This is a genomic window from Veillonella parvula (assembly GCF_001553335.1).
Taxonomy (GTDB): Bacteria; Bacillota; Negativicutes; order Veillonellales; family Veillonellaceae; genus Veillonella; species Veillonella parvula_S.
The window spans coordinates 118,939-173,192 of sequence record NZ_KQ960791.1 but is presented as its reverse complement, the minus strand read 5'-3'; the positions used below and the strand labels follow the sequence as shown (position 1 = coordinate 173,192).

The 54,254-nt window shown below is 38.3% G+C and carries 42 protein-coding genes and 1 riboswitch; of the genes, 8 read left to right on the top strand and 34 right to left on the bottom strand.

The genetic code is table 11. The annotated features are described in order from the left end of the window. Together HMPREF1865_RS04650 and HMPREF1865_RS04645 are read right to left on the bottom strand one after the other, a co-directional pair. The coding region (locus HMPREF1865_RS04650) for a nitrate reductase subunit alpha (protein WP_060919365.1) at positions 1-3,449 on the bottom strand (3,449 nt) is incomplete at its 3' end. A 71-nt stretch (positions 3,450-3,520) separates the two neighbouring features. Next, positions 3,521-4,207, bottom strand: coding sequence for a Crp/Fnr family transcriptional regulator (locus HMPREF1865_RS04645; RefSeq protein ID WP_060919364.1), 687 nt, complete (start codon positions 4,205-4,207; stop codon positions 3,521-3,523). Between the two features lie 363 nt (positions 4,208-4,570). On the opposite strand from HMPREF1865_RS04645, the gene HMPREF1865_RS04640 reads away from it, so the two are divergent. Beyond that, positions 4,571-5,908, top strand: a complete 1,338-nt coding sequence (locus HMPREF1865_RS04640; protein ID WP_060919363.1) for an MFS transporter — start codon at positions 4,571-4,573, stop codon at positions 5,906-5,908. 648 nt (positions 5,909-6,556) lie between these two features. Here the strand turns inward: HMPREF1865_RS04640 and hemQ are convergent. The 6 genes from hemQ to HMPREF1865_RS04610 all read right to left on the bottom strand — a co-directional run bounded on the left by hemQ (position 6,557) and on the right by HMPREF1865_RS04610 (position 15,525). Further along, on the bottom strand, positions 6,557-7,288 hold the full coding sequence (hemQ, locus tag HMPREF1865_RS04635; protein ID WP_039965396.1) for a hydrogen peroxide-dependent heme synthase: 732 nt from the start codon (positions 7,286-7,288) through the stop codon (positions 6,557-6,559). 223 nt (positions 7,289-7,511) lie between these two features. After that, positions 7,512-9,173 carry a protoporphyrinogen oxidase gene (hemG, locus tag HMPREF1865_RS04630; RefSeq protein ID WP_060919362.1) on the bottom strand — a complete coding sequence of 554 codons (1,662 nt, stop codon included), beginning with the start codon at positions 9,171-9,173 and terminating at the stop codon, positions 7,512-7,514. Next, entirely contained in the window at positions 9,170-10,069 is a 900-nt protein-coding gene (gene hemH / locus HMPREF1865_RS04625; protein ID WP_060919361.1) for a ferrochelatase, read from the bottom strand. The genes hemG and hemH overlap by 4 nt, the downstream gene beginning before the upstream one ends. A gap of 4 nt (positions 10,070-10,073) precedes the next feature. Further along, positions 10,074-11,117 carry a uroporphyrinogen decarboxylase gene (gene hemE, locus HMPREF1865_RS04620; RefSeq protein WP_060919360.1) on the bottom strand — a complete coding sequence of 348 codons (1,044 nt, stop codon included), beginning with the start codon at positions 11,115-11,117 and terminating at the stop codon, positions 10,074-10,076. 264 nt (positions 11,118-11,381) lie between these two features. Beyond that, positions 11,382-14,264 (bottom strand): ATP-binding protein, encoded by a 2,883-nt coding sequence (locus tag HMPREF1865_RS04615; protein ID WP_060919359.1) that lies wholly within the window; start codon positions 14,262-14,264, stop codon positions 11,382-11,384. Next, the gene (locus HMPREF1865_RS04610) at positions 14,254-15,525 is read right to left on the bottom strand and encodes a metallophosphoesterase family protein (RefSeq protein WP_060919358.1); all 1,272 of its coding nucleotides are present in this window, start codon (positions 15,523-15,525) and stop codon (positions 14,254-14,256) included. The genes HMPREF1865_RS04615 and HMPREF1865_RS04610 overlap by 11 nt, the downstream gene beginning before the upstream one ends. A gap of 327 nt (positions 15,526-15,852) precedes the next feature. Here HMPREF1865_RS04610 and bioB point away from each other — a divergent pair, with 327 nt between their 5' ends. After that, positions 15,853-16,881, top strand: a complete 1,029-nt coding sequence (bioB, locus tag HMPREF1865_RS04605; protein WP_060919357.1) for a biotin synthase BioB — start codon at positions 15,853-15,855, stop codon at positions 16,879-16,881. A 120-nt stretch (positions 16,882-17,001) separates the two neighbouring features. Here bioB and HMPREF1865_RS04600 read toward each other — a convergent pair whose 3' ends face one another. The 3 genes from HMPREF1865_RS04600 to HMPREF1865_RS04590 all read right to left on the bottom strand — a co-directional run bounded on the left by HMPREF1865_RS04600 (position 17,002) and on the right by HMPREF1865_RS04590 (position 21,376). Continuing rightward, positions 17,002-17,364, bottom strand: coding sequence for a hypothetical protein (locus tag HMPREF1865_RS04600; RefSeq protein ID WP_008603073.1), 363 nt, complete (start codon positions 17,362-17,364; stop codon positions 17,002-17,004). 599 nt (positions 17,365-17,963) lie between these two features. Then, the gene (gene cooS / locus HMPREF1865_RS04595) at positions 17,964-20,099 is read right to left on the bottom strand and encodes an anaerobic carbon-monoxide dehydrogenase catalytic subunit (protein ID WP_060919356.1); all 2,136 of its coding nucleotides are present in this window, start codon (positions 20,097-20,099) and stop codon (positions 17,964-17,966) included. A gap of 371 nt (positions 20,100-20,470) precedes the next feature. Then, on the bottom strand, positions 20,471-21,376 hold the full coding sequence (locus tag HMPREF1865_RS04590; RefSeq protein ID WP_060919355.1) for a LysR family transcriptional regulator: 906 nt from the start codon (positions 21,374-21,376) through the stop codon (positions 20,471-20,473). Between the two features lie 136 nt (positions 21,377-21,512). Here HMPREF1865_RS04590 and HMPREF1865_RS04585 point away from each other — a divergent pair, with 136 nt between their 5' ends. Next, positions 21,513-23,456 (top strand): aconitate hydratase, encoded by a 1,944-nt coding sequence (locus tag HMPREF1865_RS04585; protein WP_060919354.1) that lies wholly within the window; start codon positions 21,513-21,515, stop codon positions 23,454-23,456. 12 nt (positions 23,457-23,468) lie between these two features. After that, positions 23,469-24,173 (top strand): RraA family protein, encoded by a 705-nt coding sequence (locus HMPREF1865_RS04580; protein WP_060919353.1) that lies wholly within the window; start codon positions 23,469-23,471, stop codon positions 24,171-24,173. Positions 24,174-24,288: 115 nt separating this feature from the next. On the opposite strand, the gene HMPREF1865_RS04575 is transcribed toward HMPREF1865_RS04580, so the two are convergent. The 4 genes from HMPREF1865_RS04575 to HMPREF1865_RS04560 form a co-directional block, all read right to left on the bottom strand. Then, positions 24,289-25,917, bottom strand: a complete 1,629-nt coding sequence (locus tag HMPREF1865_RS04575; protein WP_060919352.1) for a phosphoenolpyruvate carboxykinase (ATP) — start codon at positions 25,915-25,917, stop codon at positions 24,289-24,291. Between the two features lie 368 nt (positions 25,918-26,285). Next, positions 26,286-27,902 carry a PAS domain-containing protein gene (locus HMPREF1865_RS04570; protein ID WP_060919351.1) on the bottom strand — a complete coding sequence of 539 codons (1,617 nt, stop codon included), beginning with the start codon at positions 27,900-27,902 and terminating at the stop codon, positions 26,286-26,288. 229 nt (positions 27,903-28,131) lie between these two features. Then, on the bottom strand, positions 28,132-28,479 hold the full coding sequence (locus HMPREF1865_RS04565) for an energy transducer TonB (protein WP_060919350.1): 348 nt from the start codon (positions 28,477-28,479) through the stop codon (positions 28,132-28,134). Between the two features lie 10 nt (positions 28,480-28,489). After that, on the bottom strand, positions 28,490-28,867 hold the full coding sequence (locus HMPREF1865_RS04560) for an energy transducer TonB (protein WP_060919349.1): 378 nt from the start codon (positions 28,865-28,867) through the stop codon (positions 28,490-28,492). Between the two features lie 460 nt (positions 28,868-29,327). Between HMPREF1865_RS04560 and HMPREF1865_RS04555 the strand changes: the two genes are divergently transcribed. The 4 genes from HMPREF1865_RS04555 to HMPREF1865_RS04540 are packed head-to-tail and all read left to right on the top strand — an operon-like array spanning position 29,328 to position 33,071. Beyond that, entirely contained in the window at positions 29,328-30,269 is a 942-nt protein-coding gene (locus HMPREF1865_RS04555) for a metal ABC transporter solute-binding protein, Zn/Mn family (protein WP_060919348.1), read from the top strand. 11 nt (positions 30,270-30,280) lie between these two features. Then, complete coding sequence (locus HMPREF1865_RS04550; RefSeq protein ID WP_060919347.1) at positions 30,281-31,012, top strand: metal ABC transporter ATP-binding protein; 732 nt, start codon at positions 30,281-30,283, stop codon at positions 31,010-31,012. Continuing rightward, a complete protein-coding gene (locus HMPREF1865_RS04545) occupies positions 31,009-31,974 on the top strand; it encodes a metal ABC transporter permease (RefSeq protein WP_060919346.1) in 966 nt (321 codons plus the stop codon). The genes HMPREF1865_RS04550 and HMPREF1865_RS04545 overlap by 4 nt, the downstream gene beginning before the upstream one ends. Beyond that, positions 31,971-33,071 (top strand): metal ABC transporter permease, encoded by a 1,101-nt coding sequence (locus HMPREF1865_RS04540; RefSeq protein ID WP_060919345.1) that lies wholly within the window; start codon positions 31,971-31,973, stop codon positions 33,069-33,071. The genes HMPREF1865_RS04545 and HMPREF1865_RS04540 overlap by 4 nt, the downstream gene beginning before the upstream one ends. A 134-nt stretch (positions 33,072-33,205) precedes the next feature. Here the strand turns inward: HMPREF1865_RS04540 and HMPREF1865_RS04535 are convergent, their stop codons facing one another. From HMPREF1865_RS04535 to HMPREF1865_RS09705, 19 genes are all read right to left on the bottom strand, one after another. Further along, positions 33,206-34,168, bottom strand: a complete 963-nt coding sequence (locus tag HMPREF1865_RS04535; RefSeq protein WP_060919344.1) for a C1 family peptidase — start codon at positions 34,166-34,168, stop codon at positions 33,206-33,208. A gap of 15 nt (positions 34,169-34,183) precedes the next feature. Then, on the bottom strand, positions 34,184-36,004 hold the full coding sequence (locus HMPREF1865_RS04530) for a DNA/RNA non-specific endonuclease (protein ID WP_060919343.1): 1,821 nt from the start codon (positions 36,002-36,004) through the stop codon (positions 34,184-34,186). Between the two features lie 433 nt (positions 36,005-36,437). Next, positions 36,438-37,214, bottom strand: a complete 777-nt coding sequence (locus HMPREF1865_RS04525) for an ABC transporter ATP-binding protein (protein ID WP_060919342.1) — start codon at positions 37,212-37,214, stop codon at positions 36,438-36,440. Beyond that, the gene (locus HMPREF1865_RS04520) at positions 37,211-38,260 is read right to left on the bottom strand and encodes a FecCD family ABC transporter permease (protein ID WP_060919341.1); all 1,050 of its coding nucleotides are present in this window, start codon (positions 38,258-38,260) and stop codon (positions 37,211-37,213) included. Before HMPREF1865_RS04520 ends, HMPREF1865_RS04525 begins: the two co-directional genes overlap by 4 nt. Positions 38,261-38,276: 16 nt before the next feature. Next, positions 38,277-39,449: an ABC transporter substrate-binding protein gene (locus HMPREF1865_RS04515; RefSeq protein WP_060919340.1), complete on the bottom strand. Its 1,173-nt coding sequence runs from the start codon at positions 39,447-39,449 to the stop codon at positions 38,277-38,279. A gap of 108 nt (positions 39,450-39,557) precedes the next feature. Then, positions 39,558-40,730: an ABC transporter substrate-binding protein gene (locus HMPREF1865_RS04510; RefSeq protein WP_060919339.1), complete on the bottom strand. Its 1,173-nt coding sequence runs from the start codon at positions 40,728-40,730 to the stop codon at positions 39,558-39,560. A 202-nt stretch (positions 40,731-40,932) separates the two neighbouring features. Next, a riboswitch (cobalamin riboswitch) is annotated at positions 40,933-41,121 on the bottom strand. Positions 41,122-41,328: 207 nt separating this feature from the next. Next, on the bottom strand, positions 41,329-42,069 hold the full coding sequence (locus HMPREF1865_RS04505; RefSeq protein ID WP_081094603.1) for a suppressor of fused domain protein: 741 nt from the start codon (positions 42,067-42,069) through the stop codon (positions 41,329-41,331). A gap of 171 nt (positions 42,070-42,240) precedes the next feature. Continuing rightward, positions 42,241-42,684 (bottom strand): GNAT family N-acetyltransferase, encoded by a 444-nt coding sequence (locus tag HMPREF1865_RS04500; RefSeq protein ID WP_060919338.1) that lies wholly within the window; start codon positions 42,682-42,684, stop codon positions 42,241-42,243. 36 nt (positions 42,685-42,720) lie between these two features. Continuing rightward, positions 42,721-43,551, bottom strand: a complete 831-nt coding sequence (locus tag HMPREF1865_RS04495) for a class I SAM-dependent methyltransferase (protein ID WP_060919337.1) — start codon at positions 43,549-43,551, stop codon at positions 42,721-42,723. A gap of 15 nt (positions 43,552-43,566) precedes the next feature. Beyond that, complete coding sequence (locus tag HMPREF1865_RS04490; RefSeq protein ID WP_060919336.1) at positions 43,567-43,869, bottom strand: hypothetical protein; 303 nt, start codon at positions 43,867-43,869, stop codon at positions 43,567-43,569. Positions 43,870-43,871: 2 nt separating this feature from the next. After that, positions 43,872-44,195, bottom strand: coding sequence for a hypothetical protein (locus tag HMPREF1865_RS04485; protein ID WP_060919335.1), 324 nt, complete (start codon positions 44,193-44,195; stop codon positions 43,872-43,874). A 142-nt stretch (positions 44,196-44,337) separates the two neighbouring features. Next, complete coding sequence (locus HMPREF1865_RS04480; protein WP_060919334.1) at positions 44,338-44,847, bottom strand: hypothetical protein; 510 nt, start codon at positions 44,845-44,847, stop codon at positions 44,338-44,340. A 285-nt stretch (positions 44,848-45,132) separates the two neighbouring features. Then, complete coding sequence (locus HMPREF1865_RS04470) at positions 45,133-45,543, bottom strand: hypothetical protein (protein WP_060919333.1); 411 nt, start codon at positions 45,541-45,543, stop codon at positions 45,133-45,135. A gap of 446 nt (positions 45,544-45,989) precedes the next feature. Beyond that, the gene (locus HMPREF1865_RS04465; RefSeq protein WP_060919332.1) at positions 45,990-49,013 is read right to left on the bottom strand and encodes a type I restriction endonuclease subunit R; all 3,024 of its coding nucleotides are present in this window, start codon (positions 49,011-49,013) and stop codon (positions 45,990-45,992) included. Between the two features lie 5 nt (positions 49,014-49,018). After that, on the bottom strand, positions 49,019-50,104 hold the full coding sequence (locus HMPREF1865_RS04460; protein WP_060919331.1) for an ATP-binding protein: 1,086 nt from the start codon (positions 50,102-50,104) through the stop codon (positions 49,019-49,021). Positions 50,105-50,426: 322 nt separating this feature from the next. Then, positions 50,427-51,626: a restriction endonuclease subunit S gene (locus HMPREF1865_RS04455; protein ID WP_060919330.1), complete on the bottom strand. Its 1,200-nt coding sequence runs from the start codon at positions 51,624-51,626 to the stop codon at positions 50,427-50,429. After that, complete coding sequence (locus tag HMPREF1865_RS04450) at positions 51,619-53,205, bottom strand: type I restriction-modification system subunit M (protein WP_060919329.1); 1,587 nt, start codon at positions 53,203-53,205, stop codon at positions 51,619-51,621. Before HMPREF1865_RS04450 ends, HMPREF1865_RS04455 begins: the two co-directional genes overlap by 8 nt. Positions 53,206-53,381: 176 nt before the next feature. Next, positions 53,382-53,591, bottom strand: coding sequence for a helix-turn-helix domain-containing protein (locus HMPREF1865_RS04445; protein ID WP_060919328.1), 210 nt, complete (start codon positions 53,589-53,591; stop codon positions 53,382-53,384). 329 nt (positions 53,592-53,920) lie between these two features. Further along, entirely contained in the window at positions 53,921-54,103 is a 183-nt protein-coding gene (locus HMPREF1865_RS09705; protein ID WP_414162605.1) for a replication initiator protein A, read from the bottom strand. Between the last annotated feature and the right edge of the window lie 151 nt (positions 54,104-54,254).

The following is a 54,254-nucleotide window of genomic DNA, read 5'->3' as shown; positions in this document are numbered from 1 at the left end:
ATATAGGAAATACCGCGAGGAATACGTGGGGAAACTACAGCACGAGCTGCAACAATACCGTTTTTATTGAAAGCTTCTACCCAATCATTATCTTTAACGTCAATTTCTGCTGCATCGTCTTCGTTGAGCCAAATTGTTTGACCACCACGGAACAATGTCAACATTTGTTGGCTATCGAAATACATACTATGTGTAGACCACTTATGATGTGGTGTTAAGTATTTCAATGTGATTTCAGGGATACCTTCTTGTTTGTAGTCACCTTGTACTGGTTTATAGGACAATACAGGTTTGTATAACGCCATAGCTTCACCGTAATCACGCATCATTTCATGGTCGCAATAGAAGGATTGACGACCTGTTACGGTACGGAATGGTACCTTATCTTCTGTAGATGTTGTAAATGGAGAATAACGACGGTTTTTGTCGTTCTTACCAGTACTTGTTACAGAGCTAATGATGAAGCGTGGTTGGCGAACCATGTCATCGAAGGTAATCTTTTCTTGTTCACGACCTTTTGCATTCTTTTCAAGATCAGAAAGACCTGTTTTTTCTTCCATCGCTTTCCAAGAGCGAACAGCCAATTTACCGTTTGTACAAGAGGACAATGTCAATACGGCATTACAAGCTTCCTTACATTCGTAAATGCTAGGACGGCCATGAGAAATAAATTCTGGATTATCGATGATACCATTTTGATCATACAATGTTTGATATTCATCAGATACGTCCCATGCCATGCCATGAGCACCCATTTTGTTTTCAATATTAGGTCCCAAGGCAATATATTTTTCAAAGATTTTACTATAATCGCGTTTTACATGAACAAGGTTCGGCATTGTTTTACCAGGAATTGGTTCACATTCGCCTTTGCTCCAGTCGAGGACTTTCCCTTCTGGTTGAGCCACTTCACCTGGGCTGTCATGACCAAGAGGAGTTGCTACGATATCTTCGTATTCTGTGAAGCCAGACTCTTTCGCTACGCGAGATACTGTTTCTGCAAGGGTACGGAATGTATCCCAGTCAGATTTAGTTTCCCATGCGCAATCAACAGCTGCTTGGAATACGTGTACGTATGGATGCATGTCTGTAGAAGACAAATCTTCTTTTTCATACCATGTAGCCGCTGGGAACACGATATCAGAGTACAAGCCTGTAGAAGCCATACGGAAGTCAATATCGATTAAGAGGTCAAGCTTACCAACTTCATCTGCTTCGCGCCATTTGATTTCTTCTGGTTTTACTGGTGCATCATCATCTTCAAGAACACCATGTTTTGTACCAAGTAAATGTTTCAAGAAATATTCATGGCCTTTAGAGGAAGAACCGATAAGGTTTGCACGCCATACAAACAAGTTGCGTGGGTGGTTTTCTTTAGCTGCTGGATCTTCTACGCAGAATTGTAATTCTTTATTTTTCAATGCTTGCGCCACATATTGGTTGATTTCTGCTTCTGTACCAGCACCCGCTGCACGAGCATCATTAATCAATTCTTGGCTGCCTTTATTAAAAGTAGGGTAAGATGGCAACCAGCCTAAACGTGCAGCCAATACGTTGTAGTCACCAGGGTGACGGTAACGTGGCTTAGCTAATTTAGATACGCGGTCTGCTAAATCGATGCAATCAGAACGGTATTGTTCTGTAGCAAAATAGAACCAAGATGTACCATTTTGCAAACGAGGAGCTTTACTCCAGTCGTTAGCTGTCATGATGCCGCCCCAGCCTTCAACAGGACGAAGTTTTTCTTGACCTACGTAGTGAGCCCAGCCACCACCGTTAACACCTTCTGTACCACAGAACATGATGAGGTTCAAGATTGTACGGTAAATGATATCTGCATGGTACCAGTGGTTGATACCACCACCCATGATAATCATGGAGCGACCTTTAGTTTTTTCTGCATTATCTGCAAATTCACGAGCTGTAGCAATAGCAATATCTGCTTTTACGCCAGTGATTTTTTCTTGCCATGTAGGTGTATATGGAGTGTCATCAGTGTAAGCTGTAGCCACTTCACCACCGATACCACGGTCGATACCGTAGTTAGCAAGAATGAGGTCATATACTGTAGTTACTTTTACAGGACCATCAACAGTTTGTACTGTAATCGTTGGAATAGCACGTTCAATAACGCCTTCGTGCTCTTCATCACCAAAGTATGGCAACTTAACAACAGTCACATCTTCGCGTTGATCGAATACGGATAATTGAGGGTCGATTTTAGCACCTGTATTGCGGTTTTCAAGGCGCAAGTTCCATTTTTCAGGATGTGTATGACGATCACCCATTGTACCATTTGGAACAACAATTTCATTTGTTGTTTCATCGATCAATACAGTTTGGAAATCAGCACCGTCTTCTTTGCTACCTAAATCCTTAGCATTTAAGAAACGGCCTGGTTGTACAGCACCGTTGATTTCTTCAACGCGTACAAGGAATGGCATGTCAGTAAACTCTTTAGCATACTCTTTGAAATATGGAGTTTCCTTGTCGATATAGTATTCTTTTAAGATTACATGACCCATTGCCATAGCAAGAGCTGCATCAGTGCCGGCTTTCACATTAAGCCAAGCATCGGAAGATGTGGTAGATTCCGCATAGTCAGGGGATACGGACACAACCTTAGTACCTTTGTAACGAACCTCTGTCAAGAAGTGAGCGTCAGGTGTACGTGTCAATGGTACGTTGGAACCCCATGTCATGATGTAGCCAGCATTGTACCAGTCACCAGATTCAGGAGTATCTGTTTGCTCACCCCAAACTTGAGGGCTGGAAGGTGGCAAATCGGCATACCAGTCATAGAAGGACAATGGTGTACCGCCCATGAGGTTAAGAAAACGAGCACCTGCTGCATAAGACAACATGGACATCGCCGGAATTACAGAGAAGCCTGCGTTGCGGTCAGGGCCGTATGTTTTAGCTGTATACAGTAAAGATGCTGCAGTGATTTCTGTCGCTTCGTCCCAAGTGGATCGCACAAAGCCGCCCATACCACGGGCAGATTTATATTTTTTCGCCTTTTCTGGATTTTCTACGATAGATTTCCATGCTTCGATAGGATTTTCAGCTGTTTTCTTTGCTTCTCTCCAAAGCTCAGCCAATTCGCCGCGTACATATGGATATTTTACGCGCAATGGGCTGTATAAATACCAAGAGAAGGTCGCACCACGAGGGCACCCACGTGGTTCGTAATCCGGCATATCATCTGGTGTTTCAGGGTAATCAGTAGCCTGATTTTCCCACGCTACAACACCATTCTTAACGTAGATATTCCAGCTACAAGAACCAGTACAGTTTACGCCATGCGTTGTGCGGACAACTTTATCGTAAGACCAACGGTCACGATAAAAATTTTCCCACTCGCGACCGCCATCTTCAGTTATTTGATGGCCGCTTGGAGATACGTTCTTCTTCCGAAGAAACTTAAACTTTTGAGACAACAAGCTCATCTCATGTCCTCCTTCAAAACTACAAAAAAATCCCTTGCATTAGCTGAGCTAACACAAGGGAGAAAATACTGTTATTCGATATTACTAATATTAGGGTCTATATTATCAACCTCTAAATCTAGTAATCCGATTAAAGCGTCAAAATCACAGATTACTAGATGGTGTTTGTCATAGGCTACATAGCCTAACTTACGCAACTCACTTAACATGCGATTTAAACTTTCTCTTGATGTGGCAGCAAACTCAGCCAACTCTTGATTTGTTAGGGCAATATCAATAAAGATACCATCCTCGCGCTTTACACCATAACTATTGGCTAAGCGCAACAAGGTAGAATAGAATGCTCCCTTCTTGCCGTAAAGTAGCAAGTCTCGGTATTTTGCCTGTTGACGACGCATATGTAAAGTGTAGATTTTCATCATCGCAATGGCCAATGAATGGTCTTTTGCAATAGCCCCTTCCAACACATCATAGCGTATACAGTAAACAGAGCAATCCTCCCGAGCAATGGCGTTGAACACATATGATCTAGTGTTCTCCTCATACAACGGAACCTCACCAATTACACTATACGGTCCTACTAAACGCAACGCAAAAATGTGTCCGCTAGCCTCGAACTTTTTAATGCTCATTCTACCTTTTACTACTACGTAAAAGTATTCTGCCTTGTCCCCCTCACGGAAGAGAAAATCACCTTTTTTAAGATGTAGTTCCTCACCCGGCAAAGCAAGCAATTGGTTAATTAAATTTTGATCCATACCATTATCACTCCACAGTACTTTTATAACAAAATCCATTAGTTATACTAATCTATTTATAGTAAAAGCACCTATACTATATACTTTTTCGTATATATAAGATTATTATAACTTATTAATTTCAGAATATGTGTGTTTTACATCACATTCACAAAAAAAATTACACTATATAATATATCTGTGATGTAAGACATTGAAAAATATTAATGCTACAATAATTATAACGCAGTTTTGTAAGCAAATCGAATACTTTCTATAGGAATTCTTTAATTTTTACTATTTATATATACTTTATATATAATCTTAATATATTTTTCTTGTCTTATCTGCGTGTATAGTTGTTACAGTAAGGAGAAGTTCAAAATGAACGAACTAAAAATGCCTCAAGTAGGTGCAAGCCGCAGCGAAATCGTGGCTAATTGGCAACCGGAAAATCCGGAATTTTGGGAAAAATTTGGCAAAAAAATTGCTAAACAAAACCTCGTTATATCCACCATTGCCTTAACACTTTCATTCTGTGTTTGGTACTTATGGGCAACCATTGCGGCTCAGCTAAATAGCGCTGGATTTAACTTTACTACAGATCAATTATTTACATTAGCTGCCTTACCAGGCCTTGTAGGTGCTACATTGCGATTTGTATACACATACATGCCAGCACTATTAGGCGGTAAAAACTGGACATTTATTTCCACAATTATCTTATTAGTTCCTGTTGTTTGGCTTGGCTTTGCTGTACAAGATACAACAACTTCTTATGCAACATTTATGATTTTAACAGCCCTTATCGGTTTAGCAGGTGCCAACTTCTCATCCTCTATGGCATACATTGGCAACTTCTTCCCTAAATCCGAAAAAGGCACAGCGCTTGGTATCAACGGCGGCGTTGGTAATCTTGGTATTTCTGTAATCTACTTCCTAGCCCCATTTGCTATGGGATCTGCTGCTTTAGGTAGTGTATTTGGTGTAACGCCAGCAATTATTAAGGGCAACGCAGTGTATCTAGCTAATGCTGCTTTCATGTGGGTTGTACCTCTTGTTGTTATCCTTGCATTGATGACTCGTTTCATGGATAACCTACCTCTAGAAAAACCAAATCCTAAAAACCTCGTACAAATCTTTGGCAATAAGCACACATGGGCGCTTACATTGCTTTACACATGTTCCTTCGGTGCATTCTCTGGTTACGCAGCTGCACTAGGCTTGTTAGTAGGCAAAGAATTCCCTGAAGTCCCATTTGCATCCATCGCGTTCGTAGGCCCACTTGTAGCGGGTGCCCTTCGTCCTGTAGGTGGTTGGTTAGCAGATAAGATTAACAGCGGTACAAAAGTTACCTTCATTAGTCTTATTGGCTTATGTGCTTCCACTGCATTGATTGCGTTTGGTGTAGATATGCACAACTTCCCATTCTTCTTCGCAATGTCCGTATTAACCTTTGTATGCTGTGGTTTTGCTACCGGTGCAACATTCCGTATGATTCCACACGTATTTGGCAATCCTTTGCTCTCCTCTTTAATTACAGGTTTCGTAGCCGCTGTAGCTGCATACGGTGCCTTCATTACACCTAAGATCTTTGGCTTTGTATATTCCATGTTCGGCAATATTCACCCAGCCTTTGCTGTATTACTTGCATTTAACATTGTAACTGTAGCAGTGTGCTACTGGTTCTATGTGCGTAAAAGCGCAAATATGAATGTATAGGGTGTAACAGAAACTATAATTTACAACCCAATAAGGTAATAAAAGACTCCCTCAACAATCCTCCATGCGAATTAGTTCTGCGGCCATAGGCCTTGAACCCGCAAGTCGGATTTTATGAGGGAGTTCTTTTATTAAAAATTAGATGTATATTAGCATTTTAGGGAAATGTAAATTATAGTTTCTGTTATCTAAGCACGAAGGGAAGACCTCGTAAGTCGGATCGATGCGGGGTTTTCTTTTAGCAGTCCATTCATTCTAATTTGACGATATATATCTTTATCTCTATAATATAAATAGATAGTCAGACGAGTAGGAACGTCAGGCGCATCTCAAAAACAAAACATATAGGAAATGGCCTTTCTGTTTAGCTAATTACACTTGGTAACGGAGGGCTATTTGCTTTTTGTGAGGCAAATAAGCGCTATAAGTGCTCCAAAGGAAACGACTAGCGTCAAGATTCCAGTAATAACTGTAATAAGTTCAAAGTCACTCATAAGCTCACCCCCTTCTATAACGAAGAGAGGCCCAACCTCACCGACTACCTTAACAACATTATAAATTGAACAAATATACGATACAATAAGCAGTTATTTATCGATATATATGAATTAAATAATAAAGAAGAGCCTGCAATGCAGGCTCTTTTTATTATCCAAAGATTTCTTCTAGTAGTGCGTCGTCGATGATGGTACCAACGTAGAAGTCGCTGAAGATACCATATTTTGCACTGGCTACTTCAAAGCGCATATCGTATACGATTTTTTTGAATTGGATGTCGTCGTTACTGAAGATGGTAATACCCCATTCCCAGTCATCTAAGCCACAGCCACCTGTGGTGAATTCAGATAAAACGTCCAAGTATGTTTTACCAAGTTCACCGTGAGACTTCATCAAGGCTCCGCGTTCTTGCGGTGGTAGCATGAACCAATTATCATCACCTTCGCGTTTTTTAGACATATTATAGAAACAGATATATTTATCGCGAGGTACGTGAGGATATAGTTTTTGGTTAACTTCCTCTGTATCAAGTTTAGCCTTAACATAGGTGCTTACTTCTGTTACAGATGTATAAGAGTATGTTTGTACTAATACGCTTGCAATGGCAAGGCGGCGGAATTTACGTTCTACTTGAGCCAAGTATTCAAGGGATGGGCCGAGAATCCATAGAATTAAATCCCCTTTTGCTCCATTACAATCATAGAATGCATAGCTACCTTCTTTAGCTTGATGTTTAGCTTCAAGGTCGGCTAAGAATGCTTTTAATTCATTGCGCGCTGCCGCTTTTTCATCCTCTGTGAAACAGTTCCATGCGCTGAAATCCATGGCAAATACCATGTGTTGGCTATGCCAACCTTCTACTGTAGGGATTGCTTTTCCCATTATGATCACTCCTATCTATGGTGATTATATCAAAATAATAATGTATATCTATATTTACGGAAATCAAAAGACTCCAATAATTATTATAGCATATGGAGTCTTTTCAATTTAGTTTCTATTGAGATTTTTATCAGTATATTCTTTAGTTAAGACTAAACTACTACTTTTAGACTGAGATAATCCTATAGCTCTTAATACTAACTCTTTTAAGCAAGTCACTATTTTACTTGTCATTCACAAGTTTTTCTACCAGTTCTTTTGCTTGTTTTACACCATCAGGGATTCCAATGCCATCAAAGGGCGTACCGATGAGATGTAAATTTGGATAATGCTCTGCCACATATTCACGAACAGCTTTAATGCCTGCGCGATGGCCTACATTATATTGAGGCATGCAGTGAATGAGGCGATTGATGCGCACCCACTCTGGTTTGACAGAGAAACCCATGATATGTTGAATTTCTTTAACTGCCAATTCTGAAAGTTCCTCTTCGCTGAGTCGTTCTACTACATCATTACCAGGCTTACCGATAAAGACACGCAATACAACTTTATCATCAGGCGTTGTTTGTGGCCATTTTTGATTTAAAATGGTACACGCTGTGAGCGGTGTATCTGTCTTACGAGTAATCAGTAGTCCAGAGCCCTTTAAATCGCCATCAAAGGTGCTTTTATCAAAGGCCATAATAGCAATGGCACAACTAGATTGCTCCATAGAACGCAAGAAGTCAAAGCCGGCGTCATCCTTAAACCATTGCGAATACGTCGCAGGTGGAGTAGAGATAATCACATGATCCGCTATAGCAGGAGCTTTATCGAGAAGAACCTCTGTAGCTGAATCTGTAGTAGATTGACAGCCACAAGCATTGTTTACAGAATTCACCACATCGATAGCATACATACCATCAACATATCGAATATCAGAAACTAGTGTACCTGTATGCAAGTGTACATTACTAGGCATAGCCTCAACGATAGCGGTAATCACGCTTTCAAGGCCGCCTGTCAATTGACGAAACATACCGGATTGAGCCGCTGTTCCCTTCCGACTTTCCATATCCGTTTGCGCCTTAGCAGACTGATGATTTGAACTAGTCTTTGTTACATGGTTAGAACTGCTTGCACGATTACTAGCAAAATTAGCTTGACTAGACTTTGCTTCGTGGCTTTCAAATTGACGGTCTGTCATAGTACCTTTACCAGCACGAGGCACATCGCCTTCTGCTACAGCATCTTTAGCTGCTTTAGAGACACCTGCTTTGGAATGACTCATCTTAGCGGCCATCATACCTTTTACCATGTTCCCATATTTTTGTTCTACTTGAATAAAATGAGGGAATGTCGACAATAGGCTAATTTTATAAATATCGCCACCATAGATGCCAGCTAATAGGGGCTCGATGAGTTTATCCATCATTTCTTGTCCTAAGTGGTATTTGAAGAAATGACCAATGGATACATCCCCATTTTCATCGAGTTGGTATGGTTTCTTAAAATAATCTAAGCCTGCACGCAATTTACCAGGCCAGGAAATGAGCGTTGCTTTCACAAAGGGCATCATTTCCGTAGGAATGCCCATGATGGAACCGCCTGGAATTGGGTGGATAGAGCCCTTATCATATACAAAGGCTTGACCTGTTTCATTAGACACAAGGGTATCACCTAGTCCAAGATCATGCACGAGATCTGTCATTTCGGTTTTACGACCCAAATAGGAGTCAGGACCGAGTTCCACTACGAAGTCATCCACACGTTGCGTTTGTATTTTCCCACCAAATCGTGGTGCTTGTTCGTAAAGAGTAATGGTCCATTCCGGCTTTGCATGACCTAGATAATAAGCCGCTGTTAGCCCTGTTAAGCCACCGCCCACAATTGTTACGTTCACGAATGAATCCTTTCTATTATTGCACTCGCCATTGCTTGTAAAAATGTTTCATTACAATTTGGCATGGGTGCACGCATATATGTTGCGCCCTTTGCTTCAACGAGTTCTTTACACTCCACATCATTATCGTACAGTACCTCAACGTGATTGCTTACAAATCCAAATGGTACAAAAGCAATGCGAGTAGCACCAGTTTGTAAAGCTTCATTGATTGCATCCTCTACAGTAGGGCCCAACCATTGGCCATGAGGAGCCGCACTTTGCCATGCCACAGACCAATTCGGTAATTTACAATATTCAGCAATCTCTTTAGCACTTTCCTCTAAAGCTAACGCATACGAATCGCCACCATGATTATTGATAAGAGGTATACTGTGCGCACTAAAAATAACGAATACATCTTTAGCATTATGCACACACTCTGAAAGTGCTTTTACCCAGTATTCCTTGAAAGTTGGTTGGTCCCACCAGGAACGGATAAAGTCAAATGTCACATTATCATAGTTTGAAATGGCTGCTTGCACTTGTTTTTCATAAGCTCCAGTACCGAGAGCGGTGAAGAATGGAGCCGTTACAATAGCGATAATATGCTCCACTCCTTGCTGGACTAAGGAGTCAACTGCATCTGCAATGGACGGTTTCATGTGTAAAAAACCAATAGCGGAAGGCATAGTCGGCAACAGAGTAAGCAAGGTTCTATATTGGCACTCTGCCATAGTTTGAAGTTCAACATTTTCCCATTGACCGATTGTATCATAACGCTTAGTAAGATTAGCAATCTCTTCTTTCGTTGGTACACGGCCACGACGAATACTCGTCATATAGGGTACTAAATCATCCTTACTTAAAGGGCTACCATAAGACAGGAATAATAATCCTTTTTTTTCTACTTTCACTAATTTACCTCTCTTGAGCCCAAATTTCACGACTACGTTCATGCACATAGTCCGTTAGCCAATGGAGTTTTTGAGGATCTGCCTCTGGGAATACGCCATGACCTAAATTAAAGATATGGCGACCATAGCGAACACCGTCAAGCAAGATGCGATCCACTTCGCGAGCCAATGTTTTTTCGTCTCCGAACAAATACGCTGGATCTAAGTTACCTTGTACCGTTTGTGTTACGCCACGCTCGTTTGCCATAACGATGGAACTACGCCAATCAAGGGCAATGACGTCTAATGGCAAATGAGACCAAATAGACACCAAATGATCCGTACCAACGCCATTCATGGCCATTGGCAAATGAGGATATTTAGCTTTCACAGTCTTGATAATCCGTTCCATATGAGGGTAAATCCCTTGTTTATACTGGTCTGCATTAACAGCCCCTACCCAAGAGTCGAAGATTTGAAGTGCATTGGCACCCGCTTCAGCTTGCATGGACAAGTACGCAATGGACATATCCGCTAGTTTTGTCATCAATGCATTCCACATATCTGGAGCACCGATGAGCATACCGCGAGTCTTATTGTAATTCTTCGTTGGGCCCCCTTCGATAAGATAGGACGCAATGGTAAACGGTGCCCCACAGAAACCAATGAGCGGCACATCAAGCATACCAGAAGTTAATAGTGTAATCGTTTTCGCAATATAATCTACCTTTGTAGGATCAAAGGTTTCTAGTTTATCCACATCAGCCATAGAGCGGATAGGGGTGCTAAATACAGGCCCCACACCGGCCTTAAGCTCAACATTCACATTCATAGCCACCATTGGGCTCATGATGTCTTTGTAGAGAATCGCCGCATCAACGCCGTATTCCTTAACAGGTAATTCCGTAACACGAGCACATAGCTCAGGCTCTTTTGTAATTTCAAATAATGAATATTTCTCTTTGATTTTGCGATATTCCGCTTGGCTACGACCAGCTTGACGCATATACCACACAGGCGTTACACCAGGGTTCTTCCCTTGGATCATGTCCAAATAAGCTGTGTTCAAGTACTCAACCCCTTTCGTTCTAAATGTATACTAACACACTATGGTAACTAAAACAGTTACTTTGGTTACAATCACACACATTATTTATTCTTTAATAATCCCTAATAATCCCTGTGAAAGCATGTGCCTCCACAGGGATTATTATTTCATTACCACTTTGATTTAACTAAGACTTTAATTCAAGTATGTCGTTAAATTTACTAGTACTGTAATGTAACCACTACTTTAATTTGACTGAGTCTTTAATTCAAGTCCGAAATTCATTTAGCTACGACTTAGTCTATGGCAATCGATGCCCATAATAGATTGAGCCATATCATATACAGAGCGTTGACAGGTAAAGAGCCAAATCTGTTGATTCTTCCCAAGCTCGGCCAACAATTCCAAGGCACTACGTTGACGGTTTTCGTCAAAGCGTACCAAAATATCATCCAAGATAATCGGCAAGGATTCTACTTGATAAGAGAATACCTTTGCTAGGGCGAGACGCAATGCCAAGTAAACTTGGTCAGCTAGACCACTAGACCAGAATTTAAGTTCTAGTCGTTCCCCATTGTTGTTGATAAGTGCTACCCCTTTATTGATACCTAGAATATCAAGCGTATACCTCTCACCAGTTAGTCTTTCAACATAAGAGGAAGCAAGCTCTAACATATGAGGTTGTTTTTCTTGTTCATACGATTGTTGAGCCTTATCCATACAATGGCTTATCAATACTTGCGTAGCCCAATCTTCCAGAGCAGACTCTAATTCACTTTGTAAAGCCTCTCGTTCTTGCAACATTTGGTGTTGTTCCTGGTCAGAACCAAGTGTACGCATGGCTTCAACGATTTGGCCGCGGCGCTCGTACAAGGTAGCCAATTTATCTTCGATAGAGGCTATTTCACGCTCAGAATGAGCCAATTCATCCAACCAGTTATCCTTGTTGCCTTCACGCAAACGACGGTAGAACAAGTCTTTATTCTCTGCATCAGGAGCAAGTAAATCAAGCTGTACCTGACTTTGTTTGTAGATGGTTTGCCACTGTTTATATTGGTCCTCATCGATAAGATGTTGACGATACTCGTTAGAGCTTTCCATACCAGCTTTATGGAGCAGCTCTTGTTGACGAAGGAGTAGCTCTTTTTCCTTGCGATGCCAATTATCGTATTCATTGCGGAAGCTTTTACGTTGCGCTTCCTTTTGTTCCCATACAATTTTATTTTGTTGGAAGTTCTTATATTGGTTATAAATGCGTTTTAGCTCTGTTGGAGATACTGGCGCCTCTATCCCAAGGTTATACCACAAAGCCATCGCTTGGTCTTCAATAATACGTAGGCCTTCTTTATGCTCCGCCAAACGCTTTTCATAGCCTTCTATAGTACGTAGTTGCTCATGATATTGATCATATTCATGTTTGAGGCCAAAGAAATCATCTTCATCGAGACTCTTAGCCGCCCCTTGTGGTAACCAGTTTTGCCATGCTGCGAGAGCTTCATCGTAAATACCTTGTAATGTATGCCCTTCCTGAATCCAGCGTTCAAGATGTGCCGCCCCTTCTAAGGATGGTACAGGACTCGCTGTAGGCGTAGCAGCCTTGATCAAAGCCTCTAGCTGATGCTCTACATCGGATTTACGGGAGGATAAAATTTGTAACTCATAGTTTAATTTAGACACTTCAGAGTTACCATTATGAAGCCTCCATGTAGCATACCAGAATAGCCCCATAGATAGAATCAAAAAAATAAAACCACCTATAGTATAAAATGCAGATTCAAGAACCAACAGGCCTGCTAATACTACCAATACAGCAATAACAGCACCTATACCACTAATGCGTTGTAGCCATTTTGGCAGAATTGTAGGCTGTGCATCTGAACCAGAACTATTCCGTCTAGCCTCTACTCGATCTATATCCATTAAGATACGATCTAATTCACGCTCTAAATATTCTTTTTTAGCTAATTCTTCTTCACTAAAGTTAGGTAAGGATGCCCCTTCAAGGTTCGCCGTCGGCACCTCATCGGTAGCCTCTGCAGGTTTGCGGTCTTGCCAATGTAAAAGTTGTTCTTTTGCGGTGCGCAAACGACTTGCCAAACGTTCTCCATCAAACCAATTGATGTCTTCTGCCATTGGCTCATCATGACGCCACGCAGAATGTAAGGTGCGTGAAAACTCCAATTGTTCCCTAACCTTACGGATGTACGCATCGCCTTCTTCGCACTCACGGCGTAACTGCTCCCATTTAGCACCTTGTTGAATAAGATCTTCAATATCTTGGCCATAAGTTCCAAATGGGCTATCAGGACTAAAGTTAGCTGGCATCAATGCCGCTTCCTTTTCCTGCCATAATTGCATATTGTCACGAGCCCGTTTAATTTCTTCATCAAGGCGAAGAAACTCATCACGACTCAAGGCGAGCTCACTATTGTACTGCTGCATGTGCATACGTGCCTCTTCACTGCGACGATACGTATCCCACGCACGCAATACTACATCGATACCATCCCGATATTCCTTCCATTCTTTCAACTGATTTTGCAATTCCATTTCGGTTTGCTCCGTACTATGAAAGACGGTTTGTAATTCCACATATTGCGCTTCATGCTCCGCCAACTGACTCAGCTTTTGGCGGTTTTCTTTAAGCTCATCCATCAATACATTGATGCGACGTTTACCATTCGAGGATGCTACAAGTAGGTCTGTGGCCCCTTTTTCAACATCCTTAACAGCGCCACCTAAGTGTTCTCCCCCTTCAGCGCCAAAGAATCGGGAACGAACCTCTACCTCTTGTAATACATCAAGGCCTTGTAGGTCGTCTAATGTTAACGCAAATATGCGGTTATATGTTTTTTTATCGATGCCATGCCACCAATGTTGAGCCGGCTCTTCATGGATGGCAGGATTACCAGGACTGTAAAAGTCTAACTGCTTACCCTTACGACCGATATAATAGCTTTCACCATTACGGTCCACATCAAGGGCCCCCGTCATAGGACCATAAGCCTTATGAGTACCACCAAACAACAAGGTGCGCATCCCTTCGAGCAAGGATGTCTTACCACTTTCATTAGGGCCATACATGAGTTGAACCCCATTGTCACCCGTAGTGAAAGACCAGTCGCGATACGGGCCAAATTCATCAAATCGTATGCGTTTAATGTTCATCATTAGCCCCCATCAATACAGTAACACCTTCAATTTCACAACGTTTCAAAGCTCGTGCCAATAATTCATCACTTAATAAATCGGCATATGCGCCTAAGCGCTTAAATTCAGGACGATTCGCCATAATTTGGCGCGCAGTCTGTATTGCATTCCCATCTACCATATCATCATAAGCACGCAAATAATCACCTACTACATCTGTTAATAGACGTCGCTCAACTAGATTAATACTAGGTCTTGTATTAGAAATGATACGGTAAGGCATAACAAATATAGATTTACCTTTCTCTTCATTTTGAGACTCTTGCAACCATAGTTTTCGAATCCCCTCTTGCGTACATAGGCGATGTAGAGGTCCTGTACCGGACAAAACGATGGATAGCAAGATGTTTTTCTTATGCTGCTTTCGCAAGTTTTCTTTTTTACGGCGCAAAATCTCTAAGAAATCCGTTTCATTTTGCATGCCAGCAATATCTATTTTGATTTCCTCAAACCGGACAGCACAGGTGTCGATAAATCGCAAATCACAATGACCATTATGAGATACAGATACAAGATAACACCCCTTAGGTCCATGTTCTTTACGATGCAATCCTTGCGAATTACCAGCATAAACTACGAGAGGCTCCTCGCTAAGAACTTGAGATTTATGAATATGGCCCAATGCCCAATAATCCATAGCGGCCTCTGTTAAATCACTTAAATTACAAGGTCCTGTTACATTGTGGTTTTCAGAGCCTACACTAGAACCTACAGTACCATGCATGACAGCAAGGGAAAATTCATCCCGTTCAAAAGCTCTGTATTGACGAGCATAGTTGTCGCTTTCATTACCATGACCACAACTAATACCATATACGCCACCAATTTCTATATTGTTAACGATGAGCGGAAAGCGCTGCACTTGCTCACTAGAAAATACATGTACATTATCTGGCATCTGTAATTGTGCTTTCCAGCTTTCAGCAGGATCATGGTTACCTTGTACCATATAGACATCAATACGATGCTCCGCCAAGCGATACATGGCGCGCACAAAACGGACTTGAGCCTCTAAATTATGGTCTTCGCTATTATAAATATCACCAGCTATTACAACAGCATGAACATGTTCTGTAATAGCAGTATCAATAATTTTATCTAAGGCTACATAAGTGGCTTCACTTACGGCGCGATCAACAGCGCTGCTAATACCTGTAGCATATTGAAAGGGTGCCCCTAAATGCAGATCACCACAGTGTATAAATCGAAACGGCTGCATCTATATCCACTCCTCCATTAATATTCTTATTATAGTTATATATAGTAATTACAATAGTTTATTATACTACAAAACCTTAAAGATAAGTTAAAAATAACTATCATTTAGCATCAAAACAATATAGTTAAACTAAACTTCTCTTAACTATTAATAAATATAAATTATAAGATAAGCTCATTTTCTTTCATCATAAGATATAAATCATAATATGTTATTATTTTTGTTAACCAATTCATGTATTAAGTTGACAATTTATGCATGAACGTTTACAATCAAATTGTCAATATATTATGTTTTTATTAAGTTAACAATTTCCCGGAGGCTATTATGGCTTTGCCTATAGATCAACAACCATCCCAAGTGGGTACATACGAAAAAATTCTTACCATTGCAAACCGCATCATGAACGGCGGCGAAATTACAAAAGAAGAAGCAATCGAGCTAATTCATACTTCAGATGATGATACCATGATTCTACTCGCTATGGCTGATAAAATTCGCCAACATTTCAATGATAATTCTGTGGATGTATGTGCCATTGTTAATGCTAGGTCCGGCAAATGTCCTGAAAACTGTAAATTCTGTGCTCAATCCGCACACCACAACACAGGCGTTCAGGAGTATCCTTTCATGGATGAAGAAAGCATTCTCCAAGCAGCACGTAAAGCTAAAGAGGCTGGTGCAATTCGTTTTTCCATCGTAACAAGTGGTCGTAATACTAATAACCCTGATGAATTTAATCAAATCATCCATGTATTAGGCCGTATCAAAAATGAAATTGGCCTTGAAATCTGCTGTTCTCTTGGGTTGTTAACTTACGAACAAGCACTCAAATTAAAAGAAGTTGGCGTTACTCGATACCACTCCAATATCGAAACGGCACCTAGTCACTTCCCAGATATTTGTACTACACATTCCTACGAAGACAAAATGTTTACCATAGATAATGCACAAAAAGCAGGCATCCGTGTTTGCTCTGGCGGCATTCTTGGTCTTAACGAAACATTAGAACAACGCGTTGAAATGGCGTTCGAACTTAAACGTTTACATATTGACTCCGTGCCATTAAACATTTTGAATCCTGTTAAAGGGACTCCATTTGAAAGCAACGAAGCTTTACGTCCATTGGATATCTTACGTACCTTCGCTGTATTCCGTTTCATCTTGCCAAACGCATTGATACGGACTGCAGGCGGCCGCGAAGTAAATCTACGAGACTTACAAGCTTATGCTCTAAAAGGTGGCCTAAACGGTATCATGGTTGGTGGCTACTTAACTACTGGCGGTCGTTCACCTCAAGACGATCTCCAAATGATTCAAGACTTGGAGTTGACTCGCAATACAGCTCAAGTCTAAAAACCTCATATATACCATTCTCCATATCTAGAGGATGTAGTATATAAAATATTCCCTAATGCTTTATAAATATTTTACACATAAAAAGAACCATCTAGTTTGCTGTACTAGATGGTTCTTTTATTTCCATAATAAAATATAAATGGCTTGCCCATTTGTGTTCCCTGCAATGGGCTCAGGATTCTCATTAAATTCTACATTCTCATACGGCGTCCCGTCTGACATGTACGCATCTACCTTCAATGTTTCCATGGTTCGATTATATCTACTGATATAAACTTTATATCGCAATTCGTCGCCACCCAGTTCATTAACTCGCAGCCACAAAAGCGCATCGTAATCACTCTTCTGTACACTGTCATTGTCAATAAATAATTGGTTTCCTGATGCATCTGGTCCAACATAGTACCAGTCCGTTGCGTTAGTAGTCCCCCCTATACTGAGTAGCCACAAAAGTGTTAATATGGTGAATATTTTACTCATATGACTGCCCCTCTCATGCTATCGAGCTGTATATTTTATAAAAGCTTAATGTGGATAAACCTTTATAAAATATATAACTTCTCCTTTATATAATACCAAAATTGTCCCATATTTATCAACAATAATTAAAATTAATTACCATGTTTTTTACAAATATAAGAAACTTAAAGAAATTTATTAAATTTCTTCATTTTTAACTCATTTACTCTTCCTATAATGATAATGTCAAATGATAAATAGAGGTAACAATTCCCTGGTTACCGTACGTGTATTTATCTCCCGACAAGTAATACTAACCCCAAACCTACTACTTGTTTAAATACATGTTTCATTTGATATTAATACTAACACTCCCCTTACATGAAAAAAGGACTCTATACAGAGTCCTTTTTTCGTTACTTCATAAACTTATACATATTGTTAAGTCTACATACATATTACCATAAGGGTTAATAGTAAAGGGTTTATAAGGACTCACGAATTAACAAGTAATACTATATTCTTAAAAAAAAAACGCTCAAAAGCTTAAGGAAATACGATAACCATTACGCTTTTGAGCGTTTTTTATTATAAACTACAATTTACTAATTTCTATCTTACTATTTTACTTCAGCCCAACCTAAAGCAGCACGTTTTTCATCGATATCTGCCAAGATTTTCTCAGCTACTTTAGCAGGATCCGTATTTACATACATAACAGAGCCTAAGATATCTTTAGTGTCTTCTTTGAGCCATTTTGTAACAGCATCAGAGCCTTGTGTAGGTGGCTCAACGCAGTGGTAAGAGTTAATCCCCATCAAGCGGAAGCCAAGGGATGCATCGATACCTTTTTCGTTAGACCATTCAGGGCTAGACATAGCAAATGGCAATTGAGGTAAGTTAAGACCAAGTTCTGCCGCAATACCACCGAAGATACCGGAGGAACGCGCATTATCTACACATTCACCCACATGCCATACTGGTGGTTGATCATCACCCAAGAACTCTTGCAATGCAGGACTACATTTCTTGTTAGCATCTGTATTACAATAGCCAAGTTTCATCAATGGGAAAGATGCACAACCATTTGTAAGGATGATACAGCCATTTTTAATAAGTGTATCAACAATATCTACAGTTGCCTTTTCATAGATAACACGAGGGTTGGAACAACCTACTACGTTAACGATACCGCGAACTTTACCAGATTTTAAAGCCTCTGCCAATGGTTTGAAGGAACCATAATGTTTAACAGTGGATTCTGGAGAGAAGCCAACTTCTGCTGTGATTTCGTATGGCGGAATGAATACAGGCATACCTTTGCGCAATTCATGAGCTTCAAGAGCACGATCCAAGATTTTGCGAGCCAATTCTTTTGTTTCAGCCAAGTTAGTGTGATGATGGTCGTAGCCGATGTGTTCAGCACCTGGTAAACGAGCTGCATCAGATGTAGTAATAACCTTTGTGTTGAAGCAACGTGCTACGTCCATGATAGCAGGATAAACGTCTTGAACGTCAGCTACCCAGCAATCAAGAGCGCCTGTACCAAGTACAAGTTCAGCACCGATAGCATTACACAATGGAATAACATTTTCATAACGGTACATACTGGACAAACCAGAGCAGCAGATACCATAGAATTGAATACCTTTAGCGCCGATAGCTTTCGCTTTTTCTAAATATTCTTCAGAAGCACCAATTTTACAAATTTGGGATACCAATGTTGGCAAATGACCATGAACAGCGATGTTAACATATCCTTTTTTCAAGGCACCAATATTAACTTTAGATGTGCGACGACCACCTTGACCAAACAATGCATCTGTTGCGATGTCCGCTGCTACTACGCCTGTGAATGTGAAAGCAAGACCACAACGCAAGAACTGCTTCATGTTACTTTCCCAATCGCCATCTGTGCCTACGCATGTACGATGATATGCATCGAAGGCTTCATTGTATGCGGAAATAGGCAAGATATCCAAATTTTTCCAAACTTCGCGACGTTCAGCAGGAGCCATTGCAGTAATGGTTTTATATTCGCCAGGTAATGCACGGCTCAAATCTTCTAATAGAACATCTGCCAAGTCATTTGCCACTTCTTTTAAAGAACGGCCTTCCTCAGGGATGTTGAAAGCTTTACATACAGTACGGATTTTTTCTTCCCCTAAAATTGGAATATCCAATTGGTCATTAGCAGCCGCTTTCAAAGAAATCAAGATTTCACGAGCATGCGCACCATGTTGAGTCAAACCACCTGCAGCAGCACGTGTCATATTACGAGCTACGATAAGGTCAGCATCGGCACCACAGACACCACGAGGGCTCTTAGGTGTAATTTTACATGGACCCATGAAGCAGATACGGCAACATACACCGGCAATACCGAAGGTACATTGCGGTTGTTGTTTATCAAAACGATCAAATACTGTATCGCAACCGATTTGCTCCATGCGAAGAATCATTTCGCGTACCGCAGGATCTGGTGTTTGCTCGATAACATCTTGTTTTGTAGGCCATGTTTTACGATACTCAGCAACGGCTTTCATATAGTCGTTTACGCCATGTTCATGAGGTACCCCTGGTTCATGAGTGTGTGGCACCCATTTATCCGTCGGCAGAGCCTTTGCATGACTATGGTCGTGACCATGATGATCATGACCGCCACAGTGGCAATGATGCTCATGATTATGGTCGTGACCATGTTGTTCACCATGATTGTGTTCATGGATATTTTTATTTTCCACATCGTTCCTCATTTGAAACCTCCTAGGGGCCTACATAGGCCAACCAATAAAAACAAAAACATATTCTACTTTTAATTCTTTTTAAATCCACTATAATAATGGGTTTTAAATCCTATCTCCTAAATATGTTTTAAATTACTATAAGTATATTTTCTGAAAGGACATTTGTCAATTAAAATTTGAGAAATTTTTGACACATATATATCTAAAAATGTGATATCTGCTATATTTATTAAATTCGATTCCTTCAGTTTCTTTTCATAAACAAAAAGAGGTTAATTCCTAATTTTTACAGGAATTAACCTCTATAATTTAATGATTAATTTTTAAAAATCCCCCGCCCGTCTCAGGATACACTATCTAACGCTCTTTATACCTATATATTACAAAAATTGCTGCATAATATGTGCTACTTCAGATAAATGGAAACGTTTTGCCCTATCAGACCTCGCCACAAGAACTAATTGGCGGAAACAAAGTTTCGATGCAAGAGGATAAAATTTAACCTTATCGTCATCCCCCTTGCTATTGAGCGTGCTCGGCAAGAATGTAATACCATAATCATCCTCTACCAAAGATCTACAAGTGTCCAGATTTTCAGAGCCAATAACAGCTTTAGGTACAAAGGATTCAGCCTGACACAAACGATTTACCAATGTCCGTAACTTAAGACTTTCTCTCAACAGAATAAACGGAAACGCTCCAAATGGTGCGATTTCATGTATACCATCTGGTGTCATAAGCGAATCCGCAATGGCTATAGCTTTTTTATTTTCCACACTAATAGCTAATAAAATTTGTTCATCTAATACGGGATAACTTTCAAGATCCTGAGAATAAATCGGCGTTGGGAATAGCCCAACATCAACTAAACCATCACAAATTTGCTGTTCCAAAAAGTGAGATTCTCCCTCTACAACATGGAACTCCCAAGACGGTTCAATTTGTTGAAAGCTTTTCAATGTTTTCCCCAACATATGATGACCATAGAATTGAGACAATCCGATACGCACATGATAGGCTACATCTGTGCCTTGATTAATGATAGATTGCGTTAAAGCCTCCACCTTTAAAACTAACGGCATGCCCTCTTTTGCAATTTGTAACGACGCAGCAGTTGGCACAACTTTTGTGCGATCACGAACAAATAACGTAACTCCTAGCTCTGCTTCAATACGACGAATCCCCTGACTCAACGCCGGCTGAGAAATATATAATTTTTTAGATGCCTTTGAAAATGATGCCATCTCAACGATGGTACTTATATATTTAATATCCTTAATATCCATAAAACACCTTATAACTAAACATTATCATCTTATCATTAACAAATATTATCACTAATAGCCTATAAATGATAGTATTAATTACATAGTGATAAGTATCTCAGTCCCTTTTATAATGGGGAATATAAAGGAGTTTATTATGGGGCAAAATCTTTCTCGTAAAATATTAGCCACTCATCTATTATCAGGAAACATGAATATAGGTGAAGAAATTGCTATTCGCATAGATCAAACATTGACACATGATGTAACAGGGACTCAAGCATATTTAGCTTTTGAAACCATGAATATTCCTCGTGTTAAAACAGAATTATCTGTCAGCTATGTAGATCATAATTTACTATATGCAGATAATAAAAACCCTGATGACCACGTTTATTTGCAGTCTATTGCTAAAAAGTACGGTATTTACCTATCGCGTGCAGGTAATGGCATTTGCCATACAGTGCATTTTGAGCGTTTTGGTAAACCAGGAAAAATCCTATTAGGCTCTGACAGCCATACTCCTACAGGCAGTGCCATCGGCGCACTAGCTATCGGTGCAGGAGGCCTCGATGTAGCCCTCGCTATGGCTGGTGAGCCAATTTATATAAAAATGCCGCGCATTGTGAAAGTTGGTTTACAAGGCACCCTTCCTATTGGCGTATCTGCCAAGGATATTGTGCTTGAAATGTTGCGTCGTGAAACAGTAAAAGGTGGTATTGGCAAAATCTACGAATATACAGGGGAAGGCTTGTCTTGTCTCTCCATTTATGACCGTTCTACAATCACAAATATGGGGGCAGAAATGGGCGCCACTACCTCAATCTTCCCCAGCGATGAAGTAGTACATCAATTCTTTATCAACCAACAACGCGAAGAAGAGTGGATTGAACTTTTACCAGATGACGATGCTACCTATGATGAAGAAACTGTCATCAATTTGAATGAACTCACGCCATTAGTAGCACAACCAGATATGCCAGATAATGTTATTCCTATCAAAGATTTGACAACTCAAGTAAAGATTGACCAAGTATTTATCGGTAGTTGCACAAATGCTTCTTACACAGACCTCGCTAAGGCAGCCGCCATTTTAAAAGGTCATACCGTCCATCCAGATGTTAGCCTCGTTGTAGCTGCTGGTAGTCGTCAAATTTTCTCCATGGCATTACGTGACGGCATCATCTCAACATTAGTAGATGCTGGAGCCCGCATTTTGGAGTGTGGCTGTGGCCCTTGTGTAGGCATCGGTCAAGCGCCTCGTACAAATGGTGTATCCTTGCGCACATCAAACCGTAACTTTAAAGGCCGCAGTGGTACATTAGACGCATCCATTTATCTTGGTAGCCCTGAAGTAGCTGCCATTAGTGCTCTTAAAGGGTATATCACAGATCCAATTACAGAAGGCGTAACAGATGTACTTTTACAAGTAACTGAGCCCTCCCTCTATGCCGTAGACGATACTATGATTATCCCACCTAGCGACACTACAGATGACATAGAAGTCGTACGAGGTCCTAACATTAAGCCTATGCCAATCAATGAGCCTCTACCTAGCTCTATTCGAGCTCATGTTTCAGCTTACCGACCAGATAATATTACTACTGACGATATTACCCCTGCTAGTGCACAATTCTCTGCACTACGCTCTAATATTCCAGCTATTAGTGAAATCACCTTTGGTCGTATAGACCCCGAGTTCGTATCGCGCGCTAAGCAATACGGTAAATCATTTATAGTGGGTGGCGAAAACTACGGTCAAGGATCTAGCCGTGAGCATGCCGCCATCGCGCCTATGTATCTAGGGGTAAAAGCGGTCATTACAAAATCATTAGCACGTATTCATAAAAATAATCTTATTAATCATGGTGTTGTACCGCTTAACTTTGTTAACCCCTCTGACTATGATCGCATTAGTCAGGATGATGAATTAGAAATCCTGAACTTCCCCGATCAATTACAAACCCGAAACATACGGGTTACTAATCTAACAAAAGGTTTTGACTTCGAAACTGTATCTGATTTAACAGATCGTGAGGTAGAAATCCTAATAGCAGGCGGGCAACTCCGATTGGTACAAGAGAAGAATAGAAACAACTAACAAAAGGTGTCTATGGAAATTTTCAATACTATTACAACAGTCTCATCTGAGACAATTCAAGAATTCGAAAAATTATCCTCTAGTGTCGTTAGTGACGCAATGGATATATTGAATTTAGAACATGGTGGTTGTTTACCGTATACTATCCGCCCACTTCACAACTATGCGAAAACACTAGTTGGGCCTATCACCACGGTATATGCGCCAGAAGGTACAAGCTTGCCTGTTCATCTAGCCATGGCTACACATGCCAAAAACCGAGTTTTATTAATCGCTACAGACAACTATGAGAGCTGTGCTTTTCTCGGTGATATTCAAGCCCATTTAGCAGCACTAAATGGTTGTAAAGGGATTATTTTAGATGGCTTTGTAAGAGATAAAGATGGTTCTAAAGATCTAGACTTACCAATCTACTGTACTGGTACCTATCCAAAACGACCAGGTAAAGCCGATTTAGGTGGCATCAACATTCCTATCACGATAGGAAATATAGAAGTCCAGTCTGGAGATATACTCATTGCTGATACTGATGGTATTGTTGTCATCCCTAAGGAATATGCATCTGCCGTATTAGAGGTAGCAAAGGAAAAAAACGCTTCAGATATTGAGCGTCTCAAAAGAGTCAAAGAATTTAACTATAACGCCGCTAACAATATCCATGATTTCACAAGCATTCTCACAAAAGATGTAGCTGAGTATGTAAAGAAAAATATGTAACTAAATTAGAACACCTAAAAATCAAAACATACAAAAGGCCCTCCACATGGAGGGCCTTATTAATTTAGGAATTACTTAATCTCCAATAATATTGAAGATGTAATGAATCTTACAATTACATTAAGGATTTAAGTACATCCAATACTTCTTGAGGTAATTCGTTTTTATGACCTTTAAGTTTTTCTACATAATCATAACGGAACTCAAAAGCTTGGTGCAATTGGTGATGATACTCGCGCACTTCGAATGGAGGTTCAAAGCCAGGAACCTCTACATAGGAAAGGTTTTCGTATTCACAGAATGGTTTAAATTCTAATGTACCTTCTACCAAACGCTCTAATAAATCAAGAGTAACTTCTTTAGGAATTTTATTTTCCAAGAAGAAGCCAGTGTTCATAATGTAGCATTCTACGCCACATTTAGAAAATAATTTTTTGTAGCTTTCATAATCACGAACCAATGGATATGTGCGGAATGGATTTGCATATGGCTCGATAACAAGCGCATTTGGATCGACGTGAGCATCAAGTTTTTCTGCTGTAGAACGACGAGTCGCAAGGGTTGCACCCATTGTAGAAGCCAATACAGGATCGGAAATCTTAAGGATTGGTGGCAATGTTTTATCTTTCATAAGCCATACAATCGCATTAACAGGTTCACCTACGTAGTTTACGCGGTTATCTGTCCAGAATTGAGATTTAATAGCACGTCCATTGCTGTTTCGCACATCTTCGGCCAGTACAACCTTACGGCCATCCTCATCCATCGTTACACCTACATTTTGTAGCGTCAACAAGAATTCGTTAGCAGGATGTTCCACAGGATAATCTTGCATTTTGTCAAAGTACGTAGGTTCAAGAGCAATAGAACTCAAATCCTCAGTATTGATGATATATGCATCGTCATGCAAGATAGAAATATCATAACGACCATCATGTTTTTCATGAGTCAATGTGGATTTACCGGAACCGGACAAACCGAATACACCAATAGTGTAGGATTTACCATCTTCAAGGTTGTACCGTTTCATGCCACCGTGGCAAGCAACATAGTCGAAGCGATTTGCTAAGGACCACGCAAGTGTAAGTGTACCTTTTTTATGTTCCCCAAAGTAGCGCATACCAAGAATCATAGCACAGTTATGAGCAGGGTCGAAAATAGCAAGACCGCCTGGATGACCTGGTACAACATAGTCAGGATCAGAGTAAATATAGATGTCGCCTTCTGGGATCTCTACACTGTCATTATAGAATTCTTTTACAGCTGCATCAAAGAACTTGAAGTTCATGAGCCAAGAATACAAAATAGACGCGTGATCTTTTGGAATCATCAAATGAGCACGAGCTGTGAATTTTTTATCAAGACCAACGATAGCTTCTGCAGAAATCCACTCTTTATTGCGGCTATCATATACTGCATCACGTGCAATATTAGCGAGTTCAACTTCATCTATGCCTTCATCGCCAATAATACGGCGAGCTTTAGCATAACGGCCAGTAGTTTTACCATCGTTTGTAACAAGGACCTTTGCATCAGCTGGCAAACCTTGCTCTAATGGTTTAAATACTGGCATATCGAGGACGATAACACCTGGCTCTTCAGAGGCTAATTGATACGCTTGTGCCACAGATGTTACAGGAGTTACATTGTTCCCATAGAATGCAGTTTCAATTGTACTGCGCATCATAGAAAATAATGGGTTTGTTTTGATTTCACTTTGCTTCCAAACGCGTCTTGTAGACATAGTATCTAGATCCTCACCTTTAACTATATTAGTAATTTCTCTTATAAAAGTAATTTTGTATATGAAAACACTGCTTAGGCAAATACTTTCATTATTTTCTATTTTACCCTTTTCAATCAAATTTGTATACATAAAACAGATGATTTATAGGAAATTAATGTATGTTTATTTCGAATTAGTGCAACATATTTGTAATGTAATAAATTAACATCTAGCTGTATAAAACCATTAGTATGCAATAGAACACCTTAAAAACTAGACAGAGTTACAAAGTAACTAGTTATATTTACAAAGCAACTAGTCAAATAGCAAAACGAAAAAGAGGCAAGGTCCTAAGCACTTGCCTCTTTCACGTTTAAAAAACACAATTATTTCTTATCTTTATTGATAAATGCGTCGATTTTACTAATTAGATCATCTACCTCAAAATCGCCGCGTTCTGCCATCATCTTGATTGTTGCCACCTTAGCCATTACTTTTACCATAGGTGTTTTTAATTTCTCAAACTTAGGATTTAAAGAAATCAAATGATCTACAATTTCCGGGCATTGTTTAATTAGATTCGACAATGTTGTTTTTGCATCGATATGGAATCGACCATCCGCATCAGTTGTTAACGGTTCTTCTTCTACCTCTTCTGCAGCCTCTTGAGCCAAGGATTTTTCCTTACCACCATCGCCTACAAAATCGGTTTTATCCCAGGTCAACAATGTACGAGAACCTTCGAGTTCACGGATATGTGTACAATCTTGCATCATTTCCAATACGCCGCGGAATTTACCATTTTCATCGCGTACTGCTGTGTAGATAACATAGATGAACAAGCCTGGTTTATTGATCCAGAATTCCACTTGACTTTGTTCTCCAGAACGGAACTTCTCTACGATTTCTTCTACTATATGAACAGATTTTGCTGGGTGACAATTCTTCACCTCACGGCCGATAACGTTCGCACTGCGAGGGAAAATACGATGTGCCGTATCGCTGTAGAACTTAACTAGTTCATTTTCATCTACATAGGATAAATCTACTGGTAAATGACGGAACAACAAATTAATCTGCTCTAATGTCAATTTACCTGTGGCTACATCGAGGACTGCGTCCTTACCAACGGGCGCACCACCAACAGGGCCTACATATTTAGATAGCAAGCCGGCTAAATCATTTAAGAACTCGTTAGATACAGCACCACTTTGAGCTGAATGACTATCATTCAATTGCGCCGCAGAATCATTGATACCTGGCACTACATATAAGCCTGGCGCATTGATGATAGCATAACCAATTTCATGGTCATTTTTACTCATTCGAACAAACTCTTCGTCACTCAACAATTTATAAGACGTTGGCAATAAGACTTCTAGTTCTTTAGAATTCAAATCCCGTAATTTCGCCAAAGTTTCTGGCACAGACGCTAGGAATTCTTCATACTTATCTTCCCGAAGCAATGCATAGGATGCAGAGATAGCATCGCGCACAGCATCATCAAAGGTCCACATAATGCGCGTTGGGCGGTCAAAACCGTGGTCCTCAAGCATTGGATACAGTTGATTTTGCTTACGAGACAGATGTGTTCTCCACTCTGCTAAGGAATCAAAAATGCCAAGCCACGGATTTTTGATAAAATTCTCTTGCTTTAATAATTCATCCGCTTCTAGGGCTACCTTTTCAACAGCGTTGATTTCTTCCAAGTATGCCCACAACGGATGGTTTTCAGGGTATTCATTTTCGGCACGTACTAAAACGCCGTCAAATAAATCTAAGAGATCATCCATTTTCTCTAGGATTTCTTCGTCCTTGTAAACACCTTTCAAACTTTGCTCTGCGTAGGCAAATTCATCAGGTGTACAAGTACCTAGTTTCTCTTTTAAAATGCGATTGCCCTCTTCTAAGGACAATTTACCATCTAAATAATCTTCTTTAATGGACACAATAATTCTGTAACGTTCATTGTTAATATCTAGCTTTTGTTTTAATGGATTCATATGCTTGTACCTCCACGGGCTAATCTATAATTATATTTTTATTATACCATTTTGAAAGTAATTTTCAGTTGCTATAGATACAATTTTGATTAATTTTTAAAATTTACGAATCCAATGTTATGAAAATGAATAACCTTACTTTATTTTTTAGAATATTTTGGCATACAAAAACTGCACTTCAAAATTTGTGTCCAATTTTTGAAGTGCAGTTCTGTATGAGTGATTTTGATTAGTTTTTAAAATCAATATATTCAATTTTAGAAGATGCTACAGGTTTACCATTGGAATCTGTAGCAGGACTAAATCTCCATTTAGAAATAGTATCAACAATGGCTGCATCAAGAGCACTAGAGCCGCTAGATGAAACAACTTCAACATCCCCTACAGAACCATCTTCCCTGATGGTAAAACGTATATCTGCACCATGAGCAGTTTCACCATAGGCAGCGAGCAATGCTCGGTCAATAGGTGGTGTAGCTATAGCTACTGGTGGATCATATGGAGCTGCCAACACAGAAGCTACCATACTAATTACAAACAATGAGCTTAAGATAATACAACGCAACACTTTATTCATCGTTTTCTCCTTATTTAGCTGTCACAGCTTGCTTAGGCAGAGTAATTGTCATCCCAATGATAGATTCATGTGCTTTTTGATCTGTGCCAATAGCAGGTGTGAACTTCCACTGTAAAATCGCTTTTTTTACTGCTTCGTCAACTGGAGTATAGCCAGAAGAACGCTCTATGAAAACATTTTTAACATTACCTTTTTTATCGATTAAGAAGCGTACGCGCATATCAGGCGCTACCGTAGCAGTTTGAGGAATCTCAGGCAACTCTGGTTTTACAATAGTAACCTCCCTTGGAGATTCTAAAAACTTCGCCGCATCAGCTGTATAATCACTTAACATGCCAAAAGATGCAACAAGTACAGCTGCAGCAGCGTATCGGAATAATTTATTCATAATAAGCCTCCTTATTAACCTTTTGTCTATGCATAATATCATACTAAATAAAGATGAATATTAAAAGAATAAATTCTTATTGATAAAATTTCTCATTTATGATATATTGAATTTAAGATAACTGTTCGGACTCACATATCTAGTTGATATGACAAAAAACTACACAAAGGAGGTTCATCATGAGACGTAGAAAGCGTATTCAAATGAAGGTCATGATGGTACTTGGTATCGTTGCCCTCATTGGGCCTAACAATCTACAAGCACTTAATCCCTAAATTATTTTGACCTTAGCAGAAGACTGTATAACTGCCACTAGCCGCTACGTTAGTAGCGGCTATTTTTCCGTTTAAATTCAGAGACATATTCTTTTTCAAATTAATTCATTATTAGAACAAAACATTTCCCTCAAACAAGATTGTTAACGTTTTTAAATTTAGTATCTATAAAAAGGAGGCTTATTATGAAATTCAATCGAATCGTATTAGTCGTCGTATCATTAGCACTTATATTATTTGCCCTTGCAGGCTGCGGAAAAGACACCGCCCAAGATAGTCAGAAAAAACTTAATGTCGTAGCTACAACGACGATGTTAACGGATTTAGTAAAAGAAATCGGCGGTGACCATGTAACCGTTCAAGGTCTCATGGGCCCAGGTGTAGACCCTCACCTATATCAAGCGAGTGCAGGCGATGTAACAGCTATGTCTAAGGCGGATGTTGTAGTATATAACGGCATTCACTTGGAAGGTAAAATGGGCTCCATTTTCGATAATCTAACAAAGCAAAATAAAGCAACTATCCGCGTATCTGATGCCATTGATCCAGCTACACTGCTCGACTTTGACGAAGAAGATGGTGTAAAAACAAAAGACCCTCATATTTGGTTTGACGTTGCTAACTGGAAACTGGCAGCAAAAGCAGTATACGAAGGTCTTGCTAAAGCCGATCCGGCTCATAAAGAAGATTACAAAAAACGCTATGACGCATATCTTACTAAATTAGATGAAACTGATGCGTACGTTAAAGCTCAAGCAGAATCGATTCCGAAAGAATCACGCGTACTCGTAACAGCTCACGATGCGTTCCAATACTTCGCTCGCGCGTACGGCTTTGAAGTAAAAGGTTTACAAGGTGTAAGTACTGCCACAGAAGCAGGTACACAAGATGTGAATAATCTAGTTCAATTCATTGTTGACCACAAAATCAAAGCTATTTTCGTAGAATCTTCTGTACCGCATAAAACTATCGAGGCTGTTCAAGAAGCAGCTAAAGCTAAAGGCTGGAACGTTTCCATTGGTGGTGAATTATACTCCGACTCCCTCGGTTCTGAAGGCACTGAAGGTGGTACATATATCGGTATGGTGAAAGCTAATATTGATACGATTACTAAGGCACTTAAATAAAGGAGGTTTCCATGGAATGGGCCGTTGAAGTTGAAGATATGACCGTAGCATATACGACAAAACCCGTATTATGGGACGTAGATATGAAGGTACCCATCGGTTCCTTAGCGGCCATTGTCGGCCCTAATGGTGCCGGTAAATCCACATTATTAAAGGCCATGCTCGGCCTACTAACAGTTATCTCAGGAAGTGTAAAATTTTATATCGATCACCACTTAGCGATGGACAAAAACGATTACAAGAAAATCGCCTACGTCCCTCAAAGTGGTAGCGTAGACTGGGACTTTCCCACTACCGTACTGGATGTAGTCCTCATGGGCCGTTATGGTCATCTAGGTTGGTTCAAGCGACCTAGCAAAAAGGATAAGGAACTCGCCCTCTCCATGATAGAAAAAATGGGCATGAGCGACTATGTGGATCGACAAATTCGCCAACTTTCAGGGGGACAACAACAACGCGTCTTCCTCGCAAGAGCCCTCGTCCAAGAGGCAGATATTTACCTTATGGACGAACCCTTCAAGGGCGTTGATAAAACCACAGAGCATGCTATTATTTCCCTGTTACAAGAAATGAAAGTTCGAGGCAAAACGGTTATCGTCGTCCACCACGATTTAAATACGGTGCCCCAATATTTTGATTGGGTAACAATGGTAAACAAACAAACTATTGCCTATGGCCCCGTAGCAGATACATTTACGGACGAAGCTATTGAGCGCACCTACGGCAAGGGGAGGATTGTATGACCATACTCCAATCCTATACGACGCAGATGGTACTGCTCGGCACGGCGCTCTTAGGCCTAGCCAGTGGTATCGCTGGCACCTTTGCGGTGCTTCGCAAGGAAAGTCTCATCGGTGACGGTCTATCTCATGCGGCATTACCCGGTGTGGTCATTGCCTTCTTGTTGACAGGCATCAAGGACATCGAAGTTCTCATCACAGGTGCTGCCCTATCCTCTATCACTGCGGCTTGGCTCATTACCATCACCGTAGAAAACAGCAAAATCAAATTTGATGGTGCTTTAGCCACCATACTCTCCGCCTTTTTTGGGCTCGGTATGGTATTGCTCACCTATGTACAAAGCTTAAACAATGCTGGTCAAGCGGGACTTTCAAAATTCATTTTTGGACAGGCGGCCACCATATTAGCGCGCGACGTATACATCACATCTGCAGCGGCGCTCATCATCATCGTGTTAACCGCATTATTCTGGAAGGAGTTAAAGCTCATCTCCTTCGATGTGGAATACGCCAAAACACTACAAATTCCCGTCACTTTCACCCTTATTTTATATCGTTCACTATTGATTATGACCATCATCATCGGCATTCAATCGGTAGGGGCTATCTTGATTAGCTCCCTCCTGATTGCACCCGCCGTAGGGGCAAGACAGTGGACGAATAAACTGGGCACCATGTGTATATTAGCAGGTCTTTTTGGCATGATATCTGCCATCGGCGGTACTATCTGGAGTACAGCGGTCCCCAAATTACCGACAGGTCCAGCTATCATCGTCATTTTATCGATTCTCGTATTGTTGAGCCTCATCTTTGCTCCTAACAGAGGTATGCTCTGGCAGTTCCGCAAAAATAGACAGTCAAAGCACGCATTATTGTTAGAAACCACAAGAGCTCCCAAAACCAAGGCACAGCAAAGTATTTACGCACTTGAGGACGCACAACCTCGCATAGGAGGTGCTCCATGACAGTTCATACAGAGATATTGCTCATTGCCATTGCGGTGTCTATCGCATGTGCCATCCCTGGGGTCTTCCTCGTATTACGCCGCATGTCCATGATGGCCGATGCCATTACGCACACCGTATTCCTCGGCATCGTGCTCGCTTTCTTTATAACGGAAGATTTAAACTCTCCATTTCTACTCGTCGGGGCTACCTTAGTTGGTGTAGGTACTGTATGGCTTACGGAAATGATACACAATACTGGCCTCGTCAATGAAGATGCATCTATCGGTATCATCTTCCCACTTCTATTCTCCATCGCCATCATCTTGGTCAGCTTATACAGCGGTAATGCTCATCTCGATGTAGATACCGCATTACTCGGCGAGATAGCCTTTGCCCCCTTTGATCGATGGATTGTGAATAGCAACGATTTAGGACCTGTATCGTTATGGGTTTCCCTAGGCGTGGCGCTCATCAATTTAATTTTAGTCATGCTATTCTACAAGGAATTGCAACTCTCCACCTTTGATCCGCTACTAGCGGGGCTCTTCGGCTTTATGCCAGCCCTCATCCACTATGTACTCATGACCATGGTATCCCTCACCGTTGTGGCCTCGTTCCAAGCAGTAGGTGCCATTCTCGTCATCGGTCTCATGATAGGACCTGCAGCCATCGCTTATTTATGGACGGACTCTGTGAAAGCCATGCTTACTAGTAGTATCATCATCGGTATTATCTGTGCTGTCGTCGGTACGGAAGTAGCTTTCACCATGGACGTGTCCATCGCAGGTTCCATTGCAACCACCATCGGTATCGCACTGATTATCGCTGTTATCGCAACACCAAAAACAGGCTATATCGCCACATACCGTCGCCAACGTCATTTGCGTCGCCATTATCGGGAAACAATGATGCTGTGCCATATTTATACTCATATGGATACGCCTATCGCGCACGTTGAAAACGGCATTGGCACCATTCACGAGCATTTGAACTGGACAGCGGACTATACCTATCAAGCCGCATCAAATCTGAAGAAACAAGGTCTGCTCTATGTAACGGAAGGGCGATACGCACTAACCGATAAGGGGATAGAACAAGTCAAGGACGCAATCTAAAACAACACGAATCAATCCTAAGGCAATGCTGAAATTGAAGTATTGCAGTTTAAATTAGTACAGAACAGTATGACACAAAAATACCGGTACCAAGATTATCTTGGTACCGGTTAATTTTATGTAAAAACTTTTATTTAAACAGGCAATCCGAATTGTTTAGTATCAATCCAATCCATAGATAGGAGCGACCAAAAGTCTTTTGCTAGTCCGTTTAGTACATAATCATAAGGAATCCATCCGTAGCCTTCTTGGCCCCATTTAGTACCCCAAGAATTTCGTATCAACAAGGCACCTTTTGTGGACTGATTGTCTCTCGTGTTAACAATCACTTTGTCATCGTCATAGCCTACAGCCATAATCGCATGCCCCCATTGAGCCTGCTCATTTTGGCAAGGATACGGAATAGAGCCAGGCTCATCGCCAGCTTCAAAGGACGGAAAACCGAAAAAACCAAACATCGCTGGAATACCGGCAGCTAAATATGTCTTAACACTCGCTAAAACCTCATCTTTTGGTACGTCCTTACTAATCGGATCATGACAGAAATAGTTAACAGCAGAAAAATGATTGGCTAACGAGTAAAGGAATGCATCGGGTTCGCTATCCCAATCTGGATTTACCGTTTCCCCATCAAGGGTATAAGGTAAATACTTTTCATCTGGAACGCCGAACAATACAAGTGCGCCCATTGCCGACCGAAGCCAAGCCCCAGAATCACCAACGGAAAGCATGAGCTTTCTCGTCGCTTTATACACGAATAATCGGGAGCCTTCCATATGAATCCCATACGCTCTTTTTTGGAAATACTCTACCATGCCCACGACGGCATTAGCTGTGCAAGATCCAAGGGTTAGCTGATCCTCTACAGGCGAGCACCATTCCCGAAGATCAATAGAACTAGGTATTTCGTTTGCATTTTCCAAATTGTCCGCTTCATTGATGCCAAGACGCATGGAAAGAGCGGCAACAACAGGATGTTCATTCGAATAATCTCGCAAATCGGGAAGTGGCGGCAACCAACCTGTAGTAAGTGGTTCACCGGCTTTACAGCCTCTCATAAATTTTCTTTGTCCATATAGTGAAGGAAATATTTGCATAGTAGCTCCTTTCTTTTAGAGTCTAATATGTTCTGGAGATTCAATCATCAAACCAGCCGCTTCAATAGTTGCAATCGGGTCATATTTTGAAAGCTCCCCAAAATCGAGCCCCGTGATTTCCTCTATGCGAGTAACAGGAACTTGATAGGTTTTATACTCGCCATAAGCAAACTCAAGATTTTCAATCATATTCTTCTGAGTTTGGAGATATGCAGTAGCGGACATATTTCCATCGTCCTTAACCATGACTACAACCTTCCAAAACTCTGCAGGTATCTTGAATTTTCCGCGATAAATCATATCATCACTTCGAAATACCGGTCCCGTAAACACAGTAACCTTCAAGTTGTAGTTCTGTGCATTTTTCATGATATAAGTTTCTAAATCAAGCCAAATCTTTTGATTTAAGTTCTTATGTTGAGGTGAACTGTTTGTGAAATAGAATGTATCATCATTCGCCTGTATAGCCTTATCACCCCAGACCGGATCCAATCTTTTCACAAGGTGCCCGCGGTCCAAATCATTCTTGGCATATAAATCATTTCCGTACTGAGCACTTTCAGGAATGCGCGGATCAAAGTTCCAATTATCTGCACTTCGCTTAATATTTTGTGCTAGCTGTCCATCTATATTCACAGCCGTGAAATAGGCCAGACAACGCGAACGGCACATTACAATGGAAAAGTGAGTATAATCGAGAACATAACTTCCATTATCCATACGGGATACATCCTTCTGCATTTCTTCAGAGAGTTTTGGAAGATCAACTTTATACTTTGCTCCAAGGAATGCACTATTATAGCCTACATCCCTTTGCTCTGGAGTCGGTGGCTCAGGATCTGGAATCGGCGGTTCAGGATTTGGAATTAGTGGCTCAGGAGCCGGTTCCGGTTCAGTATCGACATTTAGATTAGGGAATATTTCTTTGATAAATCTCTTTTCCCCTGCAGTGAGTTCCTTAAACTTCGTTGCAAAGTAATTTGAAATAGAACTGATGCGAATCCCTTCATTGCCAATCCAGGCATTCCTTTTATTAGGATCAGGCACCCCAGAATGGTGCAATGCTACAACGACCCATTGATCATTAAATACCGGAGAGCCGGATGAACCCGGTTCAGTATCGGTAAGGTAATGAATGAAGTCATCGAAAATCGAGCTAACCTTGTTCTCACGAATAGTGACGGACTTAGGTCCTCCCTTTGGATGTTGAATGATGGAAACATATTCGCCTTCAAGAATTTTTCCCGTTTCAGGAATGAGGTGAAGATGTCCAAAATCTTTAGGATGTTTTGCACTTGCAGGATTATCTTTAATTGCAACGAGCGTAAAATCAAGCTTTTCATCAGTAATAAAAAACTGTTCAGGGTTTAAGCGAAAGGTATACGTAGGGCATGGCATAAAGTTTTCATCATCCTGATAATTAAACTCTGCCAGGGAATTTAGAGCGGTCTGCATGCTATCGATTACATGATTATTGGTCATCAATATATTATCAGAAACCAAAAAGCCCGTTCCGGAGCCAATAAAGCTACCCTTGTCATCGCGAATTTGAACGCGACAAATAGAATTTCCCGCATCCATTCCCATTTGCAAGTAAGCAATAGGAAAAAGATCACTTTTCCCCATTATTCGCTCCATCGCAATGGAATCATAGTCATTGAGCATATTCCGCCTTAACTGAAGCGTATCGAGCTTAACACTCTCTTTTTCAAGACCGGAATCTCTTTTAGATTCATTTTCGGTAAATCGCTTTAAAGCCTCTTCCTGAATTCTATGCTTCTTAGCTTCAAGGCTTTCTTTCGAGATTTCCCTTTGTTCAATAATACCACGTAACATAAAAACACTCCTTTCATACTTACATGAACATCATAAAAAGTTATAATCACTCCTTTCTTCTATATATGAATAGTATGAAAAGTTAACAATAACCCTTTCATAATAGAAATGATAAACTTATACGATTTTTCATTAAAAGAAGTTATACTATCAATTATGTATACAGTATACTTTCTATAGAACCCTGGGTTCAGTTTTTATAGGGAACTTTCCTCTTCTTATACTTATAATTATACCATATAAACAGGTCGATTATAATGAAATGTACAAAAGCCGCACTAACAATTCATATGTTAGTGCGGCTATGTCGTTATTATCTATACCAGCTCCTAAATAGCTAGATTATCTATCTTTAACTGCTTAGGTCAAAACTAGTATAAATACGATTCCATTTATACATCGGCTTATTTCTCACCTTTTATCCTTTTTATACTCAAGTAATCGCCTCGAGTGGAATAACATGAGGTAAACCACGATCATCCATATAAATTTTTGTTTTAACACGGTATACATCTTCCATCATGGCTTCTGTAAAGATGTCTTTCGGTGCGCCCTGAGCGTATACTCTACCCTCTTTGAGCACGATGATTTCATCTGCGAACATAGCCGCCAGATCAAGATGATGCAATGTTACGAGTGTTGTAAAATCATTTTCTTGAGTCAGATTTTTTAGCAATGTTAACAAGTCAAATTGCTTGTGCAAATCTAAAGCACTTGTCGGTTCATCAAGAATTAAGATTTTAGGTTCTTTTACAAGGGCTTGCGCCATGAACACAAGTTGGCGTTGACCACCGCTGAGCTCCATGATGCTACGCGATGCAAAGCGCTGTAAGTTCAACCGTTCCAATACCTCTTGTGTGGCTGCAATATCCTCATCACTTACGCGGAAGGACATGGAGCCCATACGCCCTAGCATAACGACTTCAAAAACAGATAGATTGACTTTACAGTCATTATCTTGAGACAAATAGCTCACTGTACTACTAAAATCCTTTGTAGAATATTGAGATACAGGTTTACCATTAACGGAAATCTCGCCCTTGCCTTTCAAGATACCCATGATTGTTTTTAAAAGTGTAGATTTACCAGCACCGTTAGTACCAATGAGCGCAGTCAATTTACCTGTTTTGGCAGCAAAATCAACGCCCTTTAAGATTTGCCCGTCTTCCGTAGCGGAATAACCAAAGGTTAGATTATGAACTTCAATCATTTGAAATAGCTCCTTTTCCTAGTTAATACCAACGAGAAGAAGAAAGGTACGCCGATGATTGCCGTCACAATACCGATTGGGAACATCGCCCCAGGAACGAGCATCTTACTCGCAATAGATGCGAGAGACAAAATCGCCATGCCACACACTGCAGATAACGGTAAAAAATACCGTTGATCCTCACCTACAAGCATACGTGCAATATGTGGTCCTACAATACCGATAAAACCAATAGTTCCAACGAAAGAAACAGCAACGGCTGTAATGATGGAGATGAAAGCAAACACTTTTACTCGTAAGCTTTCAACATTAACACCAAGACCGGAAGCCTTTTCATCGCCTAATTTTAATGCTGTTAAACGCCAAGATTCACGCATCATGAGCGGAAGCATGATTGCTAGCACAATAAGAACAATAGAGATGTTCACCCAATTTGCCTTAGCTAAACTCCCCATCGTCCAGAATACGATGTTTTGAAGGGCCTCAGGAGATGCCATATATTGCATCAAGGATTGAAGCGCTTGGAACAAGAACATCATGCCGATACCAGCGAGAATCATCGTTTCAGAGGAGAAATTCTTAATCTTATTGATGGAATAGATAAAGAAGCTCGTCAAACTAGCAAATACGAAGGCGCCGAATGGAACCATAAAGACGCCTAAAAACTCTAATGCACTAGCGCCTACAACGACCATGAGAGATGCACCGAAACCAGCCCCTGCGGATATACCAAGTGTATACGGGCTAGATAACGGGTTATCAAGGATAGTCTGCATGCCAGCACCAGCAATGCCCAAAGAAGCACCTACGAGCAACGCCATAATGGCCGTCGGAATACGAATCGACCAAATGATAACATATGCGTTTTTGGAAACCTCTACTGGGTCTGTTAATGCGAGCCATACATCACTTAACGTAAGTGATGCAGGACCTACAATAATATCGGTAACAAAACTTACCGCACAAATGATCAATCCGATAATAATGAACAATAGTTTTTTATAACTCTGTTTCTTATAATCGTACTGGTTGTTAGTTTCTGTCACTATACAAAACCCCTTTTTAGTTCAAATGCATAAACCAAACGCCACCGTAAGAGAATGGAAGGAATTTATCATAGAATTCCTTAAGTGTGCCTTCAGGATCTACATCCTTGAATTCCTCAGGATAGAATGTTTTAGCTAAGTATTCGAATACTGCAACGTCATATACTTCACGAGGTAAACCATGGTGAGTAGAGAATACGTTTTTAGATTGAACGGCTTTCAATTCAGGCCAGCCTTGACGTTCTGTGGTGAAAGCTTTCAACAATTCTTGAGATTTAGCTTCAGTTGTATCAAAACCTAAACGCATAGAAGTCGGTTTCTTAGGCCAGTAGGAACCGATGATCATGATGATATCTGGGTTTCTTTCTAAAATAAATTCTGGGTTAACAGGGCCTGCTTTTTGAACTACATCTTTGGTAATAAGATCGCCACCAACTTGCGTTGCTAATGCGCCCCATGCTACGTTTCCACTATACGCAAAACCTAAACCTTCTGGACCTTCGTTACCTGTTTCAATGTAAACAGTTGGTTTTGGTTTATTAATTTTGCTAATGCGGTCCATAACTCTTGTTAAACGGTCAGTATAGAACTTGTTGATTTCTGCTGCACGCTCCTCTTTACCCAATGCTTTACCGATAGCTTCGATAGATTTTTGGTGATTTTCAAGCTTTTCCGCATGATAATCGATATAGATAGTAGGGATGCCAGCTGCATCAATTTTAGGTTTGTAATCAGCTTCATATTGATCTTTGAAATATAAAGGCATGAAAATAACATCTGGGTTTAAGGAAATTACTTTTTCCACATCAAATGTTTTATCATTTACGTTACCAATGAGAGGAATTTTTTCCAACTCTGGCACTTCAGATTTGTAGCGATCCCACATATCTGTACGCAATTTGCTTAAATAAGGGTCAATACCAACAATAGTCTTAGCCACATCTTTACCTTGCAACGCAGCCATAGTCAAGAACGCACCGCCAGAGGCACTCAATTGAACTACTACGCGTTCTGCTGGTTTTTTCAACGTAACTTTTTGACCTGTTACGTCTGTAATCTCAATAGATTTACCAGTCTGAGCTGCATCCTTTTTCGCATCCCCAGGACCACCACAAGCAGTCAAGAGCATACTCACAATCAGTAGAAAAACGGTGGCAATATAAGCCATAAATTTCTTTTTCTTAACCATAGAATACCTCGATTCAAAATTCAAAACTCAATAAATTCTAATAAACACAATGTACGACAGCATTTATATAGTTTTACTCCATCAACTCCTTCTTCACACAACACAACCCTAATTCATATGCATAAACCAGATGCCACTATAAGAGAATGGCAAGAATTTGTCATAGAACTCTTTAAGTGTAGCTTCTGGATCTACATCCGCAAACTCTTCAGGATAGAAGGTTTTTGCTAAATATTCAAAGACTGCTGCATCAAATACTTCACGTGGAAGACCGTGGTGCGCAGAGTAAACTTGTTTATTTTCAACAGCTTTTAATTCGCTCCAACCTTGACGTTCTGTGGTGAAAGCTTTCAACAACGCTTGAGACGAATCTTCGGTTGCTTCAAAACCTAAACGCATAGAAGTTGGTTTCTTAGGCCAGTAAGAACCCATAATCATAATGATGTCTGGATTCTTTTCCAATACAAATTCAGGATTAATTGGAGATGACTTTTTAATAGCATCTTTTGTGATTACATCAGCACCAGCCATAGTGGCTAAAGCACCCCAAGAGTAGTTACCACTAAAGGAGTTACCAAATTCTTCTGGACCATTGATACCCACTTCAATATACACTGTTGGTTTCGGTTTATTGATTTTACTAACTCGGTCAAGAACTCTTGTCACACGATCTGTATAGAACTTGTTAATCTCCGCAGCACGTTCTTCTTTACCTAAAGCCTTACCGATAGCTTCAATGGATTTTTGATGACTTTCAAGTTTTTCAGCATGGTAATCTATATAAATAGTTTGGATACCAGCAGCATCCATTTTTGGCTTTGCATCAGACTCGTACTGATCTTTCAAATCTACAGGAATAAAAATAACATCTGGATTTAATGCCACAACTTGCTCAGCATTAAATGTTTTATCACCGACTGTACCCACTACTGGAATCTTAGCTAGCTCAGGCATTTCAGCAGTAAAGTGCTTCCACATATCCGCCCTGTAATCCTGCAAAGATGTATCCATACCGGCAATAACCTTTGGAGTCTCCTTGCCCATAAGTGCGGAAATCGTAAAGAATGGACCACCGGCACCACTCCACTGTAAGACAACTCTCTCTGCTGGCTTTTTAAGCGTTACCGTACGTCCTGTTACATCTGTGATTTCGATTGGCTTGTTCACCTGAGACGCATCTTTCTTCGTCTCACTAGGACCTCCACATGCAGCGATGAGCATACTAACAATTAGGAGGAAAACCGTGGCTAAATACGCTATGAACTTCTTTTGTTTAAACATAAGTACCTCTCTTCTCTCAACTAAAACTATCACTATAAGTGCACATAAAAAGCCCGTTTCCCCACGAAGAGGAAACGGGCTGTCATCTCAGTTAGACTAACTACCACGCCTAATAAGCTAGCATATAGTATGAGCTTTCAACTATGCATAGCTAGTATAAATTCATCTATATCAATCCCCATCCCTGTCTCTCGCAGGTCAATTGGCAATTGTTAATTAGGCAGTTCTCCTGGCTCCAGTTCAACGTTACTTTGCGCCTTCCCAAAAACTTCAGTGACCGAGAGCATTTCACCCTCTATGCAAAGTACCTCGCTGTTACAGTGGCGTGACCGCTTTGGCTTGTACCAAATTCTCTATTAAGTCAATAGACACCTAACCCAATCATATGTAATTTCCCTCATCGTAGCATGAGGGGTATACAGTGTCAATAAACGTATAGGGGTACTACTATAATCGATATTTGCTACTTTACTGTAAATAAAAAAATGAAAGCCCGCTATTAGCAAGGCTTTCAGCTTATTTTATCAAAATCCAATCAAGATTAAATGTTCTTGAATCTCTTTTTACCAATTAATTTCTATAATATTACTAATAGTTATTACTCAGCACCATTGTACTCAAGAACCGGATTTCTATTATAAGATGTTACATCAGTCCCCAACAACTCATATAATTCTTGTACTGTCATCTTCTTATCTTTTACAGCAAGTAATTCTTCGTTAGTCACACCGATGAACTCTACAAATTCTAATTTGCCATTAGGAGTATCAAGAGTTTGCAATTTAGCATCAGGAATAGTAATAAAGCCAACAATATTGGAACTATTATTTGAGTCTATGCCCTCTGTTTGCCCACTGTAAAGATATTCATAAGGTTTAAAAATTTCTCCAGCAGTAAAAGTAAATTTTGCAATTTGTTGTAATACACCACAAACACTTCTAATCTCATCATCGTTGGCACTTGCTTTATCTAAGCGATAAGTAAACTCCATGCCGTAACCACTGATTGTAGGATCTTCGCTATCCTTTTCATACAGCTCGGACAAACCATATGTTACAAAGTGCCAATTATCTCCATCATCATACACACTGATACCATCAAGAGGGCTATCGCCACCAAGCCGCCAGCTAATCAATGTTCCAAAATGCATAGGATCTGTTTGACCAGGATATACACGTTCACATTCTGCAGTAATCGCATCCCACCCAATAGTACAAGGATCCAGTTCATCATCCAATAAATCAGAATTTAGCTCGACAGACTTTGTAGCATCTACTCTCGTATGAGAATCAAGAGATTCTTTATTAGAAGAAAAAAGATTTTTTAACCAGGAAAACATACTTATAATACCTCCCACTCTATACAATAGACACACAATGTATTAATTTACTCATTTAAGTATATAATGTTTAAACAACAAAGGCTACACATTGATTAGTAATGTCCCCATTTAATTTATAAACTATATCATTAAATCGGCACCTTGATCTTGTGTAACCTTTGTCTCTATTTACTTTTTCGTATATTTAGGTACATTGCGATATTGCATCGGTAAGGAATTTTCCTTTACTTTAAAACCATGTTTCTCGTAAAAGGTCGCATTCTTACTTTCACCAATCATAACATTGATGTACAAATACGATTTGTAAGCGTCTTTCACCATTTCTAGTAAATGACCGGCAATACCTCGGCCCCGATAATCAGGATGAACTAGCACATAATTGATGAAGCACACAAGTTCGCTATCATCCATGACGCGAATAAGACCTATTAAACAATCTCCATCCCAAGCAGAAATCACGCGCGATGAATTCATTAGTGCCTTGTGCAATCTATCAGGATACTTGCCCACCACCCAACGAACAGATAAAAACAGTTCTGCTACCTGCTGAGGGGTAAAGTTTCTCTCTTCGGTATAGGTAATCGCCCTATCGCCCTTAACGATATTAATCATGCTACTGCCTTTTCTAATCCATTTATCAACTATATCTTAGGTGTGTGACACAACTTCCTTAGGATTCCACCAAATTATAGCAGACCGAGAGGAAATCAAGCATTTATTGTCCTTAGATTTGGCTATGATTTCTTTTTTGATTTGTTCCTCTGCTGCTGGCGTTAAGTCTCCATAGTACTGTTCGTATATGATTTTTCGACACTCGATTTCATCTTCCACAGTCCGCTCACATCTATAATCAATGATGCTTACATTAGGCGAACGTCCTTGTGAAAGCAACATATTATAGAGGATTTGGAACTCTTGTACATCAGATTTACTAGCTTCCCGAGGATTCTTCCAATCAGGAATGCCAGCTACGATTGCACAGTAGCCTTTAGAATATTGTTCCATTTGTAAAATACGAGGCCACACATCAGGAAACATCCAAAGTACAAGAGATATGGTTACCAGATCAAATTGAAAGTCTGAAGAGCCATCTTGGGGTAAGTCCTGCACCAATTCTTCAATGATGTTAATATTCTCAATGTTTAATTCTTTAGCATTTTCTTTAAGGACTGCCACCATGCCCTTTGACGGCTCAATAGCAGTAACAGATTTAATATGTTGAGCAAAAGGAATTGTAAAAGAACCAGGACCAGCACCTATATCTAGCATAGTAGAATCAGGATTTAACACACTACTCAAAGCAGCGTACACATTACGACCAAAGTCGTAGTCATTGCTTTTACGCATAAGAGAAAAATCATTGGCTCGCTTGTCCCAATACTCTAATAATGGATTCGCCCGAATCCCTTTCTCACGATCATAATAACTTTGTTTCCACATTTCATTCCAGAACGAAAAATCTGTAACTTGCGGTGCCATACGAAACCTCCTGACTTAATCTAAATTCCTCATTTCTCGGATAAACTCTTCTGCCTCTTGCAGGTTCTTAGGGAACTCAAAATAAATACATTGCTCATGTCCACAATAAGGATTGCGGAAATCATAGCCGCTCAACAACAAATACTCAATGATTTTCCAGTCTTTGTCATTAGATTTTTTAGGGGCTTTGAACTTTTCGTTTACAAAGTACATCTTACCTTTGCACGTAGGGCAGGTTTTATTTCTGTTAAACAACTCGTAGTTTGTGCCCTCCGACAAGGAGATCCGGCAATTTACACATACATTTTTATAGCCCATAGTTATTTACTCCCATACGGTTTATGTTGAAAGATTTCTTTTACAATCCCTTCACCAACAATATTACCGCCTTCCATAATAAGGAACTCAGTACCTGCTTGTATAGCAGAATAATCTACGGTTTCATATACTGGTAAAGCATTAGCTTGAATTGGCTTATCAAAGATGATATCTTCACCATCAATAAAGTTGATACCAAGATATTCCTCAGTACCTTTTATAACAAAATGAGGATAGTACATTCCATTATTTAAATTCGGTGGAGTTCTCCTCTTCTTGCTGAAAAAAGTAACTGTACAACCAATAGTAAAATCTAAATTACTCATTTCGGACCTCATTCAACTACATATACCATATCACCTTTAAAGTATATCCGAAAAAAAACTAAATTGCTCTATGTTAAGATTATCTAATCAATCTAGAACCTTTTTAAAAATTTCCTTATCTTCTAAAACTATATTATATATTTTAACCAAAAAGACTTTTATAAAGCCCTTTAATTTCTCGTGCGTATTTCACTGCACTAGGAAGATACATTCGTTTATAGTAATCTCCTAATATTTCTGTATGATTTTTCAAAATATCAAATTCAATCATATACATAGCAATACTCGTTATAGAATATTTTCCTATCTCAAGTATAGTTGATTTATCTTCTATATCTAATTCCTCGCCTTTTGGAAATTCACCATCAGAATATTCTTCCCAAGTTTCATCACTATATTGCCAAAAGGCTTTACTCCAAAGAATCAGTTCTTTACGATTGTATTCTATTAATTGCTCGAAAAACTGCACTAACTCTTTCTCAGAATATAACTTGCAATTAAACCCTTCTAATAAGAATTGCCTTTGATTCAATCGATTTCTTAGTTCTTGAATTTCTATACTTTGTAGTTCTTTATTAAAGTTATCAGGTCCTAATTCCTCTATAATATCTAAATATATAGGGCTATCTAAAAATTCTTTTAAAGTTTCCATATTCTTACGTCCTTACAGAATTAACACCTTCCATAATAAAGAACTTCGTACCTGCTTTTAGAACAAAATAATTTACAATTTCAAAAACTAACAACATATTACCTCATATTTGTTTATCAAAGATGACATCTATACTACCATAAGGTTTATACCAAGACTCAGTACCTTTTATAATGATATGAGGATAGTACATTCCATAATTTAAATTCGGTAGACTTGTTCTCTTCTTGCTGAAGAATGTAACTATGCAGCTAATAGTAAAATCTAAATTGCTCATCTCAGGCCTCATTCAACTACATATACCATATCACCTTTAAAGTATATGTTCATTATACAGTGTACAGGATTCCCTTCAGTCCATAACCAACCCTGGAATACAGCGTGTCCCCAATTATAGGTCTCTGTAATGACCTCGAATTCACTTTCACTATAATCCTGTTGATACTTAGATAACTCAATTCTTTTACCTGTGAAAGTATCTAGTATTGTATTATTAAATACTAGAATTTCAAAAAAATCTATATCGCACGTCTCAAACACAACCTGAGCCTTATGAGTTTGCTCAACACCATTCTCATAAGAAAAAATGTACTCAAAGGTAAGGATCAAATCATCATCTGCGTATTCTATTTTCTGTACCCTTGCATCATGGAGAGAATACTTGGAATACTCGCCAAAAGATTTTGTTATTTTCATAGGACCTCCACTTTGCAAACGAACATCAGAAAGCTAAAATCTTTTTAGCTTAAAATTAGTAGATATCTCTATAATCTCAAATTTAGTTAAGAAAAAAGAATCACCAGTCTTATACGTACTAATTTCTACTAGAAAAATTTAAATACCTTTTGTAGTCTTGTGCTTTAATTCCTCTAATATACATTAATATTTCATCTTGCTTCTTTAACATTCTAGATTAAAATGGTAAAAAACAATAAATTAAATTATATTCATTGCCATTATGCAAAGCCTGTATTATTGTTCAGTATTTTAATACTTACTTCTTTAGATAACCATTTAGAAAAATATTATTCATATTTTTAAAGTACTCTAATATCAACTTATTCTGATTTTCTGACTTCAGTTTATATTACGCACCTATCAAAACAGTACATTTTAATATAGAGACAATACTAACTTAAAGTTTAAATTCCAACAAAAACATCCACAATTTTTCTAATCTTTTCTAATACCAATTCTTTTTTCTTTTCCCTTGCTCCTAATCTACGTGAAGTCGGCGGAATAATACGGTCTAGCTCATCCCCTGCATATTCGACATATCCTTTGCTTATAGCCTTTTCTATAAATCGTTTTGAGTCTTCTTTCAAGCTTTCTTCTTCAACTAAAGATATTATATTATTCTCCTTCTCTTTCTTTGCAAAACTATAGAATGACTCAAGAATATCATCAGTATTTTTCAGCTCAGACAGTCTTGTACTGTTGATAAAGGCCATAATCAATTCTTCTTTTGCCCTTGTACCAAGGCTTGATCTTATTACCCTTCGAACTTCTACTTTTAAGCTTTCCACATCATCATTTTCTTTTGATTTTTCCAGTATTAAGGCCAAAATATAGTCCAAATTTATTTCATCTGTTTTAAGCAAATCAATTTGAAACTCAATATCAGAAAAATCAATTTGATCACCTTCAATATTTTCATAGCACCTTGAATTTATAATACTTTCTCTTATATCAACATAGACACTTTTCATGTCCTGCAATTGTCTGTCCGAGATGATTTTTTTATAGTTTTCAAATTCATCATAATTTTTCAGGATATTCTCAGCTTTCAGTAACTCTCCAAAAAGCTTTGCAAATTCTTTTTTATCCGCATCTAATATAATTTCTGTAGGTTCTGAGAATTTAGTTATAATTTCATTACAAATATCTTCATATCCCTTAACAATTGTACCGTTTTCTTCATCTTTGAAGCCATGAATATATTCTTCATAGCTCTTTTCCAAAATGATGTTTACACTGTTTTCGTCGCCAAATGTCTTGATTGCATCTTGTGTAGCTTTTTCTAAATCCCTAAAGCAAACAATATTACCAAATGTCTTTACTTTATTTAGAATACGGTTTGTTCTTGAGAACGCCTGAATAAGACCATGATATCTAAGATTTTTATCAACAAATAATGTATTTAATTTAGGGGCATCAAAGCCTGTTAAAAACATTCCTACTACAATAAGCAAATCCACTTGTTTTTCTTTCACTTTAAATGACAAATCCTTATAATAATTTTGAAATTCATTGCCGTTAGTAGAAAAATTGGTTTTAAAGAAGCTATTATAATCATTAATTACCTTATCTAAAAATTCTTTTGCAGTTGACTCCATAGCAGAAATATCAAAATCCTCTTCTGATATCTCTCCAATTGCTCTTTGCGCCTCATTGGTTGCAAAACTGTATATTGTAGCTATTTTCAGTCGTTTTTCTTCAGGTAAATTGCTTTGTTGTCTTTCAAATTCCTCATAATATAATTTGGCTGCTTCAACACTTTGCACAGCAAACATTGCGTTAAACCCGTGAAGTCTTCTATGCTTCAAATCATAAAACTCATTACGATGGGTTTTCGTATCAAAAACATTAAGAATATGCTTTGTAATCTCAGTAATTCTTTCAGGATGGAGAAGCATTTTATTTTCCAGTTTAGCTAATTTCTTTTCATCTTCCTCTTTCTCTGCAGTTTTAAATCTCGGTGTAATATTGTTATAATCCACTTTGAATTTTAAAACTTTGCCGTCACGAATAGCATCCGTAATAACATAACTATGAAGCTGCACACCAAATATACCTGCTGTTGTATCTCCACCAAGAGAATTTTCCGGAAAAATCGGCGTTCCCGTAAATCCAAACTGATAATACTTCTTAAATGATTTCCTTATATTTTTCTGTGCATCTCCAAACTGAGAGCGATGGCATTCATCAAATATAAAAACACAATGTTTATTATAAATTTCATGAACCGGATTTTTCTTCACAAACTCATTTAATTTTTGAATTGTGGTAACGACAATACGATTATCATCTCTTTCAATACATCGTTTAAGTTCTTTTGTATCCTTACTTCCGTTTACGCTATCGGGCTGAAATCTTTGATATTCTTTCATTGTTTGATAATCTAAGTCTTTTCTGTCTACCACAAAAAATACTTTATCAATACAATCCAATTTTGTAGCAAGCCTTGCAGCTTTAAAAGAAGTGAGCGTTTTACCAGAGCCTGTCGTATGCCAAATAAAGCCGCCCGTTTCGGGTCTCCCGACTTTTTTCGCCTCATAGCTTGATTTAATCTTCCACAAAATTCGTTCAGTAGCCGCAATTTGATATGGTCGCATAATAAGGAGTGCATTATTAACGTCAAATACGCAATATTTTGTAAGCACTTCTAGAATCACACGCTTTTCAAAAAAGGTCTTAGTAAAATCCTCTAGATCACAAATTACCTTGTTTTTAGCATCTGCCCATTCACAGGTAAACTCATAATTATTTTTATCCTGTGCTGTTGTATTGGCAAAATATCTAGTATAAGTTCCATTAGAGATGACAAATATTTGAACATACTTATATAATGAATTTTCACTGTTAAAACTTTCTTTACTGTATCTATGAATTTGGTTAAAAGCTTCATGTAAATTTACGCCTCTTTTTTTTAGTTCTATATGGACAAGCGGCAATCCATTTACTAAAATTGTCACATCATAACGATTTCGATTTTTCCCTTCCCCAGTAATCTGATTAGTAACTTGTAGAAAATTATTATGGATATTGTTCTTATCGATAATTTTAATATTTTTCAAATGTCCATCATCAAATATAAAATCATGAATATGATTCTCTTGTACTTTTCGTGTTTTTTCAATCATCCCATCATTTGGAGAATCTAAATATTCAAGTAAAAACCTATCCCATTCTTCTTTTGTAAAAGAAACTCCATTTAACTTTTCAATTTGAAACTTTAAATTTATATATAATTCATCAATTGATTTTACTATAAGCCTCTCATACCCCTGAGAAACCAAGTTTTCAATCATTTGTCTTTCAAGCTCAGCTTCACTTTGGTATGAAGTTTCTCTAACTTGAGTGTCTTTTTCAAAATTAGCTAGAATAATTCCACCCGTCATTTCTGCAATTGTAGATGTGTTATACTTTACTTTTTCTTCTGACATCCAAACTACTCCTTCCATTTATATTCCAAGACAAATTTTTCATATATTCTTTTAAGAAATTCTTTCTCGTGCTTTTCTAATTCCTTGACTTCTAAAGCTGAATGGTTACTGTGGCTATACAAATTTATTCGCTTAATATAAGAATCTTTGTCTTCTTCGTTTATTAAATCTTTCCAACTATCATATCCTAAAAAATGTGCTGTTTTCTCAAATAAATTACGCATTAAATTAAAATGATATCGTTTAATTATATTTTTATCTATTGCATTTTTTATTTCATCTTTAAGCAATAAATGATATCCAAAAGGAGTTTCATTATTTGCAAACTCCATGAGCGAATATTTATCTTCATTTTTACCAAACCAAAGCTTCTTTGCTTTAGACATTTCTGTATGCAAAACATTGTAAAACAATGAATGATGTGTTGAAATAATAAAATATAAATTTTCATTTTTTGAAGAACTAATTATATGCTTCAATTCTAATGCTATATCAATTGCATGGTTATCATCCAAAGATGAAATAGGATCATCTATAAAGATATATTGTATCGTATTAAATTCATCTGTACTTCTATCACCGATTTCATCAATATTTAACTCCTCAATAATTGTCTCCATCAAGACAAAAAAAACAGACCAAATAAAAATGCTTTCTTCGCCCTTTGAAATTTTTATATTTTCAATAGCTCCTTCATCGCCAGTAGGTAAACTAAAAGTAATTTCGCCGGTACTTGTATTAATATTAGGTTCAATTTTTGAAGAAGTGAATTCTTTAAATCGCTCTGCTATTTTATTTTCTTTTCCTTGTCGTTCTATCAATTCAACAAACCTAGAACTCTTATTAATTTTAAGTATTCTTTCATTATCATTTTCTAGATCATTATCCCATGAAAATAAATCTTCAGTGAAAGCATTATAATAAACTACATGCTTTATAACTTCATCCTCTCTAAGCTCGTTAACAAGATTTTTAAATTCCATTGATAATCTTGTCTTTCCAGTTGCATTAAAAGCGTACAATAAAGTAACCTTTTTATTAGAATCTTTAATTTTTTGAGCTATTTCCACTAAAGAATTATACTCCTCCATACCTTCACCTCATATCCTAATTCCTGCTTTTAAAGTTTAATCTAGTATATATGCTGTTTTTTGCTGTAATAATCTATTTCTTTTAATATACTTATAGCTACATTATTTACAAAACATTGAGCTCATCAACAACAAACACGGTATATTCTTGAACCAGTAGAGAAAGACTGATACTTTTTATTTTTCTCTTATCAATCATTTTTATATCAATAACGTTATCCCTTCTTACTAACTTATTCTTTTACCGTAATAAATAATTTGATCCAACATACGTAACATTTTTAATAAAATAACGATTAGATATTATCTGTCCACCTAAAAACTATTTCTCCTCTATTTCAAATGTCAAAAGTTTTTCTCGATAATATTCATATTGTTTTTGCCTTTGTTCGATTTCCTGTGGAATTAAACCTTTCGTATCTGAAAGTAGCGATTGAAATTTATCAAGAATTTCAACTACTTTGCTTTGAATACAAATATCTGGTATAGGAATCATCTGAGTTAATAATGTACTAATATCTACAGAGGGAAAGTTACCAATTTTTATGTTATTACTACACCATTTATCAATTAAATAAAAATAATAATACACATACTTTATATTTACTTCATTTTTATACTTATTCTTCACCGAAAAACAAGTAAATCTTTGATTTGCCAAAAATGGAACTGTTATTAAAGCATGTTCTCCTATAGTCGCAGATGTTGATAGAATAATCGAGTTCTTTTCAAACGGCTCTCCTCTTATCGCAGAGTTTGAAACATAAGTCTTTGCGCAATTTAAAATATTTCCATTTTCTCTAATATCTTCCATCTTAAACCACGGTACATCTTCGTTCTTCCAATACTCCTGAACAGATTTAGAAGGAGTATATCCTTTTCTTATGTTAAATATTTGCGATAATGTATAAAAAGGTACCTCGATTTTATTTTCAAATCCATTTATCCCTTTAGATAGTTTATTCAAATACTGCTCACTTAAAAGTATATCTCTATAATATTTATATTGTTTAGTTCTAGCCTGTAATTCAGCCTGTAATTCAGTAACACAATTTGTAAATTTGTCAAGTATTTTTACAATTTTTTCTTGTGTTTCAATAGAAGGAATCGGTATTTTAATTTGAGAGTAATGTGAAATCCACAATCTTTTATGCTCAGTTGTATCAACTTTTATTGTTTTAATATAGTGATAACAGTATCTTAAATTTACTCCTTCTTTTGCTTTTAATATTTTCATTGCTGATGATTTAACCTTGAAATTAAAATCAACCCAATGATTTCCAGCTGTAAAATCATCAAATATTATAACTGGATTATTCTTATCAGCTTCATATATATTTTCTTCTTCATTTGTATACCCCAGAACAAACGTTCTTCCCGCAGTTAAAACAGGTATATCATAATCATCATTATATTCTGTTGATTTAACAATATATTTTGTTGGTTGCTCATAATCAAGTAAATATTCAAGTTTTTTCCATTGAACCTTTTCATGTTTCAATAGTTTATCTATTTTACTCATTTTCAAGATCCTTTACAATTTCGTTTATTGAGTTCCTTAGTTCATCTATTTTCTTAACGGTTTTTTCAATTTCTTTATTTAGAACTTTTATATCAATAACTTCTCTGGTATCTTCTTTTTCCACATAGGTTGAAACTGAAAGATTATAATCATTCTCTTTACTTTGTATTTCTGTTTTATCAACATATCTAGAAAAATATTCGATCTCTTCTCTATCTCTAAATTCATCAATTATTGTCTTTATATTTTTTTCTTCTAAAATATTATTATTAGTTTCCTTTTTAAATTCTTTACTGGCATCAATAAACAGTATTTTATTATCCGTTTTGTTCTTTGCCATAATTAAAATACAAGTAGCTATTGAGGTTCCAAAGAAAAGATTTTCCGGAAGTTGGATAACACAATCAACGAAATTATTATCTACAAGATATTGTCTAATGGTTTTTTCAGCACCTTTTCTGTAAAAAATCCCCGGAAAACATACTATAGCCGCCCTACCTTTACTTGAGAGATACGATAATGAATGCATAATAAAAGCATAATCGGCATAAGACTTTGGTGCCAGCTTTCCTGCCGGCGCAAATCTTTCATCATTTATTAAAGTAGGATCAGCGTCTCCCACCCACTTAATCGAATATGGAGGATTTGAAACAATGGCATCAAATGGTTTTTCATCTCTATGTAAAGGGTTTATTAGAGTGTCTCCCCTTTTAATTGAAAAATTATTATAATTCACATTATGAAGAAACATATTCATACGAGCCAAGTTAAAGTTGGTCATATTAATTTCCTGTCCAAAAAATCCTTCCTCAATAATATGTTCATCAAATTGCTTCTTCATCTGAAGCAATAAACTTCCACTGCCACATGTAGGGTCATATACCTTATTAATATTAGTTTTTCCATCCATAACAAGTCTTGACAAAAGTTTCGAAACTGTTTGTGGGGTAAAAAACTCTCCACCGGATTTTCCTGCATTACTCGCATACTTTGAAATCAAATACTCATACGCATCACCAAAGGCATCTATATCATTATCCTGAAAATTCCCAAAATTAATTCCAGCTATACCTGTTAGTATATCTGCCAGTCTTTTATTTTTTTCTGCTACCGTTCCTCCTAAACGGTTACTAGTTGTATCCACATCTTCAAATAGACCTTTAATATCATCTTCCGATGCAAATCCTACTGCACTTCCTTCAATTGCTTTAAATATATTAGCTAAATCTGTATTTAAATTTTCATTATTCTTAGCTGTTTTAACAACATTTTTAAATAGTTGACTTGGTAATATAAAAAAGCCTTTATCCTCAACTGTATTTGGTCTAAAATCCTGCTCTGCTTCTTCATCAGAAATTTCAGCATAATCAAATTCTAAGTCACCAGCTTCATGCTCGGCAGAATTGAAAAATTCAGTAATATTTTCAGAAATAAATCTATAAAACAAAATCCCTAAAATATATTGTTTAAAATCCCAACCATCTACTGCACCACGAACATCATCAGCAATAGCCCATATTTTTCTATGCAACTCTGATCTTTGTATTGTTTCATTATTAACCTTAGTTAAGTCTGACATCCCTTTCTACCTCACTTTATTTAATAGACGTTTAATTAAAGTTTTATCCGCTATCTTCTGGTATAAAACTTTCTATTTTTCCTTATTCTAGTTACACTGAATAACGAGTTAATTCTTATCTACTTTGCATATAGTTTAATCATTTTGAAGCACCTTTACATCACCTCAAAGACGCTTTACTTTCCCGGCTTTATAATCGAAACCATCTCTCCAAAATCAACATCTAGTTTCGTTCCAATGCGATACAAAACATCCATACTAACAAACTCTCCTCTGCCCATTTTAGATACTGTTGCAGGAGACAATTCACAAACTTTAGTTAGTTCTTTTTTATTCATATTCTTATCTATTAAAATTTTCCATAATCCATTGTAATTAACTTTCATATTCTCACTCCTTAATTATAAGTTTATGAAGTTATTTTATATATTATAATATCTTATATCATTACTTTTGTATATTCTTAGAGTATCATTTACACAGTATTATTCCTCTTAAGATTACTTCCATATATATTCTTCATATCTTGATATGTAGTTTCTACACTTCTAGTGTAGAAACTCTCCAATTCTAGAGTATAATTTTTACACTTGGAACGAAATACACACATAAACTCTTTAATATTGATGATATTTAGCTTTTCAAGCTTTTTTCGATAAGCCATATTCCACCTGAGGTGCTATCAAGCTCGTTTAAGATTTTGACCGCTGTATTATTAAATTTTCCTAAAATCTATATAATCTTTTACAATGAGGATCATATATACTCTGTTTTCTTTGTCGAGCCATTTATCTCTAAAAGACGGACGTGTACGCTCTAAAAAGCAAGAATATAAAATCTTTGCTTCCGAGGACAAGTTCTTAAACCTTTCATAAGTCACCATAATTTTCGGTAGCATATAGTAACTAAAACAGCCTATATCTCGATTATAAAAATAATCAAATTCCACTTCTCTTTGATCTGCCCCCATTTTCTTGGATAGATATAATTAAGCTACTTTTTGGGAATGAGTTCGGTATTCTACCGGACTCATTCCTTTTAATTTGAGC

Excerpts from the sequence above, each read along its gene's own strand:
- HMPREF1865_RS04645 (WP_060919364.1), bottom strand. The coding sequence starts at position 4,207 with ATGGATCAAAATTTAATTAACCAATTGCTTGCTTTGCCGGGTGAGGAA.
- HMPREF1865_RS04640 (WP_060919363.1), top strand. The coding sequence starts at position 4,571 with ATGAACGAACTAAAAATGCCTCAAGTAGGTGCAAGCCGCAGCGAAATC.
- hemQ (WP_039965396.1), bottom strand. The coding sequence starts at position 7,288 with ATGGGAAAAGCAATCCCTACAGTAGAAGGTTGGCATAGCCAACACATG.
- HMPREF1865_RS04615 (WP_060919359.1), bottom strand. The coding sequence starts at position 14,264 with ATGAACATTAAACGCATACGATTTGATGAATTTGGCCCGTATCGCGAC.
- HMPREF1865_RS04610 (WP_060919358.1), bottom strand. The coding sequence starts at position 15,525 with ATGCAGCCGTTTCGATTTATACACTGTGGTGATCTGCATTTAGGGGCA.
- bioB (WP_060919357.1), top strand. The coding sequence starts at position 15,853 with ATGGCTTTGCCTATAGATCAACAACCATCCCAAGTGGGTACATACGAA.
- HMPREF1865_RS04600 (WP_008603073.1), bottom strand. The coding sequence starts at position 17,364 with ATGAGTAAAATATTCACCATATTAACACTTTTGTGGCTACTCAGTATA.
- cooS (WP_060919356.1), bottom strand. The coding sequence starts at position 20,099 with ATGAGGAACGATGTGGAAAATAAAAATATCCATGAACACAATCATGGT.
- HMPREF1865_RS04590 (WP_060919355.1), bottom strand. The coding sequence starts at position 21,376 with ATGGATATTAAGGATATTAAATATATAAGTACCATCGTTGAGATGGCA.
- HMPREF1865_RS04585 (WP_060919354.1), top strand. The coding sequence starts at position 21,513 with ATGGGGCAAAATCTTTCTCGTAAAATATTAGCCACTCATCTATTATCA.
- HMPREF1865_RS04580 (WP_060919353.1), top strand. The coding sequence starts at position 23,469 with ATGGAAATTTTCAATACTATTACAACAGTCTCATCTGAGACAATTCAA.
- HMPREF1865_RS04575 (WP_060919352.1), bottom strand. The coding sequence starts at position 25,917 with ATGTCTACAAGACGCGTTTGGAAGCAAAGTGAAATCAAAACAAACCCA.
- HMPREF1865_RS04570 (WP_060919351.1), bottom strand. The coding sequence starts at position 27,902 with ATGAATCCATTAAAACAAAAGCTAGATATTAACAATGAACGTTACAGA.
- HMPREF1865_RS04565 (WP_060919350.1), bottom strand. The coding sequence starts at position 28,479 with ATGAATAAAGTGTTGCGTTGTATTATCTTAAGCTCATTGTTTGTAATT.
- HMPREF1865_RS04560 (WP_060919349.1), bottom strand. The coding sequence starts at position 28,867 with ATGAATAAATTATTCCGATACGCTGCTGCAGCTGTACTTGTTGCATCT.
- HMPREF1865_RS04555 (WP_060919348.1), top strand. The coding sequence starts at position 29,328 with ATGAAATTCAATCGAATCGTATTAGTCGTCGTATCATTAGCACTTATA.
- HMPREF1865_RS04550 (WP_060919347.1), top strand. The coding sequence starts at position 30,281 with ATGGAATGGGCCGTTGAAGTTGAAGATATGACCGTAGCATATACGACA.
- HMPREF1865_RS04545 (WP_060919346.1), top strand. The coding sequence starts at position 31,009 with ATGACCATACTCCAATCCTATACGACGCAGATGGTACTGCTCGGCACG.
- HMPREF1865_RS04540 (WP_060919345.1), top strand. The coding sequence starts at position 31,971 with ATGACAGTTCATACAGAGATATTGCTCATTGCCATTGCGGTGTCTATC.
- HMPREF1865_RS04535 (WP_060919344.1), bottom strand. The coding sequence starts at position 34,168 with ATGCAAATATTTCCTTCACTATATGGACAAAGAAAATTTATGAGAGGC.
- HMPREF1865_RS04530 (WP_060919343.1), bottom strand. The coding sequence starts at position 36,004 with ATGTTACGTGGTATTATTGAACAAAGGGAAATCTCGAAAGAAAGCCTT.
- HMPREF1865_RS04525 (WP_060919342.1), bottom strand. The coding sequence starts at position 37,214 with ATGATTGAAGTTCATAATCTAACCTTTGGTTATTCCGCTACGGAAGAC.
- HMPREF1865_RS04515 (WP_060919340.1), bottom strand. The coding sequence starts at position 39,449 with ATGGTTAAGAAAAAGAAATTTATGGCTTATATTGCCACCGTTTTTCTA.
- HMPREF1865_RS04510 (WP_060919339.1), bottom strand. The coding sequence starts at position 40,730 with ATGTTTAAACAAAAGAAGTTCATAGCGTATTTAGCCACGGTTTTCCTC.
- HMPREF1865_RS04505 (WP_081094603.1), bottom strand. The coding sequence starts at position 42,069 with ATGTTTTCCTGGTTAAAAAATCTTTTTTCTTCTAATAAAGAATCTCTT.
- HMPREF1865_RS04500 (WP_060919338.1), bottom strand. The coding sequence starts at position 42,684 with ATGATTAATATCGTTAAGGGCGATAGGGCGATTACCTATACCGAAGAG.
- HMPREF1865_RS04495 (WP_060919337.1), bottom strand. The coding sequence starts at position 43,551 with ATGGCACCGCAAGTTACAGATTTTTCGTTCTGGAATGAAATGTGGAAA.
- HMPREF1865_RS04490 (WP_060919336.1), bottom strand. The coding sequence starts at position 43,869 with ATGGGCTATAAAAATGTATGTGTAAATTGCCGGATCTCCTTGTCGGAG.
- HMPREF1865_RS04485 (WP_060919335.1), bottom strand. The coding sequence starts at position 44,195 with ATGAGTAATTTAGATTTTACTATTGGTTGTACAGTTACTTTTTTCAGC.
- HMPREF1865_RS04480 (WP_060919334.1), bottom strand. The coding sequence starts at position 44,847 with ATGGAAACTTTAAAAGAATTTTTAGATAGCCCTATATATTTAGATATT.
- HMPREF1865_RS04470 (WP_060919333.1), bottom strand. The coding sequence starts at position 45,543 with ATGAAAATAACAAAATCTTTTGGCGAGTATTCCAAGTATTCTCTCCAT.
- HMPREF1865_RS04465 (WP_060919332.1), bottom strand. The coding sequence starts at position 49,013 with ATGTCAGAAGAAAAAGTAAAGTATAACACATCTACAATTGCAGAAATG.
- HMPREF1865_RS04460 (WP_060919331.1), bottom strand. The coding sequence starts at position 50,104 with ATGGAGGAGTATAATTCTTTAGTGGAAATAGCTCAAAAAATTAAAGAT.
- HMPREF1865_RS04455 (WP_060919330.1), bottom strand. The coding sequence starts at position 51,626 with ATGAGTAAAATAGATAAACTATTGAAACATGAAAAGGTTCAATGGAAA.
- HMPREF1865_RS04450 (WP_060919329.1), bottom strand. The coding sequence starts at position 53,205 with ATGTCAGACTTAACTAAGGTTAATAATGAAACAATACAAAGATCAGAG.
- HMPREF1865_RS04445 (WP_060919328.1), bottom strand. The coding sequence starts at position 53,591 with ATGAAAGTTAATTACAATGGATTATGGAAAATTTTAATAGATAAGAAT.
- HMPREF1865_RS09705 (WP_414162605.1), bottom strand. The coding sequence starts at position 54,103 with ATGCTACCGAAAATTATGGTGACTTATGAAAGGTTTAAGAACTTGTCC.